This window comes from Brevibacillus borstelensis, assembly GCF_037834415.1.
GTDB classification, from domain to species: domain Bacteria; phylum Bacillota; class Bacilli; order Brevibacillales; family Brevibacillaceae; genus Brevibacillus; species Brevibacillus borstelensis_A.
In genome coordinates, this window is record NZ_JAUMSJ010000036.1 from 1 (window position 1) to 52,018 (window position 52,018).

47 protein-coding genes, 2 pseudogenes and 1 riboswitch are annotated in these 52,018 nt (G+C 53.4%); of the genes and pseudogenes, 31 read left to right on the top strand and 18 right to left on the bottom strand.

The window, feature by feature from the left end; genetic code table 11:
• Nucleotides 1-170 precede the first annotated feature (170 nt).
• The 10 genes from Q3F21_RS21550 to Q3F21_RS21595 all read left to right on the top strand — a co-directional run bounded on the left by Q3F21_RS21550 (nucleotide 171) and on the right by Q3F21_RS21595 (nucleotide 10,861).
• The gene (locus Q3F21_RS21550; protein ID WP_340257681.1) at nucleotides 171-1,076 is read left to right on the top strand and encodes a hypothetical protein; all 906 of its coding nucleotides are present in this window, start codon (nucleotides 171-173) and stop codon (nucleotides 1,074-1,076) included.
• A gap of 297 nt (nucleotides 1,077-1,373) precedes the next feature.
• The gene (locus tag Q3F21_RS21555) at nucleotides 1,374-2,072 is read left to right on the top strand and encodes a response regulator transcription factor (protein WP_340257684.1); all 699 of its coding nucleotides are present in this window, start codon (nucleotides 1,374-1,376) and stop codon (nucleotides 2,070-2,072) included.
• A complete protein-coding gene (locus Q3F21_RS21560; protein WP_340257687.1) occupies nucleotides 2,069-3,514 on the top strand; it encodes a sensor histidine kinase in 1,446 nt (481 codons plus the stop codon). The genes Q3F21_RS21555 and Q3F21_RS21560 overlap by 4 nt, the downstream gene beginning before the upstream one ends.
• A gap of 144 nt (nucleotides 3,515-3,658) precedes the next feature.
• Entirely contained in the window at nucleotides 3,659-4,060 is a 402-nt protein-coding gene (locus Q3F21_RS21565; RefSeq protein WP_340257690.1) for a hypothetical protein, read from the top strand.
• Between the two features lie 209 nt (nucleotides 4,061-4,269).
• Complete coding sequence (locus Q3F21_RS21570; RefSeq protein WP_340257692.1) at nucleotides 4,270-5,781, top strand: nitrate/nitrite transporter; 1,512 nt, start codon at nucleotides 4,270-4,272, stop codon at nucleotides 5,779-5,781.
• A gap of 493 nt (nucleotides 5,782-6,274) precedes the next feature.
• The gene (locus Q3F21_RS21575) at nucleotides 6,275-7,315 is read left to right on the top strand and encodes a hypothetical protein (protein ID WP_340257694.1); all 1,041 of its coding nucleotides are present in this window, start codon (nucleotides 6,275-6,277) and stop codon (nucleotides 7,313-7,315) included.
• Nucleotides 7,302-9,476, top strand: coding sequence for a molybdopterin oxidoreductase family protein (locus Q3F21_RS21580; protein WP_340257697.1), 2,175 nt, complete (start codon nucleotides 7,302-7,304; stop codon nucleotides 9,474-9,476). The genes Q3F21_RS21575 and Q3F21_RS21580 overlap by 14 nt, the downstream gene beginning before the upstream one ends.
• A complete protein-coding gene (locus Q3F21_RS21585) occupies nucleotides 9,469-10,038 on the top strand; it encodes a 4Fe-4S dicluster domain-containing protein (protein WP_340257699.1) in 570 nt (189 codons plus the stop codon). The genes Q3F21_RS21580 and Q3F21_RS21585 overlap by 8 nt, the downstream gene beginning before the upstream one ends.
• A gap of 117 nt (nucleotides 10,039-10,155) precedes the next feature.
• Complete coding sequence (locus tag Q3F21_RS21590; RefSeq protein ID WP_340257702.1) at nucleotides 10,156-10,683, top strand: Rieske (2Fe-2S) protein; 528 nt, start codon at nucleotides 10,156-10,158, stop codon at nucleotides 10,681-10,683.
• A complete protein-coding gene (locus tag Q3F21_RS21595) occupies nucleotides 10,673-10,861 on the top strand; it encodes a hypothetical protein (RefSeq protein WP_340257705.1) in 189 nt (62 codons plus the stop codon). The genes Q3F21_RS21590 and Q3F21_RS21595 overlap by 11 nt, the downstream gene beginning before the upstream one ends.
• Before the next feature lie 79 nt (nucleotides 10,862-10,940).
• Here the strand turns inward: Q3F21_RS21595 and Q3F21_RS21600 are convergent, their stop codons facing one another.
• A complete protein-coding gene (locus tag Q3F21_RS21600; RefSeq protein ID WP_340257708.1) occupies nucleotides 10,941-11,645 on the bottom strand; it encodes a Crp/Fnr family transcriptional regulator in 705 nt (234 codons plus the stop codon).
• Between the two features lie 203 nt (nucleotides 11,646-11,848).
• On the opposite strand from Q3F21_RS21600, the gene Q3F21_RS21605 reads away from it, so the two are divergent.
• The 4 genes and pseudogenes from Q3F21_RS21605 to Q3F21_RS27520 form a co-directional block, all read left to right on the top strand.
• Nucleotides 11,849-12,310 (top strand): hemerythrin domain-containing protein, encoded by a 462-nt coding sequence (locus Q3F21_RS21605; protein ID WP_340257711.1) that lies wholly within the window; start codon nucleotides 11,849-11,851, stop codon nucleotides 12,308-12,310.
• 79 nt (nucleotides 12,311-12,389) lie between these two features.
• A pseudogene (locus Q3F21_RS21610) lies at nucleotides 12,390-13,552 on the top strand (SulP family inorganic anion transporter); the annotation flags it as partial.
• Between the two features lie 391 nt (nucleotides 13,553-13,943).
• On the top strand, nucleotides 13,944-14,480 hold the full coding sequence (locus Q3F21_RS21615; RefSeq protein WP_340257712.1) for a hypothetical protein: 537 nt from the start codon (nucleotides 13,944-13,946) through the stop codon (nucleotides 14,478-14,480).
• Between the two features lie 253 nt (nucleotides 14,481-14,733).
• Nucleotides 14,734-14,970: pseudogene (locus tag Q3F21_RS27520) on the top strand (hypothetical protein); the annotation flags it as partial.
• A gap of 233 nt (nucleotides 14,971-15,203) precedes the next feature.
• Here the strand turns inward: Q3F21_RS27520 and Q3F21_RS21625 are convergent.
• Nucleotides 15,204-15,899, bottom strand: a complete 696-nt coding sequence (locus Q3F21_RS21625; protein WP_340257715.1) for a hypothetical protein — start codon at nucleotides 15,897-15,899, stop codon at nucleotides 15,204-15,206.
• A gap of 120 nt (nucleotides 15,900-16,019) precedes the next feature.
• Here Q3F21_RS21625 and Q3F21_RS21630 point away from each other — a divergent pair, with 120 nt between their 5' ends.
• The 4 genes from Q3F21_RS21630 to Q3F21_RS21645 all read left to right on the top strand — a co-directional run bounded on the left by Q3F21_RS21630 (nucleotide 16,020) and on the right by Q3F21_RS21645 (nucleotide 21,378).
• Entirely contained in the window at nucleotides 16,020-16,247 is a 228-nt protein-coding gene (locus tag Q3F21_RS21630) for a hypothetical protein (RefSeq protein WP_024983041.1), read from the top strand.
• A 290-nt stretch (nucleotides 16,248-16,537) separates the two neighbouring features.
• Entirely contained in the window at nucleotides 16,538-18,007 is a 1,470-nt protein-coding gene (locus Q3F21_RS21635) for an amino acid carrier protein (protein WP_340257719.1), read from the top strand.
• Nucleotides 18,008-18,204: 197 nt separating this feature from the next.
• Nucleotides 18,205-18,876: a LytTR family DNA-binding domain-containing protein gene (locus tag Q3F21_RS21640; protein WP_340257721.1), complete on the top strand. Its 672-nt coding sequence runs from the start codon at nucleotides 18,205-18,207 to the stop codon at nucleotides 18,874-18,876.
• A 984-nt stretch (nucleotides 18,877-19,860) separates the two neighbouring features.
• Entirely contained in the window at nucleotides 19,861-21,378 is a 1,518-nt protein-coding gene (locus Q3F21_RS21645) for a succinate CoA transferase (RefSeq protein ID WP_340257723.1), read from the top strand.
• 446 nt (nucleotides 21,379-21,824) lie between these two features.
• Here the strand turns inward: Q3F21_RS21645 and Q3F21_RS21650 are convergent, their stop codons facing one another.
• The 14 genes from Q3F21_RS21650 to Q3F21_RS21715 form a co-directional block, all read right to left on the bottom strand.
• Entirely contained in the window at nucleotides 21,825-23,561 is a 1,737-nt protein-coding gene (locus Q3F21_RS21650) for an ABC transporter ATP-binding protein (protein ID WP_340257786.1), read from the bottom strand.
• 2 nt (nucleotides 23,562-23,563) lie between these two features.
• Complete coding sequence (locus Q3F21_RS21655) at nucleotides 23,564-25,375, bottom strand: ABC transporter ATP-binding protein (protein WP_340257725.1); 1,812 nt, start codon at nucleotides 25,373-25,375, stop codon at nucleotides 23,564-23,566.
• Complete coding sequence (locus Q3F21_RS21660) at nucleotides 25,372-26,811, bottom strand: ABC transporter ATP-binding protein (protein ID WP_340257727.1); 1,440 nt, start codon at nucleotides 26,809-26,811, stop codon at nucleotides 25,372-25,374. Before Q3F21_RS21660 ends, Q3F21_RS21655 begins: the two co-directional genes overlap by 4 nt.
• Nucleotides 26,808-27,488, bottom strand: coding sequence for an energy-coupling factor transporter transmembrane component T family protein (locus Q3F21_RS21665; RefSeq protein ID WP_340257729.1), 681 nt, complete (start codon nucleotides 27,486-27,488; stop codon nucleotides 26,808-26,810). The genes Q3F21_RS21660 and Q3F21_RS21665 overlap by 4 nt, the downstream gene beginning before the upstream one ends.
• On the bottom strand, nucleotides 27,485-28,087 hold the full coding sequence (locus Q3F21_RS21670; RefSeq protein ID WP_340257731.1) for an MptD family putative ECF transporter S component: 603 nt from the start codon (nucleotides 28,085-28,087) through the stop codon (nucleotides 27,485-27,487). Before Q3F21_RS21670 ends, Q3F21_RS21665 begins: the two co-directional genes overlap by 4 nt.
• A 437-nt stretch (nucleotides 28,088-28,524) precedes the next feature.
• Nucleotides 28,525-29,553, bottom strand: coding sequence for a cytochrome d ubiquinol oxidase subunit II (locus Q3F21_RS21675; RefSeq protein WP_340257733.1), 1,029 nt, complete (start codon nucleotides 29,551-29,553; stop codon nucleotides 28,525-28,527).
• A 24-nt stretch (nucleotides 29,554-29,577) separates the two neighbouring features.
• Entirely contained in the window at nucleotides 29,578-30,924 is a 1,347-nt protein-coding gene (locus Q3F21_RS21680; RefSeq protein WP_340257735.1) for a cytochrome ubiquinol oxidase subunit I, read from the bottom strand.
• Nucleotides 30,925-31,076: 152 nt separating this feature from the next.
• Nucleotides 31,077-31,844 (bottom strand): pirin family protein, encoded by a 768-nt coding sequence (locus Q3F21_RS21685; protein ID WP_340257737.1) that lies wholly within the window; start codon nucleotides 31,842-31,844, stop codon nucleotides 31,077-31,079.
• Between the two features lie 103 nt (nucleotides 31,845-31,947).
• Complete coding sequence (locus Q3F21_RS21690) at nucleotides 31,948-32,334, bottom strand: DoxX family protein (protein ID WP_340257739.1); 387 nt, start codon at nucleotides 32,332-32,334, stop codon at nucleotides 31,948-31,950.
• Nucleotides 32,335-32,415: 81 nt separating this feature from the next.
• Nucleotides 32,416-33,042 (bottom strand): FMN-dependent NADH-azoreductase, encoded by a 627-nt coding sequence (locus tag Q3F21_RS21695; protein ID WP_340257741.1) that lies wholly within the window; start codon nucleotides 33,040-33,042, stop codon nucleotides 32,416-32,418.
• A gap of 117 nt (nucleotides 33,043-33,159) precedes the next feature.
• On the bottom strand, nucleotides 33,160-33,573 hold the full coding sequence (locus tag Q3F21_RS21700) for a MarR family winged helix-turn-helix transcriptional regulator (RefSeq protein WP_340257788.1): 414 nt from the start codon (nucleotides 33,571-33,573) through the stop codon (nucleotides 33,160-33,162).
• Nucleotides 33,574-33,851: 278 nt separating this feature from the next.
• Nucleotides 33,852-34,037 (bottom strand): hypothetical protein, encoded by a 186-nt coding sequence (locus tag Q3F21_RS21705; protein WP_340257743.1) that lies wholly within the window; start codon nucleotides 34,035-34,037, stop codon nucleotides 33,852-33,854.
• A gap of 104 nt (nucleotides 34,038-34,141) precedes the next feature.
• Nucleotides 34,142-34,624 (bottom strand): GNAT family N-acetyltransferase, encoded by a 483-nt coding sequence (locus tag Q3F21_RS21710; RefSeq protein ID WP_340257746.1) that lies wholly within the window; start codon nucleotides 34,622-34,624, stop codon nucleotides 34,142-34,144.
• On the bottom strand, nucleotides 34,605-35,309 hold the full coding sequence (locus tag Q3F21_RS21715) for a GntR family transcriptional regulator (protein WP_340257750.1): 705 nt from the start codon (nucleotides 35,307-35,309) through the stop codon (nucleotides 34,605-34,607). The genes Q3F21_RS21710 and Q3F21_RS21715 overlap by 20 nt, the downstream gene beginning before the upstream one ends.
• 110 nt (nucleotides 35,310-35,419) lie before the next feature.
• Here Q3F21_RS21715 and Q3F21_RS21720 point away from each other — a divergent pair, with 110 nt between their 5' ends.
• The 7 genes from Q3F21_RS21720 (at nucleotide 35,420) to Q3F21_RS21750 (ending at nucleotide 44,079) form a co-directional block, all read left to right on the top strand.
• Entirely contained in the window at nucleotides 35,420-36,364 is a 945-nt protein-coding gene (locus Q3F21_RS21720; protein WP_340257753.1) for a DMT family transporter, read from the top strand.
• Between the two features lie 945 nt (nucleotides 36,365-37,309).
• Complete coding sequence (locus tag Q3F21_RS21725) at nucleotides 37,310-38,410, top strand: carbohydrate kinase (protein WP_340257755.1); 1,101 nt, start codon at nucleotides 37,310-37,312, stop codon at nucleotides 38,408-38,410.
• Nucleotides 38,411-38,413: 3 nt separating this feature from the next.
• Nucleotides 38,414-39,331, top strand: a complete 918-nt coding sequence (locus tag Q3F21_RS21730; RefSeq protein ID WP_340257758.1) for a pseudouridine-5'-phosphate glycosidase — start codon at nucleotides 38,414-38,416, stop codon at nucleotides 39,329-39,331.
• A 221-nt stretch (nucleotides 39,332-39,552) separates the two neighbouring features.
• The gene (locus Q3F21_RS21735) at nucleotides 39,553-41,052 is read left to right on the top strand and encodes a diguanylate cyclase (protein WP_340257761.1); all 1,500 of its coding nucleotides are present in this window, start codon (nucleotides 39,553-39,555) and stop codon (nucleotides 41,050-41,052) included.
• A 152-nt stretch (nucleotides 41,053-41,204) separates the two neighbouring features.
• Nucleotides 41,205-43,622 carry a heavy metal translocating P-type ATPase gene (locus tag Q3F21_RS21740; protein ID WP_340257763.1) on the top strand — a complete coding sequence of 806 codons (2,418 nt, stop codon included), beginning with the start codon at nucleotides 41,205-41,207 and terminating at the stop codon, nucleotides 43,620-43,622.
• 19 nt (nucleotides 43,623-43,641) lie between these two features.
• Nucleotides 43,642-43,812 carry a hypothetical protein gene (locus tag Q3F21_RS21745; RefSeq protein ID WP_340257764.1) on the top strand — a complete coding sequence of 57 codons (171 nt, stop codon included), beginning with the start codon at nucleotides 43,642-43,644 and terminating at the stop codon, nucleotides 43,810-43,812.
• Between the two features lie 63 nt (nucleotides 43,813-43,875).
• Nucleotides 43,876-44,079: a copper ion binding protein gene (locus tag Q3F21_RS21750; RefSeq protein ID WP_340257766.1), complete on the top strand. Its 204-nt coding sequence runs from the start codon at nucleotides 43,876-43,878 to the stop codon at nucleotides 44,077-44,079.
• A 147-nt stretch (nucleotides 44,080-44,226) separates the two neighbouring features.
• Here the strand turns inward: Q3F21_RS21750 and Q3F21_RS21755 are convergent, their stop codons facing one another.
• Both Q3F21_RS21755 and Q3F21_RS21760 read right to left on the bottom strand, forming a co-directional pair.
• Nucleotides 44,227-44,796, bottom strand: a complete 570-nt coding sequence (locus Q3F21_RS21755; protein ID WP_340257769.1) for a DUF3267 domain-containing protein — start codon at nucleotides 44,794-44,796, stop codon at nucleotides 44,227-44,229.
• Nucleotides 44,797-44,833: 37 nt separating this feature from the next.
• Nucleotides 44,834-45,214 carry a DUF2294 domain-containing protein gene (locus Q3F21_RS21760; RefSeq protein WP_340257772.1) on the bottom strand — a complete coding sequence of 127 codons (381 nt, stop codon included), beginning with the start codon at nucleotides 45,212-45,214 and terminating at the stop codon, nucleotides 44,834-44,836.
• A gap of 238 nt (nucleotides 45,215-45,452) precedes the next feature.
• A riboswitch (cyclic di-AMP (ydaO/yuaA leader) is annotated at nucleotides 45,453-45,597 on the top strand.
• 228 nt (nucleotides 45,598-45,825) lie between these two features.
• Here Q3F21_RS21760 and Q3F21_RS21765 point away from each other — a divergent pair.
• The 6 genes from Q3F21_RS21765 (at nucleotide 45,826) to Q3F21_RS21785 (ending at nucleotide 51,974) form a co-directional block, all read left to right on the top strand.
• On the top strand, nucleotides 45,826-46,236 hold the full coding sequence (locus Q3F21_RS21765; RefSeq protein ID WP_340257773.1) for a hypothetical protein: 411 nt from the start codon (nucleotides 45,826-45,828) through the stop codon (nucleotides 46,234-46,236).
• Nucleotides 46,233-46,310, top strand: coding sequence for a K(+)-transporting ATPase subunit F (kdpF, locus tag Q3F21_RS27525; RefSeq protein ID WP_227277768.1), 78 nt, complete (start codon nucleotides 46,233-46,235; stop codon nucleotides 46,308-46,310). Before Q3F21_RS21765 ends, kdpF begins: the two co-directional genes overlap by 4 nt.
• A gap of 37 nt (nucleotides 46,311-46,347) precedes the next feature.
• Nucleotides 46,348-48,021, top strand: a complete 1,674-nt coding sequence (gene kdpA / locus Q3F21_RS21770) for a potassium-transporting ATPase subunit KdpA (protein ID WP_340257776.1) — start codon at nucleotides 46,348-46,350, stop codon at nucleotides 48,019-48,021.
• A gap of 83 nt (nucleotides 48,022-48,104) precedes the next feature.
• Complete coding sequence (gene kdpB / locus Q3F21_RS21775; RefSeq protein WP_340257778.1) at nucleotides 48,105-50,144, top strand: potassium-transporting ATPase subunit KdpB; 2,040 nt, start codon at nucleotides 48,105-48,107, stop codon at nucleotides 50,142-50,144.
• Between the two features lie 41 nt (nucleotides 50,145-50,185).
• Complete coding sequence (gene kdpC / locus Q3F21_RS21780) at nucleotides 50,186-50,743, top strand: potassium-transporting ATPase subunit KdpC (protein ID WP_340257781.1); 558 nt, start codon at nucleotides 50,186-50,188, stop codon at nucleotides 50,741-50,743.
• 262 nt (nucleotides 50,744-51,005) lie between these two features.
• Nucleotides 51,006-51,974, top strand: a complete 969-nt coding sequence (locus Q3F21_RS21785; protein WP_340257784.1) for a sporulation protein — start codon at nucleotides 51,006-51,008, stop codon at nucleotides 51,972-51,974.
• The last annotated feature ends 44 nt before the right edge of the window (nucleotides 51,975-52,018 follow it).

Sequence of the window (52,018 nt, forward strand, 5' to 3'; positions counted from 1 at the left end):
AGTACATGCATATCCAGTTTTGAAGGCGCGAAGCAAAAGGCCTTGTTTCCTGTCTCCTGCGGGGGGAGAGAAGCAAGGCTTTTTTTGTGTGCAAAAAACAATTTTAATACTTTAAAAACAGAAATGTATATTATATAATGGGAATTACCAAAAGAAGGGAGCGTGCTACCATGCAAAGTCTGGATTCATACTTGGAGTTGGGTCTGATTGGTATGGCGAGAGGGGGCCGAAACGGTTGGTTTTATGCCCATTTTGGAGCTGCATTCCTGGCTGGTTATTTTATGAATCAGGAGCATGACTTGCCCGAGCATGTAAAGCGAGGAATTGAGCGAATCTGTGAAGGCTTTCGGCAACAAAACCCGGAATGGTATGTACCGCTTCATGATAAAAAGGCAGAACCGCAGCTGATTGAACGCATCGTAGCAGGGGTCAAAAAGAATACAGAGAAGCTGAGAACTTCCGGACACGGATTGGCTTTGGGAGTACTCGCTCTAAAAGCGCTGCGGCAACGCCCTGATCTCATCACAGCTGAGGTCGTGGACGGACTGGTACACGTGTTGGAAGCGACAACCGAGGACAGGCAGGACCGATATTGGGGCATCGATAACTACTTTGACGTGACGGAAGAGGACGTCCGGCCATTTGTTCCACCATATCGGGACACATTGGATATGGCGCAGCGCACATTCGGAGAACTCCATACAGTGGCTGCAGGGAGAAAGATCAACGGAGTCATGTACTTTTTTGCCGGAGAGACCGAGCACAGCATTACGTTCGCGCAAGCGCTTACCGACCTGGAGCGCTTCGGCTACAAGGACTTGGTCGATGCAGGAATGGTGAACCACCGCATCCAAATGCATCTCAACCGCCAGATGCCCGAGGAGGTTCGGAGGGATCAGGTGCAATCCCCAGCGTTTACGTCGATTTTCGCACCGGAATATTGGGGGAAAACATACAACGACCCGCATTCCTTAAAGGTGCCTTATGCCGCGCTGGATCTGCTAAGCAGGCTGCCCGAGGGGGAAAGAGAGAACGCTGAGCACGGTGTTTGCAAATTGCTGACGATCATGAAATAATAAAGGTGTACGGGATGTGCTGCGAATCGGCACATCCTTTTTCGATGAAAAAAGAGCGAGGAAAATCCCAAGCCAATAAAGAAAGCCTGTCCTGAGAAAGATTGTCGTATTCCGCTGTTTTCAAAAACAATAGGGAAATACCAGATAATCCAGCATGACCCAGGATTGGAGAATCATACTATGGCGGCATGACTTATGCAGGTCCACAAGCAAGCGATTCTATGTTACCATGATAAAAATTTATGGTTTTCTGCTTACGGATGGCAGGCACTGTCCACAGAAGGGAGGTTGTTGCCGATGATAAATACGAAAGTGTTGGTCGCGGACGACGATCCGAATGTGTGCGAAATTATCCGGTTGTTCTTTTCCAAACAACAAATTGATTTAGTGGTGGCAAACGACGGGAAGCAGGCCTTAGAGCTTGTGGAAAAGGAGCTTCCCGATCTCATCGTTCTCGATGTCATGATGCCCCATATGGATGGCTTTGAAGCGTGCAGGGAAATCCGCAAGAAATGGGACACACCGATTATCATGCTGACAGCAAAAGATGAAGAATTCGACCGGGTGCTTGGCCTTGAGCTGGGGGCCGACGATTATGTGACCAAGCCGTTCAGTCCACGGGAGCTTGTAGCCCGAATCCGGGCGATATTGAGACGAACGCAGCCGAGAGAAAGACAAGAAGAGGATCTGGCAAAGGTGCTTTCGTTTGATCGGCTTGTCATTGACATTGAAAAACGGGAGGTGCTTGCGGCAGAAGAGAAAATCAATTTTCGCCCGAAGGAGTTCGACCTGCTGGTGCAAATGGCCAAGTCCCCGGGCACTGTGTTTTCACGCGAGCAATTGTTGGAACAGATCTGGGGTTTTGATTATTTTGGAGATGCCCGCACGATTGACGTGCACGTCAAAAAAATCAGGCAAAGGCTTCAGGCGCTTCCTTATGAATGCATCCACACCGTTTGGGGGATCGGCTACAAATTTGGAGTGGATGAAGCATGATGGGGATGTCAAAAAGCATCTTCCGCCGCCTGCTGTTCAGCTTTCTGGCGACGGTTCTCATCGGCTTGGGCTTTTCCGGCATCCTGATCTCCTTTCTAGCCAAGGAGTACATCTATGGTACCCAAAAAGAAGAGATGCTTCGCCAGGCAAAACGGGTGAATGCCGCCATACAAGACAGCAACGAGATCAACCAGGCGCTGCTGGGAAAACTGGCCTCGCTCGATGAATCTGTTAACATGCGCATCTGGCTGTTTGACCAAAACGGCAAGATTGTCGCGACTTCCATGAAGGACGAAGTGTTTACGGGGAAAGCCGTTGCCCGATCGATTGCAGATTCCGTATTAAAAGGAAAAAACGCGGTTACCGAATTAAAGATAGAAGGCTTGGAAGATCCGATGCTATCTGTGGCCATACCCTGGGGCAAGAGGGAAAAGGTATACGGGGGCATCATTCTGCATGCGCCTATCGAAGGAGTAGAGCGAACCTTCGCCCAGATGAGAGAAACGATTTTGTGGGCGACCTTGTTTGGCGTCCTCTTGTCTACGGCAATGGTTTCGTATCTGTCCTGGTCCATTTCCAGGCCGCTGCGCAATATCGAGCGGACGACAGCGGAAATCGGGCGAGGAAACTACTCCGAGCGCGTACAGGTGGACACTGCGGACGAAATTGGCGATCTGGCCCAGACGATCAATACGCTCGCCGGCAAATTGGAGCGGGTGGAACAGGAACGGCAGCACCTGGAACAGGTCCGCAACGATTTTCTGGCGAACGTTTCGCATGAGTTGAGAACGCCGTTGACGGCGATGCAAGGCTTCCTGGAAGCATTGCAGGACGGGCTGGTGGAGGAAGAGGAAGCGCGCCAGAAATACTACGCGGTCATGTATTCAGAGACGTTGCACATCAGCCGGCTGGTCGATGACCTGATGGATTTGATGAAGCTGGAGAACAATGAAGTGACGTTGGCGAAGTTTCCTGTCGATGTGGAAGCGCTCTTGAACAAGGTTGCGTTTTCCTTCACCCCGGAAGCTGAAGAAAAGGGCATCGAAATCGTAGTGGAGCAACCGAAAGGCCTTCCGAAAGTGTACGCGGACAAAGACAGGATCATGCAAATACTCAAAAACCTCGTGAAAAATGCGGTCAAGTTTACCGATGAGGGGATGATTCGTCTCTCAGCCCGAAGCGATGGGCAGTGGGTGGAAATCTCCGTCAGCGATACGGGAATCGGCATATCCGCAGATGATCAGGAACGGATCTGGGAACGTTTTTTCAAGGTGGATCGGGGCCGTTCCAAGAAGAACAAGGGCACAGGGCTTGGCCTTGCGATTGTCAAAGAATTGGTTGAGCTCCATGACGGACAGGTCACGCTGGAAAGCGAGCCGGGCAAGGGCAGCACGTTCATCGTCCGGCTTCCGGCAATAAACTGCGAACGGTCGGTCTCTTGACAGGCCGAAGAGGTCATAGTTTTTTCATATTTTGTTCATGGTTTTTTCCCACTCTCCTCACAGGATGATCATCATTCCCAGCTACGATATACATGTGGCCGAAAGAAGTCACAAAGTTTAAAGACAGGAAAGGGGAGTTCATTCATGAACAAAAGATGGATATCCTTGGCAACAGTCGCTCTTCTTTTGTCCGGCAGCTTGGTGGCTTGCTCCAGCCCGACCAGCAATCCGGAACCGGCGACACAGCAAGATGGAAGCGCAACGACCCCTGGCTCTTCCTCCACTACCGAAACTGATCAGTCTACAGATAGTTCTGTTTCCCAAGACCAATCCACTCCTGACGCGTCGACGGGAGCTTCGGATTCGACACCGGGGTCATCTGATGCATCGACTGGATCGGATTCCACAACCGATTCTTCCGATGCGTCGAAAGGTTCGTCTGATGCGTCAACAGGCTCGGCAGATTCCAAGTCCGGAGCTGCTGATGCAAGCAAGACCGAAAGCGGAACGCCTGAGCCCGCTGCTTCTACAGGCTCCGGCAACTAACTAGTACGACGTATCGTTCAAGTCGCGTCTGAGTGCTTTCAAACTACTTCCCTCCCACAAGCATACGGGGTGGCATCATGCCACCCCTTTTTGTTGTGCTTGTCTTTTGCAAATGAAGAGACAGCCCCGCACCTGTGAGATTTATCACAATCTCCGTTTCCCAATTCAAGTACCATGAGAGTGTAACTTCCTCAAGGAGGATGATGCTCATGGTAAAGAAAATACAATTGCCGCTGCAGACCGCGAGTCTGGTTGTCGGGTTCATGGTTTGGGTGATCCTGTCATCATTGATGCCGTTTATGAAAGAAAGCTTGTCGCTTGAACAGGGGCAAATCGCCTGGATTACGGCCATACCCGTTTTACTCGGTTCCCTGCTGCGAATTCCGGTCGGCTATCTGGCGAATCGCTACGGGGCGAGGCTGCTGTTTGCGATCAGCTTTTTGATCCTGTTGGCCCCCGTGTACTTCGTCAGCCGGGCCACGAGTGCCGCCGACTTGATGATCGGGGGATTGTTTCTCGGCATTTCCGGCGCCGTGTTTTCCGTTGGGGTCACTTCGCTTCCGAAGTATTATCCAAAGGAAAAACTGGGTGCCGTCAACGGAATTTACGGAATGGGCAATGCCGGAACAGCGATCAGCGCTTTCGGGGCACCTGTAATCGCGAGTTATTGGGGATGGTCCGCGACGGTTCAACTGTACATGGTGCTGCTCGCAGGATTCGCAGCGCTGAATCTGCTGCTCGGCGATAAAGCGGAGCCGCGGGTAACCGTTTCCTTGAAGGAGCAGATCAAAAGCGTCTATAAAAACGAAAGGCTCTGGTTTTTAAGCCTCTTCTACTTCGTTACGTTCGGCTCGTTTGTGGCGTTTACCGTTTATTTGCCCAATTTTCTGGTCGCTCATTTTGAACTGGACAAAGTGGACGCGGGGCTGCGGACGGCCGGGTTTATCGTGCTGGCTACACTGGCCCGTCCAGTCGGCGGGTGGCTGGGCGACCGCTGGGATTCGTTCAAGGTGCTGATGGCCGTTTTTGCCGGAATGACGGCGGCAGGCATCCTGCTGTCCTTCTCGCCATCGATCCAGCTGTATACGGCAGGCTGCCTGGTAATAGCGCTGTGCGCGGGTATCGGAAACGGAGCTGTCTTTAAGCTGGTTCCGATGTATTTTTCCAAGCAGGCGGGAATTGTGAACGGAATTGTTTCCGCCATGGGCGGTCTGGGCGGTTTCTTCCCGCCGCTGATGCTGACCATGCTTTTCAACCTGACTGGTCATTATGCGATCGGCTTCATGGCGCTGTCCCAGGTAGCCCTCTGCTGCTTCATCATCGTGATGTGGATGTACTATCAGGACCGGCTTACGCTCGCCCTAAGCATCGTGGAGAACACGGTGGAGGCGATCGTGGTCACCGATAAAAAAGGAGTCATTACGTTTGTGAATCCCGCGTTTGAGCAGGTGACCGGATATAAAAGAGAGGAGGTCATCGGCAAGAACCCCAGCATCCTCAAGTCCGGAAGACAAGATCGGGCGTTCTACGACAGGATGTGGAAAGCGATTGAGGAGCAAGGGTATTGGGCAGGCGAGATATGGAACAAGCGGAAGGACAACGGCCTGTTTCTGGAGTGGCTCACGATCAGCGCGATCCGCAATGACGCCGGAGAAGTGAAGTACTATGCGGGGATGTTCAGCGATGTGACCATACAAAGGGAAAGCGAGGCTTGCAGGTGAAGAGGGCGGCGATATATTACGGAGCTTGACGAGTAAGGAACCAGTTTCGGAATAAGTCGAAAGAGGAGGCAAAGGCAAAAAGGGCAGTAGGCGAAAGCGCGATAGGGGAGAGGCTAAGGCGATCCCCATCAGGAGACAAAGATACGGAAGGACAGGAGACGAGGCAATAACGAGCAGCAGGGAAAGGCAAAAAAGAACGGCAGGCAAAGGCACTGGCGGACAGCAAGCAAAGGCTATCGGACAAAAGACAAAGGAAAACAATACAGAAGACAGGTTCGTACAGGCGGTTGTACGCGCCTGTCTTTTTTTGCACCTGGAGATGCGAGGCCCCTTTCGCTTCGTGAAAAAGCAATGACAAAACAAGGAGTTTTCGCCAAAAGTGGCCGTCCTGGGCGGCTGCAAGTGACAAACATCACAACAGCGAAAAAGCCGGGTTGATAGAATGGAGCCGTCAAGAAAGACGAACGTTCCCGAAAAAGAAGGAGGGTTTCCCGTGAACCGCGCTTTTGCTTCCAAACTGGCTCAAAGGGCTTTTGTCATCGTCTTCATCCTTTTTGTGGCGAGCTACCTGGGATCTCGGTTCTTTACACATATCGACCTGGCCTTGTACGGCTACATCGTCGGAACGCTGGTGTTCATCGGCGGATTTCTGTATCGTTTCTCCGCCTGGGCGGAGCGGCCGCCCACCAGGCTGATTTTGAAAAAAGGCTTGAAGCTGCTGTTTCGCCGCGGCACGAGCAAGACGTCAGCGGAGCATCTGCTCACGTACCGCTTTGTCTGGAATCGCGGCTGGTTTCGCTGGACGCAGCACTTCCTGGTGGGGTGGGGCTGCATCCTGTCGGCGCTTGTCACGTTCCCGCTGGTGTTTGGCTGGATGTACTTCACGATGGAAGACAACGGCTACTACCACGTCGTCGCGATGGGCATCGACGTCATGAAAATCAAAGCGGACGGGCTGCTCGCCTACCTGTTTTACAATGCGCTGAATATTTCCGCCTTCATGGTTATTGCCGGCGTTTGCATGGCGCTGTACCGCCGCCTCAAGAACATGCAGGCCCGCGCGGAACAAACCTTCTTTTACGATTTTCTGCCGCTCTACATGCTGCTGTTCGTCAGTGTGACGGGACTTGCGCTGACGGGGGTCAACATGTTTGCCGGAGGGGTTGGGCATCCGGTGCTTACGATCATTCACCAATTCGCCGTGATCGTGACGCTGATCTATCTGCCGTTTGGCAAACTGGCGCACATCCCCTTCCGCCCGATGAGCGTCTTGGCGCGCAATTACCGGGAGCACTACGGGGCGAGGGAGCAGAAGGCGTGCAAGGCGTGCGGAGCAGGCTTCGTCTCCGCGGAACAATCTGCCGATGTGATCGAGGTGCTGGCCCAAAACGACCTGTCCTTTCAGACGGAGTACGGGTACCATCTGGCTGAATTATGTCTCCCCTGCCGCCGCAAATACCGCATGTTCCGGTTTACCGGTATCCCGACACACCAGATAGCCGCCAAGGAGGCGAATCAGCATGCAAACGGATAAATTTTTCAAAGAAATACAAAACGTCGTTCACCCGCATGAAAAGCTGGTGTCCACGCATTGCTGCTACTGCGGGATGCAATGCGGGATGAAGCTGAGAGTGGATACGAGAACAAATACGATTGTCGGCGTGGAGCCGCGCTACGATTTTCCGGTCAACCTCGGCAAAATGTGCCCCAAAGGAGTGACGGCTTACCAGCAAGTAAACCACCCCGACCGGATCAAGCGGCCGCTGGTGCGAAGGAATCCGGCTTTAAAAGGGACACCGGAGGGATTCGAGGAGGTCTCGTGGGAAGAAGCCCTGAGCCTGATCACAGACCGGTTCCGGGAGCTGCAGGGGAAATACGGCAAAGACAGCTTGTCTGTCTTCTCCGGCGTTTCCATGACCAATGAAAAATGCTATCTGACAGGGAAATTCGCCAGAGTCGCGCTGCAAACCCGCTATGTCGATTACAACGGACGTTTCTGCATGTCGTCGGCTGCAGCCGGTTTCAACCGCAGTCTGGGCATCGACCGGGGCTCTACCGTTCCTTGGACGGACCTGCATCAGACAGACTGCCTGTTTATCGCCGGCTCCAATGCAGCCGAATGCCACCCGACCAGCATGTTTCGCATCTGGGAGGTGCAGAACCGTGGCGGCTACCTGATCGTCGCCGACCCGCGCGAGACTCCGCTTGCCCGCCGGGCGGACATCCATCTTGATCTGCGGCCCGGCACCGATTTGGCTTTGGCAAACGGGATCGTCCATCTGCTGATCAAAAACGGGTACGTGGACGAGGAATTCGTGCGCAACCACACCAATGGCTTCGAAGAGACCAAAGAGCTTCTGGAGGCATACACCCCGGAATACGTCAGCGAAATTACCGGGATCGCCACAGCGAAAATCATCCGGGCCGCCGACATATACGGCAAGGCGCCGGAAGCGATCGTCATGTTTTGCCGCGGAGCCGAGCAGCAGTCCAAGGGGACGGACAACGTGTCGGCCTACACCAACATGGCGCTGGTCACAGGCAAAATCGGCAGGCCGAAATCAGGCGTGGCTACGTTTACCGGACAGGGAAACGGACAGGGCGGACGCGAGCACGGGCAAAAAGCGGACCAACTGCCCGGGTACCGCAAGATGGACAACCCGGAGCACGTGAGGGAAGTGGCGTGCGCCTGGGGAATCCCCGTAGAGGAGATGCCGCAAAAAGGGGTCTCCGCCTACGAAATGTTCGGACTGATGCTGGACAAAACGATTCGCGGGCTGTACCTGCTCTGCTCCAATCCGGCCGTCAGCGCGCCCAACCAGAACCATGTCCGCGCCGCGCTGCAAAATCTCGACTTCATGGTCTGCTGCGACTTCTACCTGTCCGAGTCGGCCGAATACGCCGATGTGGTGCTGCCTGTGACGACGTGGGCCGAGGACGACGGCACGACGACCAATCTGGAGGGACGCATCATCCGCCACGTAAAGGCGCAGGAATGGTACGCCGAGTCGAAGCCGGACTGGTGGATCCAGGTCGAGCTTGCCAAACGGCTGGGGCGCGGACAGTATTTTGAGCATTTACAGGACCCGCAGGATATTTTCGACGAGCTGCGCCGCGTCTCCAAGGGAGGGGTGGCTGACTACTCCGGCGTCACCTACGAGAAAATCGAGAAAAACAACGGCGTCTTTTGGCCGTGTGTCTCTGAAGAAGACCAAGGGATGCCCCATCTGTTCCTGGACAAAAAGTTCTACCATCCGGATGGAAAGGCGAAAATTTGCGCGCTGCCGTACCGGCCTCCCGCCGAGGAGCCGGATGAGGAGTATCCGCTGCGCTTGACGACAGGCCGCGTGGTGTACCACTACCTGTCGGGAAACCAGACGCGCCGCATCCCGTTTTTGCACGCCATGTACCCGGACCCGCTGCTGGAGGTTCATCCCGAGACAGCCGAACGATACGGCATTCAAAACGGAGAGACAGTCTTGCTGAAAACCCGGCGGGGAGAAGCTCCCTACAAGGTAAAAGTCATCGCGGCGATCCGCCCGGATACGGTCTTTGTCCCTTATCACTGGGGCAAGCATGAATCGATTAACCTTTTGACCAATCCGGCGCTCGACCCGTACAGCAAAATGCCGGAATTCAAGGCTTGTGCCGCACAAATCATCAAGCTGGACAGGGAGGAACGCCGCCATGGGTAAGCACGTGCTCTACATCGAAATGGACAATTGCATCGGCTGCCGAAGCTGCCTGGCTGCCTGCACCCAATGCGGCGGCCATGACAATCGCAACCGCAACTACGTGATGGACGTCGATCCGTTTCACACGCGGCAAACAATCCCGCTGATGTGCCTGCATTGCGTCAATCCGGCCTGTGCCCGCAGCTGTCCGGCGCAAGCGATCCAGATCGCCGACAACGGCGCTGTCCTCTCGGCGCTGGTCGAGAAATGCATCGGCTGTCAGAACTGTACGATCGCCTGCCCCTACGGCATTCCGAAATTTGACCAGGAGCAAAACCTGATGTACAAATGCGATCTCTGCTACGACCGGACCAAGGACGGCATTCCGCCTATGTGCGCATCCGTCTGCCCCACCAATACCCTGCAATGGATCGACGAAGCGGAGCTTGCCTTGAAGCAGGAGCAGCACCGTTTGGCCAACGGCAAATGGGTCGCCAGCCAGCCGTTCAATCCGCTTGAGGGCGAGACAAACGTGAGAATCAGTTTGCCGGGTATTCTGCAGGGAAGAGAGAAGCTCTTTTAGCGCAGCATGGCAAGATTTGAATGCAGGCGACAAGCGATACGGGTGCTCAATGGATGCAAAGGCTGCCAAGTCCAAGGCGCCTAACAAAGCCATGTTTGGAAAAGGGGGATGGACAGGATGAGGGAAGACAAAAGAAGCAACGTGCCGGAACGGGACGATAATTATACCCACAATATACACAGGTCCAATGAACGTTCACTGGACCGCAGAGCATTTATGAAAACGGTATTAGGCGGTGTCGGATTGTTCGCAGTCTCCACTTTGCCTTGGGGGACGCTGGCTGCGAAACAATTGCTTTCGCCGGGAAGCGCGAAATACCCGCGGAAAAAAATCGCCGAGGCGGCTGCGCTGAAACCGGGGGAGGCGGTGGAGTTCTCCTATCCGGACGACCACGAAGGGGCGCTTCTGGTACGGGTAGGAGAAGACGAGTGGAGGGCCTACCAAAATGCCTGCACGCATTTAAAGTGTCCCGTGTTCTGGAGTGCGGAAAAAAACGAACTGCTATGCCCGTGTCACCACGGCAAATTTGACGTCATGACCGGAGAGCCGCTAGCCGGGCCGCCGAGAAGGGCGCTGCCGGAAATAGAGCTGGAGCTTGAAGAGGGCAATATTTACGCAATCGGGGTGAAACCGTATGAAACATAGTGCCAGAGGCGTCATCCTGCTGACTTTGGTCCTCTTGGGGAGTATTATCTGTACACAGTATACGGTGAATATGTACTTCGCCGAACGCTATGAAGCAAGTCTCTTGCTTTCTGCAGTAAACCTTGCGCTGTTTCCGCTTGCGTTCATGATTTATCGGAGAGAGCGGGGAAGACAGTAGGAAGAGGGCTGCAGCGACTGGCTTGCCAGGCAATCGAACACCCTGCCGATTGACACGGCAGGGTGCTTGGTTATGGCAGCTACATTTGGCAAATTTCCGGCGGACAGTCGTCACAGCAGATCGTTTCTTTCAGATAGGGCAAATTCTTGATCAGGATATGCCCTTGCGGCAGCAAATCGATCACTTGCTGTTTTTTCAGGTCAGACAGCATCCGGTTTACGCTTTCCCTGGTCAAGCCGATAAAATGAGCCAGGTCGCGGTTGGTCAAAGAGAGGTTGATATAGATTCCTTCGGGGCGTTCTTCTCCATATGTGTTGCACATCCGAATCAACGTGGAATACAAGGCCCCGACCTTCCCGTTTAACAGCAAGTCGCGAAATTTAGATTGCATGCGCCGGTTCATGATTCCCATCCAGCGCATGAAGTCGACGCAAAACTCCCCGTTTTTCATCAAAAGCTGTTCCAGACCAGAGCGTGGGATCGCTCTAACTACGCCATTTTCCAGCATCGCTGCGCTGGCGGTGTGGACCAGCTCCACTTCAAACAGACCGGCCAACCCGACGAGCTCGCCTGCGCCGAATACTTGCAGCGTAAGCTCTTTTCCGTCGACCGTGGTTTTCGTCAGCTTTACTTGCCCCGACGAGATCAGATAGAGGCATTCGGCAGGGTCGCCATCCATATAGAGAACGGCTCCGGCCGAGAAATGTCTTTCTGTGGCGAGGGTGTACAGCTTCTCCAGAAAGTCAGGCGAGATCTGTTGGACAAAGGTAAGGCTTCTAGTCAATCGCGCTCCCCCATTTCATACGAGCAGACGTCGATAATTCCGAGTAGTCCAAACTATTTTATCGACATGGCTTGTTTCCATGCAGTGACTACAGTCACATTTCAAGAAAAATCTTCCGTTTATGAGCAAAATGTGACAATCCTCACTATGGAGGCTGGGAACATGGCCTATCATGGATTTGCGGAAAGGGGGGATGTGCGACATTGCTGCGATACTTTCGCGGAGAACATGACCATTTGTTGCAGCAGTTGGAAACGCTGAAAAAGCTTCTATACTCCGGTTCCGGCTGGGACGGGGAAAAGGGGGAGCAGATTGCGGCCCTGACAGCCGATCTGGTGCAAAGGGCGCTCCGCCACTTCTGTGAAGAGGAAGAAATTTTGTTTCCTTTGATTACGCAAGCGAATCCTGCCCTGGCTCACCCGGTGTCGGCGATGAAAAAAGAGCACGATAGCATTCGCGCCACCCTTTTGCGACTTCAGTCAGAAACGGAAAGCTGTCAGTTGGCCAAACAGGGCAGCCGTCAGCTGATTGCTTTGATACGAGAGGCTTGGCAACTCGTTTGGGACCATCTGAGCAAAGAAAATCTGATGTTGATCCCGATGGCCAATGAGCTGCTGCATGAAAGCGAAAAAGAAGCCGTGTTGCAAAAAGTAGGAAGAAAATGAAGCAAGTGTGCAGACTGTCATGAGTCCGTTCCAATTGTTAGAGGGACGGGCTTTTTTGTTGACCGCGAAAAAGTTTTGGGCAGAGTACGGCACCATGGCCCTGTTGATGGTCATGCTGGTCAAAGATCATGGCATCGAGTACTTGTTTGCCGTGACGGTGCTGACCGGAGTTCTCCAGTTCATGATGGGCGTGATCAAGATCGGCAGGTTGATCACCTTTGTGCCGCAATCGGTCATGATCGGCTTCGTCAACGCGCTGGCGTTCTTGATCTTTATGGCGCAGCGGCGCACCCGCTCCGTTGGTTGCGATCATCGTGATGACGGTACTGGCCATCTATGCTGGACTGGATGTGCGGACAGTAGGCGATATGGGCCAAATCACACGGTCGCTGCCGGTATTCCATATCGCGGATGTTCCGCTTGGCTGGGAGACCCTGACGATCATCTTCCCGTATTCCTTTGCACTGGCCCTCGTCGGGATTCTGGAATCGCTTTTGACGGCGACGATCATCGATGAAATGACAAAGACCAAAAGCGACAAGAACCGGGAAGTAAAAGGGCAGGGGATCGCCAACATCGTCACCAGATTTTTCGGCGGAATGGCCGGATGCGCCATGATCGGCCAGTCGGTGATCAATGTCAAATCGGGAGGCCGCGGAAGGCTGTCTACGCTGGTGGGCCGGACTGTTTTTGCTGTTTTTGATCATGGTGCTGGGCGATGTCGTGAAGCAAATTCCGATGGGCGCGCTCGTGGGTGTGATGATCATGGTTTCCATCAGCACGTTCGACTGGAAGTCGCTCGTCAATTTGCGCCGCGTGCCGTTCAGCGACGCCGTCGTGATGATCGTCACCGTGGCGACTGTGGCAGCTACGCACGATCTGTCCAAGGGCGTGATTGCCGGTGTGGTCATAAGCTCACTCGTATTCGGCTGGAAAATGGCCCGTTTGAAGACGAATGTTCTGTACGACAAAAACGGAGTCAAGGTATACACGATCTCCGGACAGCTGTTCTTCGGAACGATGAGTCATTTTGTCGAGCAGTTCGAGGTCCAGTCCGACCCTGATCGCGTCGTCGTCGATTTCCGGCATTCTCATGTGTGGGACCAATCGGCGGTAACGGCTATTGCCAAGGTAGTCGCTGCTTACGAGCAGGCAGGCAAAGAGATCGCCATCGAGGGTTTGAATGAAGAAAGTCAAAAGCTGATCGAGCGGATCGGTCTGGCGTTGCCGTCTGGACACTAATTAATGTTGGGACGCAAATGAATTTGGAAAAGCTTTTGAAAAAGCTAAGATGAAAGAATAGATAAAAAAACAGGCTCTTTGGCCTGCACTATAGCCCGCAAGACGGACACTTAAAAAGTGCGCCTCTTGCGGGTTATTTTTTTATTTGAGTGCCGGGAGCTTAGGTATATGCCATTTTCAAGCTATTCTTCAGAATCTGCAATGGTCGATAATGGAAAGTTGACAAGTACATGCCAAGGAAAAATTTGTGAAACGAGTCATTGCTCATTTCGTCTTCTATGATAGAGGAAATTACTGTAAGGGGTATTTATACGGCAAGGTGTATGTCAAGATCTATCAAGATGGGCTTACAGATTGTAACTTACTTATAATCATACAGGAGGATTTCGATATGATTGGTAAAAAATCAATCGCATCTTTTTTCGTATTGAGTGCAATAATAGCAAGCTCAACCGGCGCCTATGTCTTTGCCAATAAAGACGAACACAAAGTCAATCTTGTTCAATCTAAGGACAGCATCGTGCACAAACGCTCTGACAAATTGAACAAAAAGCTGACAGCTTCATGGGAAGAATCAGCTAAAAAGTTCGATGTTGACATGGAACAATACACTCAATACGATTACTTCGACCAAGGCATTTTGCTTGATAAATTTCCTTTAGATGATCGGGCGGAATACAGGGACGTCATGTTGCATGCGCTCAACAGCGTCAGAGAACCCGGGGATTTGGTGCCGATCCTTTTGGCAAAAGAAGATGTAAGTGAAACCATTCTCCTTTTTCAGCGAGACGAGGGCAAGGGAAAATCGGTAAAGGTAGTCATCACGGAAGTAGAGGAAAATACCGCCAAGAAACAGTTATCCTCTCCGGAAGGTATATCCAATACCTCTCAAAGGGATTGGACAGTAACTTCAGTTGAAGAAAAATAAACCAAATCGGTCTCTTGCAGATGGTTCTGCGGGGACCGTTTTTTGTTTGCGCTCACAAGGAGTGGCTTGTCGGAAGAAGAATTGATTCTAAAAAGAGGATACCCTCTAGCTGCATTGAATTGCCTGCATTTTAGGCACTTCCTGTATTGCTGAAGCTACTGTCCTTTCTTTGCTGGCATTAAAATGTACCCCCTAAAGTCATCATCGGTAAAACGCGGGGGTTTTTCCAATGGGGGACATACATGTGTCGTTATGCAACGATTCCCCGTTCCAGAATGAATTGAACCGCGAATTTGTCAAAGAGGAACCACTGGAAACCGTTGTGAGTGATTTGACTTACGTTCGGGTTGCAAACAAATGGCACTATATTTGCTTGCTCGTGGACTTGTTGAACCAAGATGCAGTCGTGGAGGCTACCTTTAGGCTGATCAAAGCTGAGTTTGTAAAGAATCGACAGTTTGAGTTGTTGGCACAATTAAAGCTAGAACTAGAAAAATCAAGTATATAATTACTTTTTCACCCAAGCCCAGAATAGATGACTTGTCGTGTCTCGTAATGAGTTTTGAAGACGATGACTTCATTAATTTGATGTTCAGGATTCAAATTATATAATTCAGTATGAGAAAGATGTTGTTATTTATTCACTCTATTCGGAATATTAAGTGTCTTTTATGATAAATAACAAGCTCAATACCTCAAGAGGTACTGAGCTTGTTCCTTTGCCTATTTAACGCTGTAACGAAGGCCCATTTCGATAGCTTTGCGAGCGTAGTACTCCCATCCTTTAGAACCAGTGTATGAAACCTCAAATCCGGCTGCGGTTAGTGCCGATGCACTAAAAGATCCTGATGCACTTGAAGAATTAGTACTTGTATACGTAATTGTAGCACTTCCGCTAATCTCAACTGTGTGAGTTGGAAATTTGTCGGTAGTTGAGATTGCCACTACATCTTTGTCTTCTAGCGTAGCTGAATTAGAATTGGTGATCTTCATCTCTGTACTCTCAATTGAATTAATTTGTTTAAAAGAGCCATTAATGTAGATTTTCAACTTTGCGGACAATTGCGTGTTTACTGGACCATCCTTTCTTTCCTTTTTAGTAGTTACAATAGTATAAGTTCCATCAGATGCAAGGACATTCTTTCCTTTGCCAGACGCGGGGATCACTTCTTCGATTACCTCAGAATATGAAGTAGTTACTTCACCAGTTTGTTTGTCAATTAATTCAATTGTTGCAGAGTTTTCAGTTTCGCTCCGAACCATTTCAACTTCAGGGGTCAGTTCAATTTCAACAGAGGTCAATTTAAGTTGGACTTTTTGAACACCATCTGCTGCATGAGCAGATAATCCAGCAGCAGATAAAACTAATGCACCACACAACAAACTTGCAAAAAGCGATTTGAATTTAGTGAGTCTCATAATGCAATACACTCCCAACTTTTTTACATAACTTTCACTCATATAGTATAATTTGGTAGTAGCCCGCGCCAACGAAAATTTAAAATAATTACCAAATTTTTTAAAAAAAGGATGGTTATCATGGGAAAAAACGAGATTGATTTTACAAACCTACACCAGTATTTGAACGCTTTTTCTGCAAGTATTCGGGAAGCAGGAGACAAAACAAGTAATTCGTTATTAGAAGTTAAAAGTGAAATTGCTTCTTTGAATTCAAACTTAAATACAACGAATTACTTGCTCATTGGATTGCTTATTTTAAATACTGCTTTGCTTATTTTCACTTTGTATAAAAATAAAAAAAGATAAAACTCCAAGGGGAGTTGAATGATCGGTAGCGTTTTGGCATAGTAAAAGAAGTAGCCGCCTTGATCTGAAGATCTAGGCGGCTAACTTATTTATCTATTCTGTTGAAACCCAAAGTTTGTAAATGACTTCATTGTTTACTTCTCTTCCGGGTAAGTGAACGAAGCTTCGATGCTTCTATAGACTGAACAACATATTTTTTGTTAACTGAAAACATTTTCAGTTGTTTGAATATAGTCAATATTTTATAATTAAACAAGATCATATAATCATTGTGAAGAGGGGGTCATTTTTTGGAGGCGTTCGTTAACTGGTTAAACGGCATCATTTGGAGCCAGGGATTAATTTATCTGTGTCTGGGAGCGGGACTGTTCTACTCGCTTGCAACCCGCTTTATGCAGGTCAGGCACATCAAGGACATGGTCAAATTGATGTTCGATGGAAAAAGCTCCGACGCAGGGGTTTCCTCCTTCCAGGCATTGTCCATGGCGTTGTCCGGCCGTGTCGGTACCGGCAATATCGCCGGTGTTGCAACCGCCATCGCATACGGTGGTCCGGGGGCGGTATTTTGGATGTGGCTGATCGCCTTCCTGGGCGCCGGGTCCGGTTTTGTCGAGGCGACGCTTGGTCAAGTGTACAAGACAAAACAAGACGGCCAGTTCCGGGGCGGACCTGCTTACTACATTGAAAAAGGTCTCAAGGTGAAATGGTACGCGGTCTTGTTTGCCATCGTGACGGTTATCGCTACAGGCATGCTCTTGCCAGGCGTTCAGGCCAACAGCATTGCCGCAGGGATGGAAAACGCATTTGGGCTTCATCCGGCGATTACAGGCGTCTTCCTTATGGCTGTACTTGCATTCATTATTTTTGGCGGCGTGAAACGGATCGCGAACGTTGCCCAGATCGTGGTGCCATTCATGGCGCTCGGGTATATTCTGGTTGCCTTATTCATTGTCATTCTGAATATTTCTCAATTGCCTGCTGTTCTGTCCTTGATTTTTACAAGCGCTTTCGGGGTCGACGCCGCTTTCGGAGGCATCATCGGTTCGGCCATTGCCTGGGGGGTAAAACGCGGGATTTACTCCAACGAAGCCGGACAGGGAACAGCCCCTCATGCGGCGGCTGCGGCGGAAGTTTCCCACCCGGCGAAGCAAGGGCTTGTCCAAGCGTTTTCCGTTTATGTCGATACGCTGTTCGTCTGTACGGCCACCGCTTTCATGATTCTCTTTACAGGGATGTACAATGTCACGCCTGAAGGAGCGCCGGCGATCGTAAACAAACTGGGCGATGTGGAGCCGGGGCCTGTTTACACCCAACAGGCAGTCGAATCGGTACTGCCCGGATTCGGTGCCCCGTTCGTTGCGATCGCGCTGCTTTTCTTCGCGTTTACCACGATCATGGCGTACTACTATATGGCTGAGACCAATCTGGCTTACTTGAACCGGAAAGCGAAACGCATCTGGTCGCAATATGCGCTGAAGGTAGTGATTCTCGGTGTCGTGTTCTACGGAAGCGTGAAATCGGCCAGCCTTGCCTGGACGCTTGGCGATATCGGGGTCGGAAGCATGGCCTGGTTGAACGTCATCGCCATTCTCCTTCTGTCGGGACCGGCGCTTAAGGTGCTGAAGGACTACGAGGCTCAGAAAAAAGCAGGAAAAGACCCGGTGTTCGATCCGGTGAAGCTGGGAATCAAGGATGCGGATTTCTGGGAAAAAGAATACAAATACGACGACGCGTCGGTGCCCAAGCGCAAATCATCCTGATCGGGGACTGGATGCCTGAAGCTTCGCACGCTTCCGTGCCTGGGAGACGTTCCGCCGGTGTTGCCTCGTGCAATGCCGGCTTTTTTTCTGCCTGATTTTCCATCAGAATGCATCTGTGTCATTTGCGTGTCTCGTGCTCACAACAGGCAAAATTGTGGTTTAATAGAGAGGAGAAACAGAATGCAGAGGGATGAACTATGGAGAAAACATTGGTGCCCGAATTACTGCAAATGATCGGAGAGGTTATACCGGACGGCGTTTCTGTTGCGATTTCAGAAGGGGGTCGCTATGTCTACTATCAGCCGAGCCCAAGCATCGATCTGAAAATTAAACCCGGAGATCAGGTGCGTGAAGGATCAGCGACTTATCGAGCCCTGACGGCCGGGCAGAAGGTATCGCAGTATGTGGAAAGCGGAGTCTTTGGCGTCCCGTACTACGGAGTTTCCCTTCCTTTGCTTCGCAGCGGCCACGTGGAAGGCTGCATCACGGCGATTTACTCCAAGCAGCTCCTGCCCTTTACCGGCTTTGTGCCGGAGCCAAAAGTGCTGATCGGCAAAGGAGAGGATGGATGGCTGCCCATCCCGGTATCCGATATCATCTACATCCGCTCGCAGGAAGGCAAAACGCTGCTTCATACGGCGTCTGATTCGTATGCCAACCGTTTCAGCCTGTCAGAGCTGGAGCAGATGCTGTCGCCCGCCAGCTTTATTCGCTGCCATCGCTCGTTTCTGGTCAATTTGGAGGCGATTGGCTATATCCATCCGCACTTCCATTCCACGTTTCTGTTAGAAATGAAAGACAAGCAGCGCACCCGTGTGCCTGTCAGCCAGTCTTATGCGAGTTCATTTCGACAAATATTGGGGTTTTAGACGGCAAGCCGGTCATCGGCTTGCTTTTTTGCATATGTCCTGAAAATAGCCCGTGGCTGCAGTGAAAGAAGCATGTTCCCAGACTACCTTCGGCTCCGCCCTGCGAGGAAGCGGGGACTGTCCGCTTCGCAAGCAAGCTCGGGAAAGCGCAAAACGGCGCGCAGCTTCGCCGTTTACTCATAGGTTGCGCTTTTGTTCCCCGAGCTTGCTTGCGAAGCTGGGCAGGGCTCCACAGGCGTCCGTCTGGGAACATGCTTCTTTAGCGAGCAGAGGTTTTCTTCGGTTTTTAAAAAAAAGATTCTCAGGGGGCCAAGTAATGCCTAGGATGCCAAGAATACCACACGATACCAATACATCCAATTTGGTTCTCGGACAGCCCCATCTAGTGGGGGAATGACTGAATAGGGGAAATCATTGCGTCATTGTCCAGAGGTGGACAAAAGTTACGGCAGGATGGCTTATCCGATGAAGGTGTGGTGTGGATCAGATCCGCTTGCACTTTCTCCATTTCTATCTTTCCCTCTTCTCTGATTTACGAAAGCACTGTTCGAAAGAAACCAAACGCTGTAGAGATGAAAAAGCAGAAAACGCGAAAGTCTTTGGGACACCGCCCAGGCGGAACGGAAAAAGCGGAACACGTTCTCAGCGTCCAACTCTGAGCAGCTTCCCCGAGACCGCTGCTTTTGGACGCGGTTCCGCTTTTGGAGTGCAGCCGGACACCCCTACCCACAGTAAGTGTCCCACCGTACCTTGAACGTTTTCTGCTTTTTCATCTCCTCCACCAAAGCTCGATCGACAGGCAGTAAATAGGAAGGCCACAAGTTGCCAGAAGCGGTTCCGATTCAGTCATCCACCCCCAGACGATTAGCCGCCAAATTTTCTGCTCCACCGCGAATTTTGCTGTTTCGCCCCAAATCGAGTGCCCGCTCAGTGACCGTATGATACTGTAAAAACAACAAGATCGAAAGTGGCAGGTGGTCATACATGGTATGGGAGCGCTTACGCGATAAACGCCTTCACGATAAAATTGTTCAAGCAGAAGAAGCGGCAAGCTGGATCGAAGACGGCATGACATTGGGATTAAGCGGCTTTACCCGGGCAGGGGACGCCAAAGTCGTTCCGATCGCACTGGCCGAACGGGCAAAGCGGGAAAGAAAACCGTTTTCCGTCAACGTCTATACAGGGGCATCGCTCGGCTCTGATGTCGACGCGATCATGGCCGAGGCAGGCATTATTCGCAAGCGGCTGCCGTTTCAGGCCGATCCGGTCATGCGGAAAAAAATCAACAGCGGCGAAATGATGTTTATCGACCAGCATTTGTCCCACACAGCCGAATGGATTCGCTCCGGCGTGCTGGACGAAATAGATTACGCGATTGTGGAAGCGGTTGCAGTAACCGAAGACGGATACATCATTCCCGCCACATCGGTCGGGAACTCGAATATCTTTGTCGAATATGCCAAGCATGTCATCATTGAACTGAACATGGCGCATTCCACGGCGTTGGAAGGTCTGCACGATGTGTACACGCCAGGGAAACAGGGAGAGCGCGAACCAATCCCGCTGACCAAGGTCGACCAGCGCATCGGCCAAATCGGCATACCGGTCGACCCGGCAAAGGTCAGAGGCATTGTCATCACCAATCAAATGGACTCTCCGTCGACCATCGTCGAACCGGACGAGGAGACGGCGGTCATGGCAGGCCACCTGATCCGCTTTTTGCGCGAAGAGGTGGAAAAGGGCCGCTTGCCGCGCAATCTGGCTCCGCTTCAATCGGGGATCGGGACCGTTGCAAACGCGGTGTTTAACGGGTTTTTGGAGTCCGAGTTTTCCGGCTTGACGGTGTTTTCCGAAGTTCTGCAGGATGCTGTGTTCGACCTGCTGGATGCGGGCAAGATTGCCTTTGCTTCCGGCTGCTCCATCACGCTGACGGCGGAAAAAATGAAGCACGTCATGGAAAACCTGCACCTGTATCGCGACAAGCTGCTGCTTCGGCCGCAGGAGATCACCAACCATCCGGAGCTGATCCGCCGACTAGGGCTGATTTCCATCAATACGGCCCTGGAAGTGGATATTTACGGCAACGTCAATTCGACCAATGTGTCAGGCACGCGCATGATGAACGGCATTGGCGGATCGGGCGATTTTGCCCGAAATGCCCGTCTCGCAATCTTCGTCACCAAGTCGATTGCCAAAAACGGACACATCTCCAGTATCGTGCCGTTCGTGTCCCATGTGGATCACACCGAGCACGATGTGGACGTCATCGTGACCGAGCAGGGGCTGGCTGACCTGCGCGGACTGGCTCCCCGCGAGAGAGCCCGTCTGATCATCGAAAACTGTGCGCATCCGCTGTACCGCGACCAGCTTCGCGACTATTTCGAGGAAGCGCTGACCCGCGGCGGCCACACACCGCATGTATTGGAAAAGGCATTTTCCTGGCATACGCAATATGCCCAGGAAGGAACGATGCTGGTAAAAGAGATGGCTTCCTCCCGTTGATCGGGAGGAGGCTTTTTTGTTGGAATGAATTTTTTTTGCGGACGTGTTCCACGTTCCGCAGCGTGGTCGATTACAGTAATTGCCGACTGAAAGCCCACGGTTTTCATCGTGGGATGAAAGACGGCTTTGCCCGAACATCCCTTCATGGGATGGGCGGGGCTCTTTTGAAAACAGCATACATCTGGGGTTGCTCAAGCGAATCTTCTTGAGCGTAAAATGTATGAAGTCGTCAAGAACAAGACGCTAAAACATTTGTAAGAGCAGATGGTAACAGTCTGCCAGCCTACGGAGCTATATGCTCTGCCGTGGGACGGGCTGATGAGACAGCCCTGAACTTGGGGGAACTACGGATAGCAGAAATGCACTTCCGACTACCACCCAAGAATCCCACTGATACCCAAGGTGTCAGCTTGCGGCGTTAGCCGTGGGAGTCTCAAATCCGAGAACTAAGCAGTTATCCTCCAGCCGCTTGTTTTGGTTTGGAGCATCCACAATTTGGCGTACAGTCCGTCGTTTTTGATCAGCTCCTCATGCCGTCCTTGTTCGACGATTTTGCCTTTGTCCAGCACGATAATGTTGTCTGCGTTCACAACGGTTTTCAGCCGATGGGCGATCATGATGACAGTGCGCCCCTTGATTAGACGGCTGATCGCCTTTTGCAGCTGTGCCTCATTCTCCGGATCGAGGGAGGAGGTGGCCTCGTCGAGCAAGATCACGGGAGCGTTTTTGAGTATGGCCCGGGCGATGGAGATACGCTGACGTTCCCCGCCAGAGAGGGTGGAGCCGCCTTCGCCGACCATGGTCTCATAGCCATGCGGCAGCTTCATGATGAAATCATGGCAGCCAGCCTCTTTGGCGGCTGCTTCGATTTCCGCTTGCGAGGCGTTCTCCCGGCCGTAGCGGATATTGTTGCCGATCGTGTCCTGAAACAGGTACACGTCCTGGAATACCATGGAGATGTGCTTCATGAGCTTTTCCGGGTCCAGCTCGCGTTCATCGCATCCGCCAAACAAGACCTTGCCGCTCTGAGGGTCGTAAAACCGCGCGATCAGGCGCAGCAGCGTGCTTTTCCCGCTTCCCGAAGGGCCGACGATTGCGGTGAGCGTCCCTTCTTTCATTTCTACCGAAACATGATCCAGCACAAGGTTCTGGTCATAGCCAAAGGTCACATTGTCAAAGCGAATATCGTGACCCTCCGGCGGTTCTTTTTCGCCGCTCATGACGGGCTCATTCAGCAGGCTGACAATGCGCTTTCCGGCCATGGCGTCATACTTGAAAGCAGGCAGCCGCATGATGGCAACGGACAGAGGGTCGAACACACGAGTGCCCACCAGCAAAAACATCGCAAACGAAGGGACTGTAAGCTCTCCGCCTAAGATGAGATAAACGCCCACGATCGTCATCAGGGAAACGCCGGTTTGCATAAAAGCCATGGCGATCAAAAAGAAAGGCCCCAGCACGCCCTCCAGCTTGATGCTCTCTTTCATATATCGAAAAAACGCCTGTTCCAGACGTGTAAAGTTATCGCCGCGCAGGTTGTAGGCCTTGATGACCTTCATCCCGAAGAGGTACTCCTGCAAGCAATTGGCCTGGACGATTTTGGCCCTGGAGTGGCGGGTTCCCAGCTTGCGTTCCAAACCGGAAACGGCCCATAGCAACAGTACCGAAACGGGAAATCCCGCAAGCATGGCCAGAGCCATTCGCCAGTCCATAAAAAGCAGACCAAAAGTAGCGAGCATCGGAATGATTGCGCCGCTCACAAGCTGCGGCAAAAGATGGGTGGAGGCATTTTCCAGATGGGTAAAATCATTCATCATCATATGGCCCAGCTCTCCGGGATCTTTTCTCGCGAGGAAGCCAAGAGGGAGCTTTCGCATATGCTCGGCAACCTTTGTCCGCCCTTCGGCGGAGGATTCGTACGCACCGCGGTAAGTGGAGCGGTAAGACTTCCGTTCGCAAAGAAACAAGAGGCCCAGGGACAGCGCCATTCCTCCCCATGCGAGCCATAAGCCTTGCATGTTCAGAGCAGGCTGTTCCTTTGCATAGTAGGCGTAAAGCATGCTTACTGCAGCAGCCATGCACGCGAACGGCAGCATGTTGGCCAGATTGGCGACAACTGTCCAGAGGATGGGCTTGAACATTTTTTGGGGGTCGCCGGCAGTGATGTTGCGCAACTGTTCCATGATCACGCGAATGCCTCCTTCTCCTGCAACAAGTCGATTGTCCAAGCTGTGGCGGACGTGTAGGCGTCCCACATGCTTTTGTATAACCCCCCGCGGTCAAGAAGCTCGCCATGGGTGCCTGTCTCTTCGATCTGTCCATCCTTTAAAACGATGATCTGATCGGCTTCGCATATGGTTGTCAGCCGATGGGCGATAATCAGCACGGTTTTGTCCCGGATGAGCTCGCGCAGCGCAAGCTGCATCTGGTATTCGTTTTCCGGATCGGCGTAAGCCGTGGCTTCATCGAGTACGAGAATAGGCGCATTTTTCAGGATAGCCCTGGCTACGGATACTCGCTGTTCTTCGCCGCCCGACAAATAGACACCGCCCTCGCCGATCATCGTTTCGTAGCCGTTCGGCAATCGCTCAATAAACTCGTGGCATTGAGCTGCTCGCGCTGCTGCGTAGACCTCGTCTTTCGTCGCGTCCGGCCTGCCCGCCAAAATATTGTTGTAGAGTGTGTCTGAAAACAGAAATGTATCTTGGAACACGAAGGACAAGGTATCCATCAGCTCGTTTATTCTCATGTCGCGGATATCGACACCGCCAATGGCGATACTACCTTTTTGCACGTCCCAAAACCGGGGAATAAGCTGGGCGACAGTCGATTTTCCGGAGCCGGAGGGACCGACCAGCGCCGTAATTTTTCCCTGTTGTGCGGTAAAGCTGAGTCCTTTCAAAACCTCTGGGCTGCCCTCGTCGCCGTAAGAAAAGGACACATCGCGGAACCTGATGTCAAAAGCACCAGGTGTTTTGCCGGCTTCGGCCTCCTTTACAGCCGCTTCGCCCATGATTTCGTCAATGCGCTTGACCCCTTCCTTGATGGCATTTATGGTGGAGGCGAAGCTGTTCAGTTTGAAAATGGGCGTGGAAATGCCCGGCGTCATCACCAGGAAAAACAGCAGCGTAGCGGCAAAAGCCGCGTTGTGCGGGTCTGAGCCGATGAAAAACAGTCCGACCGGAAAGAAGAAGGTCGCCAAGGATAAAATCACGACTTTGAAGGTAACATAGCCGTTTTGAAAATTGTCCGTATACCTGACGCTGAAGTTGCGGTAATGGAGCATGTCTTCGTGGAATTTCCGAAACGAATGGACGGTTTGCCCGAAAATTTTAATGGAAGGCATGCCTCGCACATACTGGATGGATGAGGTATTGATGCGTTCCAGCGCGTCAAAATACTCCTTCAGCCCTTCTTTCGCTTTTTTGCCGGCCATCATGGAGAATTGCGCGGCAAACCCGAGCAGCATGGGGATGACGCATGCCAGGGCAAACCAGACGTTCAATGAAAACATCGCGACGACGATTGCTGTCAGCATGACGGCGGTGTTGATCAGATCAGGCAGCTGGTGGGCAATGAACAACTCGATCTTTTCCACATCCTGCTCGATGATTTTCTTGATTTTCCCTGTGGCATTTTTATTGAAGTAGCCAAGCGGAAGCGAGCCGATGTGGCGGGACAGCTTGACCCTTATGCCATAAAGGATGCGAAAGGCGGCGATATGCGAGCACATCCCTCCGACGTACATGAACAAGTACCCCAGCGCCATTCCCCCAACGCCCCACAGAGCCCATTGGATCACGTAAGCCGTGTCCACAGCGGAAATGTTCGAAGCGTGAGTCAAAAGCTCTGCCATCACAAAGTAAACCGAAACATACGGGACAAGCATGAAAAATACGCTCACGGTCGATAAAAGCGCCGACCATGCCATGAGCGATTTTTTTTCTCCTGCGAGCTCCAACAGCCTTGGGATGCCTGTTTTCTCCTTCTTTTTCAACGCTTCTCACTTCCTTTTGCCCGAGGCTTCAGCTCGAGGATCTGATTGCATGCAAGCTCTGCAAGGATGCTGTCGTGCGTAATGATGACGACGGTCTTGCCGGACAGCGCGATTTTCTTTACCCAGGCGGCGACTTTACGTACGTTGTCGCCGTCAAGTCCGCTTGTCGGCTCGTCGAGTATGACCAGTTCCGCGTCCGAGCAGTAAGCAGCGGCCATGGTGACCCGCTGCTTCTCTCCGCCGGAGAGGGAGGCGGGATGCCGGTCACGGAGCTTTGCCAGGCCAAAGGCTTCCAGTGCTTCGTAGGCCTTCTGTCGCATTGCGGCATCGACACGCCTGCCCAGAACGACCTCATTCCCTACACTGTCCGCATAGAGCTGGTAGTCTGCGTCCTGCATGACAAGATAACTGCAGGCTCGTCTTTGGCTTGCGGACAAGCGGCTTCCCCGACTGAAAACGGCTCCCTTGTGCTGGCGGAGAAGGCCGCACAGAACCTTGCACAGGGTGGTTTTGCCCGCTCCGTTTTCACCCGTCAGCGCCGTCACGCTTCCTGAGGAGAGTGTAATGTCCACGTCTTGAATGCCGCCGCCGTTTCTCTTGTGCTGATAGGTTAAACCGCGTCCTTCCAGGATGGAGCCTGCTTGCGACGCTACCGCCGGTTGGCTCTCCAGTCGGCTTTTTGCCATATCCGGGTGTCGCAACCCGTACGGACGCACTTCTTCATAGGAAAGCCGGGAAAATTCTTCTTTTGTCCACGTTCGTGCGATTTTTCCCTTGTCCATGCAGACGAATAGATCGGCAACAGGCAAAAGCGGATGCAGCCGATGCTCGCTGATTAAGAGGGTAGTGCCGTTTTGTTTGAGCTTGGCGAGGATGTCAACCAAGCTTTGCGTCCAGGCAGGATCGAGATTGGCGCAAGGCTCGTCAAGGAGCAGAAGAGGCGGCGAAAGAATGGACGCGGCTGCGATGGCCACGCGTTGCTTCTGACCGCTTGACAGCATATGCAGAGAACGGTCAAGCAAATGGGAAATGCCGAGATCTCTCGCTTGCCTTTCGATCCGGTGCTTGATTTCATCCGGCGGAATTCCAAGGTTTTCGGCTGAAAACGCCAGCTCGTCGCGGACATGATCCATGAAAAACTGGCTCCGGGGGTCTTGAAACACGACACCCATCAATCTGGGGCGCTCCTCGGGACTAAGGGCCGCGGGAAATCTTCCGTCGACGTGTACCTGTCCGGAAAGAGTCCCGACATAAAAGCTCGGTGCAAGCCCATTGATCAGGCGCATGATCGTGCTTTTTCCAGACCCTGAGCGGCCGCAAAGCACCACGCACTGGCCTTTTTTCACAGACAGATTGATCTCTTGCACGCCGGAGTCGCTCTCGGCCCCGGCGCCGTCATGACCATAGCGGAAGGTGACGCCGTACAATTCGATCACAGGTTCAAACCTCCCGTAAAATAAATGGCAGTCCCGATCAGCGCATACAATCCTATCGCTACGCCGTCTGCCGCCCGAAAGCCTACGGGATGGATGGAGGTTCTGGCGCAGCCGCATTCAATCCCCCGCAGCTCTGCTGACGAGGCCAGCTCTGCCGACAGCTTCAGACAGCGGACGATCAACGGCACGAAAAAACACTCGTAAGCCATGGCTGGATGGAGCAGGGCGCTGTACCAGCGCGGAAAGATCCCTCTGGCTCGGATACCGTCCCGAATCGCTTTCATTTCGAGCAGGACGACAGGCAAGAAGCGGAAGAGGATACAGATGATGACCAACACAGCTTTAGGGACGTATGCTCTCTCAAAAGCGCACATGATGCTGCTCGGTGTAGAATGCAACAGTACAGTCCCGATCATGGCCATCGGGAGCATTCTGGCCAGTGTATACAAAATGATCACCGCTGTTCCTGCGCCATCCGGCAAAACAGTGAGGATCGTCATGACAGCGGCGTACAACAGGACAAAAGAAAAAGCCTTTTTGGGCAGCTTGTTTCCCAGCATATACAAGGCGCTTGCGATCACCATCAAATGAGCTTGCAAGGGAAGGCTGACAAGCGTGGATAGAATGCTTGCCAGTATCAGTACAAACACATGCGTTTTGGGACCGAGCCTGTTCATGCCAGCTTTGCCTTCTTCACGTGCTTTTTCATCAGCCGATTGCCGATAAAGCATCCGGCCAGCCCGCCGACAGCGGAAATTGCGCACATGAGAAGGATCATGCTCGGCGTCTCGAAATAATAAAGCATCGTCTCAAGCTGTTCCGGCGAATAGCCTTTCTTTACAACAGCCAGGTACTGCTCCCGGAAAAATATAAGCGGCACGACGCCGCAAAGCGAGTAGCCAACGTAGAAAACAGCGTAGCCGATGGCATTGCGGACCGGATTTTTGTAAGCGTCTCTTCCCCATACGATCAGTTCGCAAATAATTCCGATCACAGCCAGCGTCAGCAGGTAATAGACATAGCCAAAAGCGACAAAATACAGACCGGTGATGATGCATGTGAAGAACAGGACTCCGCGTTTGTCGATTTTATTGGACATGACCATGTAGAGCGGGCCATTGAGCAGCGCCGTAGCTCCTCCGACAACCAGATGAGAAACAACCGTAAAAATCGGGCAAATCGTCATAATAATAAGCATGACCACATTGAAAATGGCAAGTGTGATAAAGTCTCGCATTTTCCATCTGTTTTGGACAGCTAACGGCTGTGTGTGCATATTGCACCCTCCTTGTTCAAGTACGTGTCGATAAACCGTTTATCAGTCGGACCGGCGATTATCGCACAGGCGTTGGTACAAAATATACAATATTGATAATGATAATCATTGTCAAAATTGCTCAAAAGGCAAAAAGCCCATATTTTGGTGCGGCATTCTGCTGTTTTCTCCAATTTTCTAAAGATTTCTTCGTATTTCTTGACGAAAATCCAAAAGTTGGACCTGTTTTTTTGGAACGGTCTAACCACATGTTTTCGAAAGAAAGCTTGCCTGGGCGAATGGGGAGTGGCGGTACACATAGAACAAAGCAGTTCGGAACGTCTTCCGACAGCATGAATGTACAAAAAAACGCTCTCCGAGAACTGACCCGGAGAGAAAGCGGTAAAGGGGAAATGGCTTTGGTTTACAGGTAGCGCGTTTTTCGTATTTTTCGATGTTTATTTTTGCTGAATATACTGTTCGTCCTTCATAAACATGCGCCAGAAAAAAATAAATCCGGGGATGAGGATGGCAAAGCCGACCAGGTAGCTGACGAACAGCGCCCGAAACGTGTTGGGGTGGGTAAAGCCTGATTCGATCGTGATGGTAGGGTACACGATGTAGGGCAGACGGGCGGCTCCATATGCGTAGCTTGCCAGCAGATATTGAATAACGACGCCGACGACGGCAAGCCGCGGAGCGTAGGCAAGACGTTTTTGCCGAGGCGGGATCAAGAGAGCGATATAGCCAAAAAAGAACCACGCGACGGAGGCGATCAGCCAGGGGAGATAGGCAAGCAGCTTTTCATACAGCCATCCCGCTTCCGTCTGCATCGTGACCACTGTCAATACGGCGGCAAGGAGGGTGAAGGGACCGAGCAGGATGGCGTCGCGCCGATAGACTTGGAACGCATGCGATGCTTTGGCTACGCGGGAGTAGTCCGCCAAAAGCAGCGAGGAGAGAAAAAGGGTGCTGCTGACAGCAAGTCCCACATAGGCGTACACATGCGGACTTGTGAGCATCGCGCCCCAGTCCAGTCGCTCCGCCCCGTCGATGTTTTGAATAAATCCGCCCTGTGTCATCGGCAGGACCAATATCAGCAGAGCCGGGATGAACAGGCCGCTGATTCCGGAAAAGAAGGCCAGCGTTTTATCGTATTTGCGGACGAGATGGGAGAAGACCATGAAGGCGCTGCGGATCAAAATCAGCAGGAGGATGAGACTGCCGGGGATGAGCAGCACGGTTCCCAGCGTGTACATGGCCCCCGGAAAAAACGTGACCAGGCCGACAACGATCAGCACGATGAACACGTTGACGACCTCCCAGGACGGAGACAGGTAGCGGTTGGCGATGCTGGTCGCCTTTGTGTTTATGCGGTTTGCGTAAATCATCGACCAAAAGCCCGCGCCGAAGTCAAAGGACGCGGCTACCGCGTAAATCACCACAAAAATCCACAGCAGCGTGATCGCCAAAATCGTATCTGTCATCGACAGAAGCCTCCTCGCGTCAAGTTAAGGGGCTGTTTCTCCCGACGGCCGATCCGTCGGCTGCAGCTCCAGGGGGTGTCGGCCAAAATAGCTGCGAAAGACCAGAATGGTGACAATGCCGAGAAACAGGTATACGGCCAAAAAGGTGACAAACAGCGGACCGATCCCGGCCGATTGGGTGACAGAGTCGGCGGTGCGCATCACCCGATAGATCACCCATGGCTGTCGGCCCGTACAGGCGAAAATCCAGCCGAATTCGATGCCGAGCAAAGCCAGCGGGCCGCTAAGGACAAAGATACCCAGCACCCAGCGCGGAAAGACGGAACGGCGAAGCAGCTTTTTCCAGGCGAAGCCGAGCAATCCGACCACAATCAGCAGGGAACCGATTCCCACCATGCCGTTGAACAAGGTGTGGATATACAGGGGAGGCCAGTATTCCCGAGGAAAGTCGTTGAGCCCGACCACCACCTCGTCAAAGCGGTTTCCCGCCAAAAAGCTGAGCATCCAGGGAATCTCGATCCCGTATTTCACTTCCTGGGTTTCGGGGTCGGTAAAACCTCCGATGGCAAGCGGGGCGTAGGCCTGGGTCTGGAACAGCCCTTCGGCTGCCGCCAGCTTCTCCGGTTGATAGCGATGCAGCATCTGGGCCGACTCGTGTCCGTTCAAGGCGGTCAAGAGCGAGAAAGTGCCGCCGACGATCAAGCCAAGGAGCAGCGCTTTTTGGTGAAAGGCGTATTCCCGGCTCTCCTTGCTCAGCTTGATCATCTTCCAGGCAGCAACAGACGCAATGGCAAAAGCGCCGGTCATAAATGCGGAGACGACGACATGGCCGGCTGTGACGAAAAAGCTCGGATTAAAAAATGCCGCCCATGGGTCCACGTCGACAACCTCTCCGTTTTCAATGCGGAATCCGGCAGGGGTGCCCTCAAAAGCGTGGACATTGGTGATGAGAACAGCCGAAGCCGCAGCTCCGATCAGCACCATAAAAACAGAAACGAGCCGCAGCATCGGGGTCAATCGATCAGCCGCATAGACGTAGATGGACATAAAGAGCGCCTCCAGGAAAAAGGCGAAAATTTCGATTTGAAACGGCAGGGAGATGACTTTCCCGACCACTTCCATGAAGCCGGGCCACAAAAGGGACAGCTGTACGCCCGCGATGGTGCCGGAGGGAATCGCCACGCCGAGCAGAATGGCCTGTCCTTTTGTCCAGCGTTTGGCCATCAGCTCGTAGTCGCGGTCCCGGGTGCGCTGGAAGAGAATTTCCGCCAGCAAAATCATCAAGGGGAGCCCTACGCCCAACGTGGCAAAGATGATGTGAAAGGCCATCGTAGTGCCAAATGTGGCTCGAGCCAGTACAAGTTCTTCCATGGTAAAACGCCCTTTCACTGCGATGCTTTTGTCAATCATTCCCTGTTATTGTCTCTTGGAAGCGGCGAGAGTATGCAAAAGCAAACAAACAGGCCGCTCTATTGCAGGAGCGGCCTGTTTGAATCGTACAGATTGGACGTTTGTTTCGCGGTTTACTTTCGATATAGCGGATACGCCACCTCGGATGGCACTTGAATGACGACGAGGCGGAGCTCTTCATCGGAAGAGGCTGTAAACTGGAGCGCTTCGGCCTGATCGACGGACACTACAGCAAAATCGCCGCTGTGAAGTCCGGTGGCTCCCCCGTCCGCTGCCGGCAGCAGCTCACCTTTGCCTGTGACGACTACTGCTGCCAGAGAGTACCCTTTTGGAAGCTGCCAGGTGTAGGAATGAGCCGGCGGGATGACGAGGTCTCTCATCAAAGAGTCGGTCACCAGGGAAATCGGGGCATCCGTACCGATAATCCGTTTGACCTGTACGCCGTCAATCACGTCAAGCGGAAACTCTTCATGATTGTACTGGTTGTAGGTGGGAGGCACCTTGACCGCTTGGGAAAGATGCGGCTCAAACCAGATCTGAAACATTTCGGTGCCTGTACTCATTTCTTCGGCGTGATAGGCGCCCGATCCCGTCTGCATGACCTGCGCTCCGCCGGTGGATACTTGCTGCAGGTTGCCCAGCGTATCGCGGTGGCCAACCGTGCCGCTGAGCACGTACGACACGATTTCAAAGCCGGAATGCGGGTGCAGCGGTATTTCAAACGTAGTCAGCGATTTGGCCCAGGCCCAGTAAAAGAGAGGGCCGACGCGCTTTACAGCCGTATCCTCGTGGGGAAAAGCAATCGGCTTGTTCTCCACGATTTCGCCATTGCCAAAATGGCCTTTTCCTTGCTGCTCAGGTGTATAGACAGATATTTGCATAATGGCTCCTCCTATTTGCTCGAAATGGATGGCGAAGAGAGTATCTTCTTACGAGCAGTGTATAGCATCACGGTATGGCACGCCATGCATAGCTTTGTACGGTTTACAACAAAGTGTAAGCCCCGGGGCCGATCAGAGCGACGCCCAATGCGACAGCAATCAATGTCAGATTGTACTCGAAGCCGTTTTGCGTAGCCCAGTATCCGTTGGCCCCATGGACTTTTACAATCGCTGCCAGCATCGTGCCGATGATCAATACAGCACCAATCCAGGCGCCAACCCCGGCAGCGAACAGCAGACCGCCTACCAGCTCACTCAATCCGGCCAGCAAAGCCATCGTGACTCCGGGCTTCATGCCGATGGAATCAAACCAGCCGCCCGTCCCCTTCAACCCGTGACCGCCAAACCAGCCAAACAGTTTTTGCGTGCCGTGAGCGGCAAACGTAAGACCGACGACAAGACGAATGATCAACAAACCTGCATTTACCATAAAATATGCACTCCTTGTCAAATTAATTTCAAATTAAAGTATTTTAAATTTGAGATATTAGTCCAAAAAGGCCGGCGGGCCTTAGAAGGATTCCGCCAGTTTTGCAGCCTTTTCAATGCCTTCTTGAATGAGCGCTTCCGCTTTGTCAGGGAACGCGTTGTGGCCTTCAACGATCACGGTGGACATGTCTTTCACGCCGAGGAAGCCCAGAATGGTTTGCACGTATTTCACCGCCATTTCCGCATTGGCAGCGGGGCCTTCGGAGTATACGCCGCCGCGTGCGTTCAACAGCGCCACTTTTTTGTTGTTCAACAGGCCGATCGGACCTTCTGCGGTGTAACGGAACGTTTTGCCGGCTTGGCACAGATAGTCGAAGTAAGTGTGAAGGACAGCCGGAACGGTGAAGTTCCATAGAGGGAAGGCAATCATCACTTTTTCTGCTTCGATAAACTGGTTCAGGTATTTGTTGACCAGCTCGGCAGCTTTTTGCTCGTCAGCAGTCAGTTCCATTTCTTTGCCCTGCTTGAACATGGCGTTGATTTTTTCCACGTCGTAGTATGGAAGGTTTTCTGCGAACAGATCCAACTCTACGATCTCGTCCTGCGGATGGGCCGCTTTATAAGATTCCACGAAGGCCTGGTACAGCTTGACGCTGACCGCTTGCTCCACGGGACGGTTATTGGCTTTGATAAATAAAACTTTACTCATGTTTTTCTTATTCCCCTTTCAAAACGAAAGTATCTAACCTTAAAATGATAAATCTTGATTTTAAGATTATTACGTATCAAAGACATTGTCAAGAAGTTTTTAACCTTCCATGTTTTCTTATTTGTGAAAGCGTTCCTGGGCAGAGCGCCCTAACTTTTTTAACAGCTCGATGGCCTTCCCTTTTTCCTCCGGATCAAGACCGCTTACGGCTTGTTCGATCGCTATTTTGTGGGAAGGAAAGATGGAAGCCAAAAATTTCGTTCCTTTCTCCGTCAGCTCTGCGTAAATCACTCGCCGATCTTCTGCGCAGGGCTTGCGGACCAACAGCTGCTTCTTCTCTAGTTTGTCCACTACGTAGGTAATATTGCCGCTTGAGATGAGGATCTTTTCGCCAATTTGCTGAAGTGGCTGGGGACCTTTATGATACAGAACCTCAAGTACGCCAAATTCGGTGGGATTTAATCCATGCTGACGGATTTCCCTTGTGGTGTGAGCCGTTACCCAGTTATAGGCCCGGGCCAAAACCACCATGAGCTGAAGCGAGTCGTCGCGATGCTTCTGTTCTTCGGACACGCGTGCACCCCCTTTTCATGCAAAGTCGGTACATATCTCAAATTTAAGATAATTATACAGCTCATTCTATCGGTTGTCAAAAGCCAGGGAATCGAGGAGCGCGCCTCTCCGTCGGAAGAAGAGAAAGGAGCAAGTAGAAGGAAAGGAAGCAAACTTCCCGGGTCCTCCCGGAAAGAGGCAGGGAGGATAAAGGCTCCGGCCGTCGCCACGCAATGCCGGAGCCATCGAGGCTGTTTTCAATATTCGACTTTCGTGACCTCTTCCAGCGGGCCCAAAGGGTTTTCATGGGCCTCCCGCAATTCCTTCTCCAAGAGCTTCTCATGGTGTTCGTCCGACAGATCGAAGTAAAAGAACTCGCCTTCCTGTTTGTCCTTCTCTTGAGACTGTCTGTCGTTGTTTCGATTGTCTGTATGCTTTGACACCGTCATCCCACCCGTTTTTCCGGGTAGTATATGCGACCAGGCGAGGAATCATCCGCGGCTCGCCCAAGCGAGTCATCCCGAAGCGGCATTTTCGAGCCTTGGAGTCAAGAATGAGAAAGCGTACGTTCAAACATAACCATGTCCCATGCTCGAATTCCGTTTTCAATCACGGGCTCCGGATAGGACAGGAAAAAATCTTTGCGAATCCCGGTCATGCGGAAGCCTGCCTTTTGGTAAAAAGCCAAATTGTCGATGCTCGAGTTGGCTGTTCCGACAATAATCCGTTTGAACCCTTTTTGGGCGAAAAGGCGGCAGAGCTGCTCAATTACGGCTTTGCCTGCTCCTTGGCCGCGGCATTCCGGCTTGACAGCGATATTTTTGATTTCCGCATCCAAAGGGGACAACATGTGCATCAGGCATACGCCCAGCACCTGGCCATGCTGATCGCGGGCAACGTACAGTTCTCCCTCGTACATGTACTGGTCAACAGCCTCCTCCCAGTCATCGGCCAAGAGCAAAAGGGAGCGGTATTCCGCTCTTTCGTCACTTGATTCGATCCGGGAAAGCTCAATCATTGGACTTTTCATGAGAAGTCTCCTTTTCGTTATTTTCCAGTTGGCGGGTTACCTCATGCATCGGTCGGAGCCAGTTTTGCGTCATTGCCTGCACGGATGCGGCCACATTTTTCTCGCGCAAGGCCTGAATCAGTACGCTGTGCTCTTCCACCGAAGCGCGGGCGGGGAGAAACTGCTGAAAAAAGACAAACTTCAGCCGGCGCAAATGCATGTGCAAAAGAGCGGTAAAAGACGATATGTACGTGTTTCCGGCCGTTTCGTGGATGAGCTTGTGAAACGCTTCGTCCAGCTCCATGGCGGCAAACGACTGGCTTGTCTCGATCGCTTCGGCAAACTGGTTGTTCAGTTCGGTCAATTTGTCAAGGACCGTATCTGTTATCTTGGGCACGACCAGCTCGGCGGCCAGCGCTTCCAAGGCGATCAGCGGTCGGTAGATGTTGGGCACATCGGCCGGTCCAAGCCGGGTCACGCGGGTTTCCACACCGGGCTGCATTTCCACAAAGCCCTGGAGCTCCAAAATTTGCAGCGCTTCCCGAACAGGGGTGCGGCTGACTCCGATGGCGTCTGCGAGCTCGGTATCGAGGATTTTCTCTCCAGGCTGCAGGGTCCCGTCGATAATCCACGTCTGAAGCTGCTGCAGCACCTTGTTTTTTGCGGATATCCGTTCGACCCTGCGAAGATCGGGGGGAAGGGGCATGGCAAGTCCTCCTTGGGCAAGAGCATTTTGGTAAAAGCAGTGCCTTCTTGTATTTTACAGCAGAATGCGATATATTGCATAATATATTGGTTTGGAGAGGAGAAACAGCTATGTTTTCTTCAGCGCGTGTGCGCGGCTTTACCATGGTAATCGTGGCCGCAATCCTGTGGGGAGTATCGGGAACCGTTGCCCAATCGCTCATGCAGCATTACCAGTTTCAGACTGATTGGCTTGTGGCCTCCCGGCTGCTTGCTTCCGGGCTGCTTTTGCTCGCTTTTTCCCTGTTTGGACCGCACCGTCAGAATGTTTGGCGTCTTTTGTTCTCCGGGCGGGATTTTGTCCGGCTGTTGCTGTTTGCCATCGCGGGAATGCTGGCGGTGCAGTATACGTATTTTGCCTCGATTGAAGCGGGCAATGCCGCGACCGCGACACTGCTGCAGTATTTGGGCCCCGTCTTTCTAGTCGTCTATCTCGTCGTCAGAAACAGACAAATGCCCTCGGCTGCACAAGTGGCGGCTTTGCTTCTGGCTCTTGTCGGCACGTATTTGCTGATCACGGGAGGAAATCCCGGAAAGCTGACGATCTCCGCGGCGGCCGTCGTTTGGGGGCTTGCCTCGGCGCTGGCGCTCGCTTTTTACACCATGTATCCAAAGCCGCTGCTCGGGCGCTGGGGATCTACGGTCGTCCTCGGATGGGCGATGCTGATCGGGGGGATTGGCCTTTGCCTGGCGAAGCAGCCCTGGCAAGCCACGGAGATGATCTGGTCCGCTCAGTCGATCTCGGCGGTTGTCTTCATCATTTTGTTCGGAACGTTGATCCCCTTCTACCTGTACGTAGACAGCCTGAACTATATCCGCCCGACGGAAACGAGCCTGCTCGCGTGTGCGGAACCTTTGTCCGCCGTGATTACGGCAGTCGTTTGGCTGGATGTGCCATTCGGGATGTTTGAATGGCTCGGCGGCCTGTGTATCATCGGAACGATTTTCGCATTGTCCCGCCATCGGGAGAAGGCAAAGCAGGCGGGGCTGGAGAATGCCGTTGAATCCTCGAAATAACGGATCGGCCAAAAAAATGGCCCATGCCGGTGTCAAAATGGGATTGCAATCAGGATATGAATAGCCGCATAACCTTTTACGAGCGCGTTCTCTCCGTCCATTTTGCGGACAGAGAACGCGTTTTTTCACGTGTAAGAAAGTATCAGTTATGGGTTAAGCTCCTGCTTCTTTGTTTTTGCTGATTGGGAAAGTGGCTGCAGTGAGAGAAGCATATTTCCAGGCTGCGCTCCGGTCTGCGTCCGCAAGGGAGCTGAGACTGTCCGCTCCACAACGATTCGCGGGGGAGCATAAAAGCAGCAGCACCTCCGAAGTTTACTCAAGGTTACGCTCCTGTTTCCCGCGAATCGTTGTTCCGCTGGGCTGGACTCCGCTAGTCGCTCCGCCTGGAAATATGCTTCTCTGTCGTCGCGGTTTCTTTTTAAGAAATCCCGGGGAAGAAAAGCGTTAATCTTTTGATCTGCTGTTGCACCTGCTGTAAATACTCCCAAAGCAGGACAACCGAAGTAGACAAGGCATTTTATTCTTGTAAAGAATGATCAAACGAAACAAAAGCTGTTTCATCTCCTCCCCCCAAAGCCCGAACAACGCCCATTCTCGAAACGACAATGACTGCCTCCGGTATCCAAAAGGGTGTTGGCGAAATGGTCAAACGCGAATGAAGAGATTTGCTGTACCCAAGTCCATTTAACAGCCCGTTCCAGCATCGCGAGAGCCTGCGCAGAGGGGGAAACTAGCATGCTTATCATCAAAACCGTTTTCATAGACAAAGGAGGTTACGGGAGAGGGGAACGTCTCTCTTTCGGCGAAAGTGGGCGACTGTCGATTTTGTTATTGCCGCCCAGTAAATCCCCCTTTCAAAACTTTTGTTTGTGTGATAAACTTTTGTTTGTAAAGAGAAGCAGTACGAGTTTGCGAAATGCTATAAAAGAAGAAAGGAGGAGGGCCGTGGACAAAGAAAAGCAAATCCTCCGTCACATTCGTGAAAATCCGTTTGTCAGCCAACAGGAGCTCGCTGACAAGATGGGTATTTCCCGATCGGCGGTGGCGGGCTATATCGCGCAGCTGACCAAACGCGGAGAGATCAAGGGCCGGGCCTACATTCTTCGGGACGAAGAGCTGATCGTCTGCATCGGCGGAGCCAATCTGGACCGGAAGGCCCGGGCCAAGCAGCAGGTGCGGCTTCACTCGTCGAATCCGGTGACCATCTCGGAATCGTGCGGAGGGGTCGGGCGCAACATCGCGGAAAACCTCGGGCGGCTCGGCTGCAATGTCTCGCTGATCAGCTGTGTCGGAGAAGACAAGGAAGGCGACTGGATTTTGCAGGAAACCAAAAAGCACGGGGTCGATATCAGTCAGGTGTGGCGTCTGCCTACCCAGCGTACAGGTACCTACACCGCGCTTCTGGACATGGACGGCGAAATGGTCGTTTCTCTGGCCAACATGGATATTTACGACACGCTGACCCCGCAGATGTTTGCGGAGCGGTGGTCCCACATCGCGGCGGCGCGGGCCGTTTACCTGGATACGAACCTGCCCGCGGACTGTCTGGCTTATGTGATCGGACGCTGCCGGGATGAGGGCATTTCGCTGTTCGTCGATCCGGTTTCCTCCGCCAAGGCGGAAAAATTGCCCGAGCGTTTGGACGGAGTCGAAGCGATCCTGCCCAACCGCGAGGAAGCCGAGCTTCTGTCGGGGATGGAGATCAAAAGCGTGCAGGACTGCGAAGAGGCTTGCGCAAGGATCAGAGCTAGAGGCGTCAAGAGCGTCGTGGTGACGCTCGGCGAACAGGGCATTTATTACCAGTCGGAAGATCAGGCAGAGCAGCTGGCTCCTTACCCGACCGAGGTCGTGGACGTGACGGGAGCGGGAGATGCTTTTGCCTCCGGTCTCTTGTACGGAGTGGTAAACGGAGAACCGCTGGGCAGAGCGTGCCGGCTCGGAATGGCAGCCTCGGCACTGACGCTTCAGACCGAGTTCTCGGTATCGCCGCTGCTGAAGCCGGAGGAATTGGAAGAAACCATAAACCAGTACGAAGAGGAGCGATAACGGATGAAACAATATTTGACTTATACAGAAGAAGTGCGTCATGCATTGGACAATAACCTGCCTGTCGTAGCGCTGGAGACGACGATCATCTCTCACGGGATGCCGTATCCGCAGAACATTGAGATGGCGAAAGAAGTCGAGCAGATCATCCGGGACAACGGCGCTGTGCCGGCGACGATCGGGATCATGGACGGAAAAATCAAGATCGGGCTGTCGGAAAGCGAACTGGAGGAGTTCGCGACGAACAAGTCTGTCGAAAAAGTAAGCCGCCGGGACTTCCCGTACATTCTCGCGACCGGGAAGATCGGGGCGACGACGGTAGCCGGCACGATGATCGGGGCCCAGCTGGCAGGCATCCGCGTTTTTGCGACAGGCGGCATCGGCGGTGTCCACCGCGAAGGAGAAAACACCTGGGACGTGTCGGCTGACCTGACCGAGCTGGCGCAAACAGGTCTCGCAGTCGTATGTGCCGGCTGCAAGTCGATTCTCGATATCGGCCGTACCCTGGAATACCTGGAAACGCAAGGGGTGCCGGTAGTCGGCTACCGCACCGACGAATTCCCTTCCTTCTTCGCAAGAGAGAGCGGCTTCGGCGTCGACTTCCGTCTGGATGCGCCGGAAGAAGTGGCAGCTGTCATGGACACGAAGTGGAAGCTCGGCCTGGACGGCGGTCTTGTGATTGCCAACCCGGTACCGGAAAAAGACGCGCTTGACCACGCCAAGATCGAGGCGGTCATTCAGCAGGCGCTGCAGGAAGCGAAAGAAAACGGAATCGCCGGCAAAAAGGTAACGCCGTTCTTGCTCTCCAAAGTAAAAGAATTGACGGAAGGCAAAAGCCTGCAGACCAATATCGCCCTGGTGAAGCACAATGCGGCCGTGGCTGCGCAGATTGCCGCTGCTTTTCACAAAAAGCAAGCGTAAAGAGTAAACGCGAGAAGCCCTGTTCCGCCTTGAAGGAGCAGGGCTTTTTGCCATTTCCGTCTTTGCATGTACCCGGCATGTGAGGTTTGCGCTCTGCACGCGGACGGGTAAACATTTACAAGAGCATCGTCCAGCATTATGATGTAGCGGAGTGCGTTTTCCATGCATGATCGCTTGTAGGGCGATTGCATGTGAAGAAAAGAAACAGAAGGCGTGAGAGTGTGTTAAAGGATTTCGGTACCAATCTGGCCCTTTTGATTTCGTGTTTTTTGATCATCGGCCACATTTACAAAGGAAAGCTGGTCGTTCCTCAGTCTCCAATCCGTATCCGTCTGGTCTACGGCGGTTTGCTTGGCATGGTAGGCGTCCTGCTGATGCTGTATGCGATCAGGGTTTCTCCCACTGTGGTAGCGGACCTGCGCCAAATCGTCATTGTATTGGCGGCTTTCTTCGGCGGCATGCCGGCGGCTCTGGCTTCGGCAGTCATCGTCGCGATTGGACGGGTAGGATTGTACGGCGTAAGTGCAGCCTCACTGACCGCCGCGTTCTTTGCCATCCTGATCGGGATCGGATGCGGCTTTTTGTCCTATATCCGCTTGCACCCCTGGAGCAAAATTATCCTCTTGAACTTATACGGCATTGTCGTGGCGACATGCTCTCTGTACATGAATCTTCTAGATACGTCCTTGGTGTCGCAAATAGCCGTGTATCAGTGGCCCATCTCCCTGATCGGGGGTATCCTCAGCTATTTGGTCATGATGTACATTCGCCGCACCAATCACCTGCTATATGAGCTTGAGGAGAGCGAGGAGCGTTACCGGCGCTTGGTGCAGCTCTCGCCAGACGGGATACTGGTGGCCTCGGAAGGCCGGATTGTACTGGCGAACGACGCTGCCCTAAAGCTGTTGGGACTGGAAAAAAGGGAACAGCTGCTAGGCAAACCGTTGTACACTTTCACGAAAGAGGAGTGGCGCGCAGGAGCCTGGAACGATACACATATGCAAAAGGAGCCTGTCACGGATCTGATCGAGACAAGGTTTAGCCGTCAGGATAGCAGCGAGGTGGATGTTGAAACGGCCAGTACCTGGATTTCCTATCGAGGCGAGCCGGCGCAATTGATTCATTTTCGCGATATTACGCTGCGCAAGCGAGCCGAGGAGCAGCTGATGTCAGCCAACAAGCTTTTGCGCGATTTGACCAACATGGACGGATTGACAGGTGTAGCCAACAGGCGTTGTTTTGACGAGAGAGTTCGCGCGGATTGGGAGGCGTGCCAGGCACGCAGAGTTCCGTTCTCGCTGATTATGTTTGATGTGGATTATTTTAAGGCGTACAACGATACCTACGGGCATCAACGCGGAGACCGCTGTTTGCGGGAAGCGGCGGAAGCAGCCGCAGCAGCCGTTTCGGGTGCGGAGCTTCAGGGAGCGCTGGTCGCTCGCTACGGAGGAGAAGAATTCGCGGTTCTGCTGCCAGGAGCGGATGCAGAACAGGCCTACGAGATAGCGGAGGATGTGAGGGTTCGTATCGAAGCTATAGCCATTCCGCACAGCGGCTCAAAGGTGAGCAGCGTGGCAACGGTCAGCGTCGGTGTCTCCACGCTCCTGCCTGCGGAGGCCATTTCACCGGAAAATGCCATAGAGCAGGCCGACAAGGCTCTATATGAAGCAAAAAACGCGGGGCGCAACTGCGTTCGGATGGCCTTGCAATCCCCATTGTGACAAAAAAGTCAGGCGGGGAATTTTTTTTTTGAAAAGGGTCTTGATATACCCTATGGGGGTACTGTATACTGAAGGTGCGATAAAGAAAAGCCCTTGGGGGAACACTAATGAAAATATACCCCATATGGGTATTTGGTTCGGAGGAATCAGCGATGAGCGGCAAAGTAAAAGAAGCGACAGTCGCCATATCCGGGATGACCTGCGCAGCGTGTGCGATTCGGATCGAAAAAGGTCTGCGGAAGCTCGATGGCGTCGAGTCCGCAAGCGTCAACCTCGCTCTGGAAAAATCGACGGTTGTCTACGACGCGGGAAAAACGAGCTTTCAGGACATCCAGAAAAAAATCGAGGATTTGGGATACGGCGTCATCACCGACAAGGTCGAGCTGAACATCTCGGGAATGACCTGCGCCGCCTGCGCGACCCGCATTGAAAAAGGGCTGCAAAAAGTGCCGGGCGTGATCCAGGCGCATGTCAATCTCGCCCTGGAAACGGGCTCTGTCGAGTACGACGCAAGCCAGGCGAGCGTCGCCGACCTGATCAGGCAAGTGGAAAAACTGGGCTATCAGGCCGTTCGCAAGGATGAGCAGTCCGAAGCGGAAACGGCGGACCGCAGGGCCCAGGAAATCGAACGGCAGACCGGAAAGTTTCTCTTTTCCCTGATCCTTTCCCTGCCGCTTCTGTGGGCAATGGTGAGCCACTTTTCCTTTACCTCGTTCATCTGGCTGCCCGATATGCTGATGAACCCATGGGTGCAGCTGGCTTTGGCGACACCGGTTCAGTTCATTGTCGGCAAACAGTTTTATGTCGGAGCATACAAGGCTTTGCGCAACAAAAGCGCCAACATGGATGTGCTGGTCGCGCTCGGCACCTCGGCCGCTTACTTCTACAGTTTGTATATGGCGATTCAATCCATCGGCACAGGCACCCACATGATCGAGCTGTATTTTGAGACCAGCGCGGTATTGATTACCTTGATCCTGCTCGGCAAGCTGTTCGAAGCCAAGGCGAAGGGCCGCTCCTCGGAGGCGATTCGCAAGCTGATGGGCTTGCAGGCCAAGACGGCAGTGGTCATACGGTACGGAGAGGAAATGACGATCCCGGTAGAAGAAGTGCGCCCGGGGGACATCGTCTATGTAAAGCCAGGCGAAAAGGTGCCGGTAGATGGCGTCGTTTTGGAAGGACAGTCGGCTGTGGATGAATCGATGCTGACTGGTGAAAGCATTCCGGTGGATAAGGCTGTCGGAGACAACGTGATCGGCGCGACACTGAACAAAAACGGTTTTCTCCAGATTCAGGCGACCAAGGTCGGAAAAGAAACGGCACTGGCTCAAATCATCCGCGTAGTGGAGGAAGCCCAAGGCTCCAAGGCTCCGATCCAGCGTCTGGCTGACAGCATATCCGGCGTGTTCGTTCCGATTGTAGTTGGGATTGCGATCCTCACCTTCGTGATCTGGTACTGGTTCGTTTCGCCGGGGGATTTCGCCTCGGCATTGGAAAAAGGAATCGCTGTGCTGGTCATTGCCTGCCCGTGCGCATTGGGATTGGCTACGCCAACTTCGATCATGGCAGGTTCGGGCCGCGCGGCAGAGCTGGGCATCCTGTTTAAAGGCGGAGAGCATCTGGAGACGGCACACCGATTGGATACCATTGTACTGGACAAAACGGGTACCGTAACGAAAGGCGAGCCTGAGCTCACGGACGTCTTTGCTTATGACATGGACGAAAGCGAGCTGCTGGCCCTGATCGGAGCCGCCGAGAAAAATTCGGAGCATCCGCTGGCCCAAGCGATTGTCAAAGGGATTGGCGAAAAAGGAGTTTCGCTGGGTGCTGCTGAAGCGTTTGAAGCGATTCCCGGATTCGGTATCCGCGCGGTCGTAAAAGGCAGGGAGGTTCTCGTCGGAACGCGCCGCCTGCTTGCCGAAAAATCGATTTCCTATGAACAGGCCGCAGATGTGATGTCTTCCTTGGAGAAGCAAGGAAAAACAGCGATGCTCGCTGCTGTCGATGGACGCTTGGCTGGTATGGTCGCCGTGGCAGACACGATCAAGCCGACTTCCCGCGAAGCTGTAAAGCGGATGAAGGAAATGGGCCTGACGGTCATCATGATGACAGGGGACAACAGGCAGACAGCCGAAGCGATTGCCCGTCAGGCGGGAATCGACCAGGTGATCGCCGAAGTATTGCCGGAAGGAAAGGCGGACGAAGTGAAAAAGCTGCAGCAGCAAGGCCGCAAAGTAGCGATGGTGGGAGATGGCATCAACGACGCCCCCGCTCTCGCAACAGCCGACATCGGCATGGCCATCGGCACCGGAACGGATGTGGCGATGGAAGCGGCAGACATCACGCTGATGGGCGGAGAGTTGACCAGTGTCGCCGACGCGATCGTGATGAGCCACAAGACAATCCGCAACATCAAGCAAAACCTGTTTTGGGCATTCGCTTACAATACAGTCGGGATTCCGTTCGCGGCCCTCGGTTTTCTCGCACCGTGGCTGGCCGGGGCGGCAATGGCCTTCAGCTCTGTCTCTGTCGTACTGAACGCCCTGCGCCTGCAACGGGTCAAATTGTAAAGGAAAAGGGGAAACGAGGATGAATCTCAAAACAAAATGGGCCCTCTCGGCAATCGTCTATCTTCTGCTCGTCATCGGCGGCTACCAGCTGTACACCGTCTGGGCGGCTCCCGACGAGGCGCCTCACAAGCAACCGGCTGGCCATGCCGCAGATCAAGGCAAGACCCAGCTGTCGCACCCACGGGGCTGACCCCGGAGCTATGCGGCGGCGTGGTTTTCATAAAAAAATCGAAATCGAGAAGGAGAGATTACGATGCAAAACGTAACGCTGAAAGTAGAAGGAATGTCCTGCAACCACTGCGTAAACTCGATTGAAAAAGCGCTGAAGGATCTGGGGGCGGCCGGCAAGGTGGACCTGGCGGCAAAAACAGTCGAGGTGTCTTTCGAAGAAGGCAAATTGACAGTGGATGCAGTCAAGGAAGCGATTGAAGATCAGGGCTACGATGTTGTAGCGTAAAACTGCTTTTGCAAGGTTTCCGCTCTGCTCTGGCTGAAGAGGAAACCGCAACATGTAAAGAAGCCGCGTATCGCGAAGGGCAAATGTCCTCGCATACGCGGCTTCTTTGTATGTTGGAGGATGGATGAACGCTTCTGTGACAAACATTCACTCGCGTCCATTGCCATCTTCCACGGAAATATAGGCGTCATAACCGATGCTGTCCACAGAATCGGAAATCAGCGTCTGCCGGTCATACTTCCGCAGCGTCCAGAGGATGTAAACATCGCCAAAGCTGCCGGCTATCATGAAAAAGCTCCACAAGTACCAAAAAAGCGAATGTCCCTTAAGGGAAAGAAAAAAAGGGACCAATCCCAAGATCAAACCGGGCAGCAACACGGCGAACCGGTAGCGGGATACCGCAAGCGGTTTCGTGCAGCAGCAGTAGAAAACCAGTTTCTTCGGTACAAATCCAAAGCGGATGTCAGAAAACGAGACTTCCCTGCTGAGCAAAAAGCCAATCCCGTGCAAGCATTCATGGACGACAATCCCGGCGATCACCAATAGCAGAAAGAGAAAAAGACCTTGGATCGTCACCGAAAACGTCACATCGCCGCCGTACAGGAAAAGGGCAGCGATAAAAAAAGCGATAAAAAAAGCGATGGAAAAGAAGATGCTGTAAATGTTTGCTTTCAGAGGATCGAGCACCACCTGCTGCCTCCGATACTTTTCGTTCAAGCTTTGTTCCCCCCAAACGGCGATGACTCGCTAAAGTTTAGCTTTTCATGTCCAACAGCGCCTTCTCCAAATCCTTGTTCAGCACGTAAACCTCGATCCGCTCGCCCATTTTTGTGCTGATATCGCTGTGGCTGGAAAGCACCTTGCAGCCGGTGAGGGTTTCGACGATCTCCTCGCACTCCTTGCTGTACATCTCGCGCAGGACCTCCCGCATCTCTTTGACCACGCGGCGACCCCTTTCATGATGGGCCAGATGCTTTTCCTCGACAGTGAGGACGCCTTTGAAGCGGCATATCACCATATCGCCGACGATGTACGACTTTCCTTCCTGCGGGCCGCGGCCGATCAGTTCCCGTTGAAACTTGATGAAGGCCTCGCTGATCTCTGCTTCCATTTTCTTTTTATGAGAAACGGCCATACCAATTCCTCCCTATCTTGTCATTGAGCCCTATCTTACTGAGCGCTTGAGAGGCTGTCAACGCGAGAATGGAGATATAAGGAAACCGGAGATAACGGGCAAAATAATTTGATCGCCTGAGAGAATGAACGATTTATCCGTTTTCATTCCGATTTTTCTGCCGAAAGAATCGGAAATCGGTCAAAATCAGCCGTTCACAACCAATCGCGTCCGACTTATAATGACACATAACAACCAATTGCAAATCTGGCCTAGTCCCGGGGCGCCCGGGAGCGGAGGACCCAATCAGTAGGGGTTAATTCCACGGTTTTTGTGGAAGGGATGAGAAACTCTTTCGCCATCCTACCCGTCAGCTAACTTCGTCGGCTAAAGCGAGGGAGGTCAAAAGACCGCCTGTTCGAGGAGGCTTTTTTTGTTGCCCAAATGCGGCAGCAATCCGCCTGTTCGATCTGATTTGCAGGTCTTTTCGTTTTTCTGTCTGCATATAACCGTCTGTTTTGGAAAAAGGAACAGGGAGACAGAGCGCAAAGAGGGCAATGGATTGCCGGCTGGGCGTTAGGTAGACCAATGAGTGCTTTTTCCCCGACAAGGCAAAGCAAGAGACACAACCGATGGATCGAAGGGAGCAAGCGATTCTGGATGAATCGCCGCCTGGCCCGATCTGTCTTGTGAGCGGCTTTTTTGGCTGCCCGCATTGGCTGTGCTTGTTTGTCGCCTGGGGAGAGAGTAAGCATTGGTCTATTTTTTTACCCAAAGGCACCGCTCCGGGCATCGCTTGGGAGAGGGGCACAGGCGTAAGCGAAAGAGTCCGCTCGGCTCACACACTACAAGTCAAAAGGGAGGATGAAAGCGGGCAAGTATGCCGGGTGGATTTGACTATAAGCAATTTCCTGAGCATGGAGGGAGGCTCGAAGATGGACGCGGTTTCCGTATTGCTGATTGCCATGTCATTTGCGATTTTTTACGGCGTCGTCAAGTTTTGCGAGGCAGTTGTAAAAGAGCAGGAGGGGAAGAAGGAATGAGCGTTTTGCTGTTGATCGCCGCCGGGTTGATCGTATACCTGTGCCACGCCCTCGTTTATCCGGAGAAATACTAGAGTCCGTCTGTGCGGAACACATGAGGAGGAGCTTGTTGTGGACTTCATCCAAATTTCGTTGTTTTTGGCCTTGCTGCTTGCCGCCGCCATCCCGATGGGCCGTTATCTGGAGAGGGCCTTTGCCCTCGAGAGGACCAGGATGGACAAAGTGTTTGGCGGCGTAGAGCGGGCGCTCTACAAAGTGTCCGGCATTCGGACGGAGGACATGAACTGGAAGCAGTATGTGCTGGCTTTGCTGGCGAGCAACCTGGCGATGGCCGCGATCTGCTATCTAATCCTGCGGCTGCAGGGGATTTTGCCGGGCAATCCGGCAGGCATCGGTGCGATGGAACCGCTGCTGTCATTCAACACCGTGATTTCTTTTCTGACCAATACGAACCTCCAGCATTACAGCGGCGAGACAGGGCTTTCCTACCTGTCGCAAATGGCCGTCATTATCTACCTGATGTTCACCACGCCGGCGACCGGAATCGCCGCCGTGATGGCATTCATGCGGGGGGTGACCGGCCAAAAAAGCCTCGGCAACTTTTACGTCGACCTGGTGCGTGCCCATACACGGTTGCTGATCCCGCTGGCTGTCGTCGTCACGCTGATATTGGTCAGCCAGGGAGTGCCGCAGACGCTGGAACCGGCGGCGACCGCCCGCACGCTCGAAGGAGCGGAGCAGCAGATCGCGCGAGGCCCTGTGGCTTCATTGGTTGCGATCAAGCATCTGGGAACGAACGGAGGCGGCTTTTTCGGCGTCAACTCGTCCCATCCGTTTGAAAACCCGACGCCATTTACTAACGTGCTGGAAATGCTCTCGATGTTTGTCATCCCGGCCGCGCTGCCGATTGCGTTTGGACACATGGCGAAAAGCCGCAAGCAGGGGTGGATTTTGTTTGCTGCTATGGGGCTGATGTTCCTCGCCTTTTTCACCACGGTGTACATCAGTGAAACAAATGGCAACCCGGCGCTGGCCAAGGCGGGCCTCTCTCAGGAGATGGGCAGCATGGAAGGGAAGGAAGCGCGCTTCGGCATCGTGCAAAGCGCCTTGTTTACTGCAGTGACGACGGCCGCCACGACTGGCACGGTCAACAACATGCATGACACTTTGACGCCGCTGGGCGGTCTGGTGCCGCTTGCGCAGATGATGCTCAACTGCGTCTTTGGCGGCGATGGAGTCGGCATGGTCAACATCCTGATGTACGCCTTGCTGGCGGTGTTTCTGGCCGGGCTGATGGTCGGGAGGACGCCCGAATTTCTGGGCCGCAAGATCGAAGCAAAGGAGATGAAGCTGATCGCGCTCACGCTTCTCGTCCACCCGTTGATCATCTTGGCGCCGTCCGCCGTGGCTCTTGCCACCGAGATGGGCAGCGCCGCCATTTCCACCCCCGGCTTTCACGGCATTTCGCAGGTCGTCTACGAGTTTACGTCCTCGGCTGCCAACAACGGCTCGGGCTTTGAAGGGCTGGGGGACAACACACCGTTTTGGAATATTTCGACCGGCTTGGTCATGCTGTGTGGGCGGTACATGTCCATCATCACGATGGTCGCGGTAGCCGGGTCGCTGCTCAGAAAAACGCCGGTGCCGGTGACCTTGGGCACGTTACAGACCGACAGCAGCGTCTTTTTGCTCATTCTGTTGGCGACCGTCCTGATCGTCGGGGCGCTGACCTTTTTCCCGGTCGTTGCGCTGGGTCCGGTGGCCGAGTGGCTGACGATCCGGTAGGTGCCAGTACGTAATGGATCAACTTGAATCAATGCCGATCTGGAGCAAAACAAAGCCGCTCCGGCGGGAAGGAGAATATTACGATGAGTACACAGCGCAAAGCCGCGCTTTCCAAGGATTTGTACAAGCGGGCCCTGATGGAATCGTTCCGAAAGCTGGACCCGCGCGTGATGTGGAAAAACCCGGTGATGTTCGTCGTTGAAGTGGGCTTTTTGATTACGCTGCTCTTGGCCTTTTTCCCGACGCTTTTTGGCGGCCAGTCTGAGCCCGGCTACAACGCGGCCGTCAGCTTGATTCTGTTTGTCACGATTCTTTTTGCCAACTTTGCCGAGGCGCTCGCCGAAGGCCGCGGCAGGGCGCAGGCGGACAGCCTGAAAAAAACGAAACAGGATGCGACCGCTCGGCATGTGCAAAAGGACGGAAGCGTCAAAGCGATCCCGGCCACCGGGCTGCGAAAGGGCGATCTCGTCATCGTCGAGGCAGGCGAGCTGATACCGGGCGACGGCGAAATTGTCGAAGGCGTCGCATCGGTGGACGAATCGGCGATCACCGGAGAGTCCGCGCCCGTGATCAAGGAGGCGGGCGGGGATTTCAGCTCGGTCACCGGCGGAACGCGGGTCGTCAGCGACATGATCAAGGTGCGGATCACTGCCGATCCGGGCGAATCGTTTCTGGACCGCATGATCAGTCTCGTAGAAGGGGCCAAGCGGCAAAAAACGCCGAACGAAATCGCATTGAGCACCCTTCTCGTCACGCTGACGCTGATTTTTCTGATCGTCTGCACGACGCTTTTGCCGATCGCCGGTTACGTGAATGCGGCCATCCCCATCGCGACGCTGATCGCGCTGCTGGTCTGCCTGATTCCCACCACGATCGGAGGGCTTTTGTCAGCCATCGGCATCGCCGGCATGGATCGCGTTACGCAATTCAACGTGATCGCCAAGTCGGGGAAAGCAGTAGAGGCCGCGGGCGACATTAACACGATCATTTTGGACAAAACCGGAACGATTACGTTTGGAAACCGGATGGCGGCGGCCTTTTTCCCGGTCGGGAAGGCGAACCAGGAGGAATTGAGCCTGGCTGCGGCGCAAAGCTCCATCTTCGACGAAACGCCGGAAGGAAGGTCCATCATCGAACTGGCAAGACGGCAGGGGGTTCCCTCGCCTGTTCTGGACATCCCTCGGGCAGAGGGGATCGAGTTCAGGGCGGAGACGAGAATGAGCGGGACGCTGCTTCCGGACGGCCGCGAAATACGCAAGGGCGCCGTCGATGCGATCAAGGCGTATGTCGCGGGAAAAGGCGGACAGATTCCCGCCGAGCTGGAGGAGAAAACGCGACTGATCGCCACAGAGGGCGGCACGCCTTTGGCGGTAGCCGCGGACGACCGCATCCTCGGGCTGATCTACCTGAAAGATACAGTCAAGCCGGGCATGCGGGAGCGCTTCGAGGAGCTGCGGCGGATGGGCATCCGCACCGTCATGTGCACGGGCGACAATCCGCTGACGGCGGCGACGATTGCCCGTGAGGCGGGGGTAGACGACTTCGTTGCAGAGGCGAAGCCGGAAGACAAGATTTCCTTGATCAAAAAAGAGCAAGCGCAAGGAAAGCTGGTCGCCATGACAGGAGACGGCACCAACGACGCTCCGGCGCTGGCCCAGGCGGATGTCGGGCTGGCGATGAACAGCGGTACGGTGGCGGCAAAAGAAGCGGCGAACATGGTGGATCTCGATTCCGATCCGACCAAAATCATCGAGGTGGTGGCGATCGGCAAGCAGCTTTTGATGACCCGAGGGGCCTTGACGACGTTCAGCATCGCCAACGACGTCGCCAAGTACTTCGCGATCATCCCGGCGATGTTCATGCTGGCGATCCCGCAGATGTCGGCGCTCAACATCATGCACTTGGCGACGCCGCAAAGCGCCGTTCTGTCCGCGCTGATCTTCAATGCGGTCATCATCCCGATCCTGATCCCGCTGGCGATGAAAGGGGTCAAGTACGTTCCGATGAGCGCAAACAAGCTGCTTGGACGCAATTTGGTCCTGTACGGATTGGGCGGAATCGTCGCTCCGTTTGTCGGCATCAAGCTGATCGATTGGGCGCTGGTCTCGCTGAGCTTGGTTTAAAGCGTCCCGACACCATAATGGAAAGGCATAGGTGATTGTACATGCTGCAAAATGTTCGTCTCAGTCTCGTCCTGCTTTTGATCTGCGGGATTGCCTATCCCCTGGCGATGACCGGCCTGTCCCAGCTGACGATGCCCGCCAAAGCGAGCGGCAGTCTGATCGCGGACGACAAGGGCAATGTGATCGGTTCAGAGCTGATCGGCCAATCGTTTACAGACCCGAAATATTTTACAGGGCGTATTTCTTCTATTGAGTACAATGCGGCAAGCTCCGGCTCCAACAACTACGCGCCGTCCAATCCGGCCTTGGCTGAGCGGACGAAAGAGGAGATAGCGGCTTTTCTTACAGCCAACCCGGGAGTCAGGCAGGATGAGATTCCCGCCGATCTCTTGACCAACTCCGGCTCCGGCCTGGACCCGCACATTTCCCCCGAGGCGGCGCGCGTGCAAGTAGAGCGCATCGCCAAAGCGAGGAATCTCGATCAGGCCAGGCTGAAAGCCTTGATCGACGAGTATACCGAGGAGCGGAGTCTGGGTGTCTTTGGACAGCCCCGGGTGAACGTGCTCAAGCTGAATATCGCGCTGGACCAATTGAAATAGACGGCAGGCAAAAAGGAGCGAGACAGACCGTGAAGTCTGCTCCTTTTTGTCTACAGGAGAGAGAACTTGCAAGTGCTCTGTTTCCGCGTGCATTCCCGGAAGCTGCCCGGGAAGAAGCGGCATTTAAACGATCGATTAACTAGCTAGAATTTTTCTCCCATGATCGTTTCGTGAACAATTGCCCTTGCTGCTCGCACAGACATCCAGCTTTTGCTACACTGAATATATAAGTGTTCGTTTATTTGATAAGGAGGAAACCGTCATGTTCAAAAAGTTGATGGCCAAATTCGGCGTGGGCGCGGCAACCGTGGATCTCCGGCTCGATCAGCCGACATATCGCCTGGGAGAGACCGTGACCGGACACATTCATATCGAAGGCGGGAACGTTGAGCAGCGAATCACCGAGCTGAGCGTCCTTTTGATGATGAATGCCCGGGTAAAAGGACAAATCGTGACGCGGCAGGTGGAGGCTGTCCAGGTTGCCCACAGCTTTAAGGTACTGCCAAAGCCCTACACCGTGGACATCCCCGTTTCCTTTGAACTTCCGCAAGGTCTGGCGATCTCATCGCCGTCTATCCAGTACGGCTTGCAGACAAAGATGGATGTAGAAATGGCGCTTGATCCGACCGACATGGATCAGGTTCAGGTGCTGCCGCCGGAGCCGGTGGAGCGGGTGCTGAACGCCTTTGGCCGGCTGGACCTGCGGCATAAGCCGGATTCCGGAGGGTTGACTCCTTATGGACAAGAGTTTTCGTTCTTTGCGGGACCGGCGCTCGGGCTGCCGTTAAGGGAGCTGGATGTCGTCTTTTACTCCACGCCTGGAGAAATGCGGCTGCTGCTCGAGCTTGACTTGACGGTGCCAGGCATGCTGATGGGACGTCAAAAGGAGTACAAGGCAGAGCTCATCGTGCCGCAGGAGCTGCTCGCGGCAGAGAAGGAAGAGGAGCTGTCCCGCTTTTTGCAGGAGAAACTTCGCGAGTATGCGGAAAATCCGCAATCGATCCCGTACGTGTCCATGGCATCCTATCAGCAAATGCACGGTGGCCACCACGGCAGACCCGGCATCGGCGGCATGATCGGCGGGATGGCTGCGGGCTTCCTGGGAGGAATGCTTCTGGGCGAGCTCATGTCGGATGCGGGTGAGTTTGCGTCTGGGGAATCAGGCGATGAGTCCGGCGGCGATGAAGGCGGAGACATGGATTTTGACTTTGGCGGCTTTGATGATCTGTAAGCAGGCAAGTGTTGGCCCGGGGCATAGTGTCCCGGGCTTTTCTT

What these genes read in the sequence shown, in the direction of transcription:
- Q3F21_RS21550 (WP_340257681.1), top strand. Translation starts at nt 171, where the DNA reads ATGCAAAGTCTGGATTCATACTTGGAGTTGGGTCTGATTGGTATGGCG.
- Q3F21_RS21555 (WP_340257684.1), top strand. Translation starts at nt 1,374, where the DNA reads ATGATAAATACGAAAGTGTTGGTCGCGGACGACGATCCGAATGTGTGC.
- Q3F21_RS21560 (WP_340257687.1), top strand. Translation starts at nt 2,069, where the DNA reads ATGATGGGGATGTCAAAAAGCATCTTCCGCCGCCTGCTGTTCAGCTTT.
- Q3F21_RS21565 (WP_340257690.1), top strand. Translation starts at nt 3,659, where the DNA reads ATGAACAAAAGATGGATATCCTTGGCAACAGTCGCTCTTCTTTTGTCC.
- Q3F21_RS21570 (WP_340257692.1), top strand. Translation starts at nt 4,270, where the DNA reads ATGGTAAAGAAAATACAATTGCCGCTGCAGACCGCGAGTCTGGTTGTC.
- Q3F21_RS21580 (WP_340257697.1), top strand. Translation starts at nt 7,302, where the DNA reads ATGCAAACGGATAAATTTTTCAAAGAAATACAAAACGTCGTTCACCCG.
- Q3F21_RS21585 (WP_340257699.1), top strand. Translation starts at nt 9,469, where the DNA reads ATGGGTAAGCACGTGCTCTACATCGAAATGGACAATTGCATCGGCTGC.
- Q3F21_RS21590 (WP_340257702.1), top strand. Translation starts at nt 10,156, where the DNA reads ATGAGGGAAGACAAAAGAAGCAACGTGCCGGAACGGGACGATAATTAT.
- Q3F21_RS21595 (WP_340257705.1), top strand. Translation starts at nt 10,673, where the DNA reads ATGAAACATAGTGCCAGAGGCGTCATCCTGCTGACTTTGGTCCTCTTG.
- Q3F21_RS21615 (WP_340257712.1), top strand. Translation starts at nt 13,944, where the DNA reads ATGATTGGTAAAAAATCAATCGCATCTTTTTTCGTATTGAGTGCAATA.
- Q3F21_RS21625 (WP_340257715.1), bottom strand. Translation starts at nt 15,899, where the DNA reads ATGAGACTCACTAAATTCAAATCGCTTTTTGCAAGTTTGTTGTGTGGT.
- Q3F21_RS21630 (WP_024983041.1), top strand. Translation starts at nt 16,020, where the DNA reads ATGGGAAAAAACGAGATTGATTTTACAAACCTACACCAGTATTTGAAC.
- Q3F21_RS21640 (WP_340257721.1), top strand. Translation starts at nt 18,205, where the DNA reads ATGGAGAAAACATTGGTGCCCGAATTACTGCAAATGATCGGAGAGGTT.
- Q3F21_RS21645 (WP_340257723.1), top strand. Translation starts at nt 19,861, where the DNA reads ATGGTATGGGAGCGCTTACGCGATAAACGCCTTCACGATAAAATTGTT.
- Q3F21_RS21650 (WP_340257786.1), bottom strand. Translation starts at nt 23,561, where the DNA reads ATGGAACAGTTGCGCAACATCACTGCCGGCGACCCCCAAAAAATGTTC.
- Q3F21_RS21665 (WP_340257729.1), bottom strand. Translation starts at nt 27,488, where the DNA reads ATGAACAGGCTCGGTCCCAAAACGCATGTGTTTGTACTGATACTGGCA.
- Q3F21_RS21670 (WP_340257731.1), bottom strand. Translation starts at nt 28,087, where the DNA reads ATGCACACACAGCCGTTAGCTGTCCAAAACAGATGGAAAATGCGAGAC.
- Q3F21_RS21675 (WP_340257733.1), bottom strand. Translation starts at nt 29,553, where the DNA reads ATGACAGATACGATTTTGGCGATCACGCTGCTGTGGATTTTTGTGGTG.
- Q3F21_RS21680 (WP_340257735.1), bottom strand. Translation starts at nt 30,924, where the DNA reads ATGGAAGAACTTGTACTGGCTCGAGCCACATTTGGCACTACGATGGCC.
- Q3F21_RS21685 (WP_340257737.1), bottom strand. Translation starts at nt 31,844, where the DNA reads ATGCAAATATCTGTCTATACACCTGAGCAGCAAGGAAAAGGCCATTTT.
- Q3F21_RS21690 (WP_340257739.1), bottom strand. Translation starts at nt 32,334, where the DNA reads ATGGTAAATGCAGGTTTGTTGATCATTCGTCTTGTCGTCGGTCTTACG.
- Q3F21_RS21695 (WP_340257741.1), bottom strand. Translation starts at nt 33,042, where the DNA reads ATGAGTAAAGTTTTATTTATCAAAGCCAATAACCGTCCCGTGGAGCAA.
- Q3F21_RS21700 (WP_340257788.1), bottom strand. Translation starts at nt 33,573, where the DNA reads ATGGTGGTTTTGGCCCGGGCCTATAACTGGGTAACGGCTCACACCACA.
- Q3F21_RS21710 (WP_340257746.1), bottom strand. Translation starts at nt 34,624, where the DNA reads ATGAAAAGTCCAATGATTGAGCTTTCCCGGATCGAATCAAGTGACGAA.
- Q3F21_RS21715 (WP_340257750.1), bottom strand. Translation starts at nt 35,309, where the DNA reads ATGCCCCTTCCCCCCGATCTTCGCAGGGTCGAACGGATATCCGCAAAA.
- Q3F21_RS21720 (WP_340257753.1), top strand. Translation starts at nt 35,420, where the DNA reads ATGTTTTCTTCAGCGCGTGTGCGCGGCTTTACCATGGTAATCGTGGCC.
- Q3F21_RS21730 (WP_340257758.1), top strand. Translation starts at nt 38,414, where the DNA reads ATGAAACAATATTTGACTTATACAGAAGAAGTGCGTCATGCATTGGAC.
- Q3F21_RS21740 (WP_340257763.1), top strand. Translation starts at nt 41,205, where the DNA reads ATGAGCGGCAAAGTAAAAGAAGCGACAGTCGCCATATCCGGGATGACC.
- Q3F21_RS21745 (WP_340257764.1), top strand. Translation starts at nt 43,642, where the DNA reads ATGAATCTCAAAACAAAATGGGCCCTCTCGGCAATCGTCTATCTTCTG.
- Q3F21_RS21750 (WP_340257766.1), top strand. Translation starts at nt 43,876, where the DNA reads ATGCAAAACGTAACGCTGAAAGTAGAAGGAATGTCCTGCAACCACTGC.
- Q3F21_RS21760 (WP_340257772.1), bottom strand. Translation starts at nt 45,214, where the DNA reads ATGGCCGTTTCTCATAAAAAGAAAATGGAAGCAGAGATCAGCGAGGCC.
- Q3F21_RS21765 (WP_340257773.1), top strand. Translation starts at nt 45,826, where the DNA reads ATGGATCGAAGGGAGCAAGCGATTCTGGATGAATCGCCGCCTGGCCCG.
- kdpF (WP_227277768.1), top strand. Translation starts at nt 46,233, where the DNA reads ATGAGCGTTTTGCTGTTGATCGCCGCCGGGTTGATCGTATACCTGTGC.
- kdpB (WP_340257778.1), top strand. Translation starts at nt 48,105, where the DNA reads ATGAGTACACAGCGCAAAGCCGCGCTTTCCAAGGATTTGTACAAGCGG.
- kdpC (WP_340257781.1), top strand. Translation starts at nt 50,186, where the DNA reads ATGCTGCAAAATGTTCGTCTCAGTCTCGTCCTGCTTTTGATCTGCGGG.
- Q3F21_RS21785 (WP_340257784.1), top strand. Translation starts at nt 51,006, where the DNA reads ATGTTCAAAAAGTTGATGGCCAAATTCGGCGTGGGCGCGGCAACCGTG.